This is a genomic window from Paenibacillus sp. Leaf72 (assembly GCF_001422685.1).
Taxonomy (GTDB): domain Bacteria; phylum Bacillota; class Bacilli; order Paenibacillales; family Paenibacillaceae; genus Pristimantibacillus.
Genome location: NZ_LMLV01000001.1, coordinates 692,059 through 749,729 on the forward strand (window position 1 = coordinate 692,059; position 57,671 = coordinate 749,729).

At 50.2% G+C, this 57,671-nt stretch carries 54 protein-coding genes, 1 pseudogene and 1 other annotated feature (2 of these 56 only partly in view); of the genes and pseudogenes, 11 read left to right on the plus strand and 44 right to left on the minus strand.

The window, feature by feature from the left end; all coding sequences use genetic code 11:
• Both addB and ASF12_RS03055 read right to left on the minus strand, forming a co-directional pair.
• Nucleotides 1-964: the beginning of a helicase-exonuclease AddAB subunit AddB gene (addB, locus tag ASF12_RS03050; RefSeq protein ID WP_056029352.1), read on the minus strand. 2,612 nt of this gene lie to the left of the window's left edge; the window shows 964 of its 3,576 coding nt (coding positions 1-964); the start codon lies at nucleotides 962-964; its stop codon lies beyond the left edge, outside the window.
• A 155-nt stretch (nucleotides 965-1,119) separates the two neighbouring features.
• Entirely contained in the window at nucleotides 1,120-2,499 is a 1,380-nt protein-coding gene (locus tag ASF12_RS03055) for a class I SAM-dependent rRNA methyltransferase (protein ID WP_056029355.1), read from the minus strand.
• Nucleotides 2,500-2,613: 114 nt separating this feature from the next.
• Between ASF12_RS03055 and ASF12_RS03060 the strand changes: the two genes are divergently transcribed.
• Nucleotides 2,614-3,588: a Na/Pi cotransporter family protein gene (locus tag ASF12_RS03060; RefSeq protein WP_056029358.1), complete on the plus strand. Its 975-nt coding sequence runs from the start codon at nucleotides 2,614-2,616 to the stop codon at nucleotides 3,586-3,588.
• Nucleotides 3,589-3,611: 23 nt separating this feature from the next.
• Here ASF12_RS03060 and ASF12_RS03065 read toward each other — a convergent pair whose 3' ends face one another.
• The 16 genes from ASF12_RS03065 to gpr all read right to left on the minus strand — a co-directional run bounded on the left by ASF12_RS03065 (nucleotide 3,612) and on the right by gpr (nucleotide 20,876).
• Entirely contained in the window at nucleotides 3,612-4,043 is a 432-nt protein-coding gene (locus ASF12_RS03065) for an NUDIX hydrolase (protein WP_056029360.1), read from the minus strand.
• A gap of 110 nt (nucleotides 4,044-4,153) precedes the next feature.
• Nucleotides 4,154-5,584 (minus strand): tRNA (N(6)-L-threonylcarbamoyladenosine(37)-C(2))-methylthiotransferase MtaB, encoded by a 1,431-nt coding sequence (gene mtaB / locus ASF12_RS03070; protein WP_056029363.1) that lies wholly within the window; start codon nucleotides 5,582-5,584, stop codon nucleotides 4,154-4,156.
• A 4-nt stretch (nucleotides 5,585-5,588) separates the two neighbouring features.
• Complete coding sequence (locus ASF12_RS03075) at nucleotides 5,589-6,368, minus strand: RsmE family RNA methyltransferase (RefSeq protein ID WP_056032745.1); 780 nt, start codon at nucleotides 6,366-6,368, stop codon at nucleotides 5,589-5,591.
• 267 nt (nucleotides 6,369-6,635) lie between these two features.
• Nucleotides 6,636-7,310 carry a site-2 protease family protein gene (locus tag ASF12_RS03080; protein WP_327204892.1) on the minus strand — a complete coding sequence of 225 codons (675 nt, stop codon included), beginning with the start codon at nucleotides 7,308-7,310 and terminating at the stop codon, nucleotides 6,636-6,638.
• Nucleotides 7,307-8,305, minus strand: coding sequence for a 50S ribosomal protein L11 methyltransferase (prmA, locus tag ASF12_RS03085; RefSeq protein WP_056029368.1), 999 nt, complete (start codon nucleotides 8,303-8,305; stop codon nucleotides 7,307-7,309). Before prmA ends, ASF12_RS03080 begins: the two co-directional genes overlap by 4 nt.
• 213 nt (nucleotides 8,306-8,518) lie before the next feature.
• On the minus strand, nucleotides 8,519-8,713 hold the full coding sequence (locus tag ASF12_RS03090) for a hypothetical protein (protein WP_056029371.1): 195 nt from the start codon (nucleotides 8,711-8,713) through the stop codon (nucleotides 8,519-8,521).
• Between the two features lie 133 nt (nucleotides 8,714-8,846).
• Nucleotides 8,847-9,974, minus strand: a complete 1,128-nt coding sequence (gene dnaJ / locus ASF12_RS03095) for a molecular chaperone DnaJ (protein WP_056029374.1) — start codon at nucleotides 9,972-9,974, stop codon at nucleotides 8,847-8,849.
• Between the two features lie 358 nt (nucleotides 9,975-10,332).
• A complete protein-coding gene (gene dnaK / locus ASF12_RS03100) occupies nucleotides 10,333-12,159 on the minus strand; it encodes a molecular chaperone DnaK (RefSeq protein WP_046229932.1) in 1,827 nt (608 codons plus the stop codon).
• A gap of 64 nt (nucleotides 12,160-12,223) precedes the next feature.
• Nucleotides 12,224-12,796, minus strand: coding sequence for a nucleotide exchange factor GrpE (grpE, locus tag ASF12_RS03105; RefSeq protein WP_056029377.1), 573 nt, complete (start codon nucleotides 12,794-12,796; stop codon nucleotides 12,224-12,226).
• A gap of 21 nt (nucleotides 12,797-12,817) precedes the next feature.
• On the minus strand, nucleotides 12,818-13,843 hold the full coding sequence (gene hrcA / locus ASF12_RS03110; protein ID WP_056029380.1) for a heat-inducible transcriptional repressor HrcA: 1,026 nt from the start codon (nucleotides 13,841-13,843) through the stop codon (nucleotides 12,818-12,820).
• 173 nt (nucleotides 13,844-14,016) lie between these two features.
• Nucleotides 14,017-14,496 carry an N-acetyltransferase gene (locus ASF12_RS03115; protein WP_081418578.1) on the minus strand — a complete coding sequence of 160 codons (480 nt, stop codon included), beginning with the start codon at nucleotides 14,494-14,496 and terminating at the stop codon, nucleotides 14,017-14,019.
• Between the two features lie 132 nt (nucleotides 14,497-14,628).
• Nucleotides 14,629-15,798, minus strand: coding sequence for a radical SAM family heme chaperone HemW (gene hemW / locus ASF12_RS03120; protein WP_155972745.1), 1,170 nt, complete (start codon nucleotides 15,796-15,798; stop codon nucleotides 14,629-14,631).
• A gap of 115 nt (nucleotides 15,799-15,913) precedes the next feature.
• A complete protein-coding gene (gene lepA / locus ASF12_RS03125; RefSeq protein ID WP_056029385.1) occupies nucleotides 15,914-17,731 on the minus strand; it encodes a translation elongation factor 4 in 1,818 nt (605 codons plus the stop codon).
• A 104-nt stretch (nucleotides 17,732-17,835) separates the two neighbouring features.
• Nucleotides 17,836-18,291, minus strand: a complete 456-nt coding sequence (locus ASF12_RS03130) for a hypothetical protein (RefSeq protein WP_056029388.1) — start codon at nucleotides 18,289-18,291, stop codon at nucleotides 17,836-17,838.
• Nucleotides 18,292-18,326: 35 nt separating this feature from the next.
• The gene (gene spoIIP / locus ASF12_RS03135; protein WP_056029391.1) at nucleotides 18,327-19,553 is read right to left on the minus strand and encodes a stage II sporulation protein P; all 1,227 of its coding nucleotides are present in this window, start codon (nucleotides 19,551-19,553) and stop codon (nucleotides 18,327-18,329) included.
• A gap of 321 nt (nucleotides 19,554-19,874) precedes the next feature.
• Nucleotides 19,875-20,876, minus strand: coding sequence for a GPR endopeptidase (gene gpr / locus ASF12_RS03140; protein ID WP_235533030.1), 1,002 nt, complete (start codon nucleotides 20,874-20,876; stop codon nucleotides 19,875-19,877).
• A 182-nt stretch (nucleotides 20,877-21,058) separates the two neighbouring features.
• On the opposite strand from gpr, the gene rpsT reads away from it, so the two are divergent.
• On the plus strand, nucleotides 21,059-21,331 hold the full coding sequence (rpsT, locus tag ASF12_RS03145; protein WP_056029395.1) for a 30S ribosomal protein S20: 273 nt from the start codon (nucleotides 21,059-21,061) through the stop codon (nucleotides 21,329-21,331).
• 84 nt (nucleotides 21,332-21,415) lie between these two features.
• On the opposite strand, the gene holA is transcribed toward rpsT, so the two are convergent.
• The 8 genes and pseudogenes from holA to ASF12_RS03180 all read right to left on the minus strand — a co-directional run bounded on the left by holA (nucleotide 21,416) and on the right by ASF12_RS03180 (nucleotide 30,198).
• Complete coding sequence (holA, locus tag ASF12_RS03150; RefSeq protein WP_056029398.1) at nucleotides 21,416-22,453, minus strand: DNA polymerase III subunit delta; 1,038 nt, start codon at nucleotides 22,451-22,453, stop codon at nucleotides 21,416-21,418.
• Between the two features lie 233 nt (nucleotides 22,454-22,686).
• On the minus strand, nucleotides 22,687-23,736 hold the full coding sequence (locus ASF12_RS03155; RefSeq protein WP_056029401.1) for an anti-sigma factor family protein: 1,050 nt from the start codon (nucleotides 23,734-23,736) through the stop codon (nucleotides 22,687-22,689).
• Complete coding sequence (locus ASF12_RS03160) at nucleotides 23,733-24,281, minus strand: RNA polymerase sigma factor (protein ID WP_056029404.1); 549 nt, start codon at nucleotides 24,279-24,281, stop codon at nucleotides 23,733-23,735. The genes ASF12_RS03155 and ASF12_RS03160 overlap by 4 nt, the downstream gene beginning before the upstream one ends.
• Nucleotides 24,282-24,484: 203 nt before the next feature.
• Nucleotides 24,485-24,859 (minus strand): hypothetical protein, encoded by a 375-nt coding sequence (locus ASF12_RS03165; protein WP_056029407.1) that lies wholly within the window; start codon nucleotides 24,857-24,859, stop codon nucleotides 24,485-24,487.
• Between the two features lie 404 nt (nucleotides 24,860-25,263).
• Nucleotides 25,264-25,395 (minus strand): annotated as a pseudogene (locus ASF12_RS36470) (pentapeptide repeat-containing protein); the annotation flags it as partial.
• 545 nt (nucleotides 25,396-25,940) lie between these two features.
• Nucleotides 25,941-28,652, minus strand: a complete 2,712-nt coding sequence (locus tag ASF12_RS03170; protein WP_056029410.1) for a ComEC/Rec2 family competence protein — start codon at nucleotides 28,650-28,652, stop codon at nucleotides 25,941-25,943.
• Nucleotides 28,653-28,769: 117 nt separating this feature from the next.
• Nucleotides 28,770-29,300 carry a deoxycytidylate deaminase gene (locus ASF12_RS03175; protein WP_056029414.1) on the minus strand — a complete coding sequence of 177 codons (531 nt, stop codon included), beginning with the start codon at nucleotides 29,298-29,300 and terminating at the stop codon, nucleotides 28,770-28,772.
• Nucleotides 29,301-29,418: 118 nt separating this feature from the next.
• On the minus strand, nucleotides 29,419-30,198 hold the full coding sequence (locus tag ASF12_RS03180) for a helix-hairpin-helix domain-containing protein (protein WP_056029418.1): 780 nt from the start codon (nucleotides 30,196-30,198) through the stop codon (nucleotides 29,419-29,421).
• A 231-nt stretch (nucleotides 30,199-30,429) separates the two neighbouring features.
• Here ASF12_RS03180 and comER point away from each other — a divergent pair, with 231 nt between their 5' ends.
• A complete protein-coding gene (comER, locus tag ASF12_RS03185; protein ID WP_056029421.1) occupies nucleotides 30,430-31,269 on the plus strand; it encodes a late competence protein ComER in 840 nt (279 codons plus the stop codon).
• A gap of 46 nt (nucleotides 31,270-31,315) precedes the next feature.
• Here the strand turns inward: comER and leuS are convergent, their stop codons facing one another.
• Nucleotides 31,316-33,754 carry a leucine--tRNA ligase gene (gene leuS / locus ASF12_RS03190; RefSeq protein ID WP_056032752.1) on the minus strand — a complete coding sequence of 813 codons (2,439 nt, stop codon included), beginning with the start codon at nucleotides 33,752-33,754 and terminating at the stop codon, nucleotides 31,316-31,318.
• 79 nt (nucleotides 33,755-33,833) lie between these two features.
• Nucleotides 33,834-34,049 (minus strand) — a binding site (T-box leader).
• A gap of 274 nt (nucleotides 34,050-34,323) precedes the next feature.
• Between leuS and ASF12_RS03195 the strand changes: the two genes are divergently transcribed.
• A complete protein-coding gene (locus ASF12_RS03195) occupies nucleotides 34,324-35,319 on the plus strand; it encodes a lipoate--protein ligase (RefSeq protein ID WP_056032755.1) in 996 nt (331 codons plus the stop codon).
• 86 nt (nucleotides 35,320-35,405) lie between these two features.
• On the opposite strand, the gene ASF12_RS03200 is transcribed toward ASF12_RS03195, so the two are convergent.
• From ASF12_RS03200 to ASF12_RS03215, 4 genes are all read right to left on the minus strand, one after another.
• Nucleotides 35,406-35,882: a VanZ family protein gene (locus ASF12_RS03200; RefSeq protein WP_056029424.1), complete on the minus strand. Its 477-nt coding sequence runs from the start codon at nucleotides 35,880-35,882 to the stop codon at nucleotides 35,406-35,408.
• 27 nt (nucleotides 35,883-35,909) lie between these two features.
• Complete coding sequence (locus ASF12_RS33445) at nucleotides 35,910-37,184, minus strand: GNAT family N-acetyltransferase (protein ID WP_056029427.1); 1,275 nt, start codon at nucleotides 37,182-37,184, stop codon at nucleotides 35,910-35,912.
• Between the two features lie 168 nt (nucleotides 37,185-37,352).
• Entirely contained in the window at nucleotides 37,353-37,655 is a 303-nt protein-coding gene (locus ASF12_RS03210; protein WP_056029431.1) for a hypothetical protein, read from the minus strand.
• Nucleotides 37,656-37,667: 12 nt separating this feature from the next.
• Nucleotides 37,668-37,868 carry a YwbE family protein gene (locus tag ASF12_RS03215; RefSeq protein ID WP_056029433.1) on the minus strand — a complete coding sequence of 67 codons (201 nt, stop codon included), beginning with the start codon at nucleotides 37,866-37,868 and terminating at the stop codon, nucleotides 37,668-37,670.
• A 218-nt stretch (nucleotides 37,869-38,086) separates the two neighbouring features.
• On the opposite strand from ASF12_RS03215, the gene ASF12_RS03220 reads away from it, so the two are divergent.
• Nucleotides 38,087-39,829, plus strand: a complete 1,743-nt coding sequence (locus tag ASF12_RS03220; protein ID WP_056029436.1) for a DEAD/DEAH box helicase — start codon at nucleotides 38,087-38,089, stop codon at nucleotides 39,827-39,829.
• A 264-nt stretch (nucleotides 39,830-40,093) separates the two neighbouring features.
• A complete protein-coding gene (locus ASF12_RS33450; protein ID WP_081418580.1) occupies nucleotides 40,094-40,186 on the plus strand; it encodes a sporulation protein YjcZ in 93 nt (30 codons plus the stop codon).
• Between the two features lie 92 nt (nucleotides 40,187-40,278).
• Here the strand turns inward: ASF12_RS33450 and ASF12_RS03225 are convergent, their stop codons facing one another.
• The 4 genes from ASF12_RS03225 to ASF12_RS03240 form a co-directional block, all read right to left on the minus strand.
• Nucleotides 40,279-40,491 (minus strand): hypothetical protein, encoded by a 213-nt coding sequence (locus tag ASF12_RS03225; protein ID WP_056029438.1) that lies wholly within the window; start codon nucleotides 40,489-40,491, stop codon nucleotides 40,279-40,281.
• Between the two features lie 135 nt (nucleotides 40,492-40,626).
• The gene (locus ASF12_RS03230; protein WP_056029441.1) at nucleotides 40,627-41,382 is read right to left on the minus strand and encodes a pseudouridine synthase; all 756 of its coding nucleotides are present in this window, start codon (nucleotides 41,380-41,382) and stop codon (nucleotides 40,627-40,629) included.
• Between the two features lie 86 nt (nucleotides 41,383-41,468).
• Nucleotides 41,469-42,272: a GTP pyrophosphokinase gene (locus ASF12_RS03235; RefSeq protein ID WP_056029444.1), complete on the minus strand. Its 804-nt coding sequence runs from the start codon at nucleotides 42,270-42,272 to the stop codon at nucleotides 41,469-41,471.
• Between the two features lie 18 nt (nucleotides 42,273-42,290).
• A complete protein-coding gene (locus tag ASF12_RS03240; RefSeq protein WP_056029447.1) occupies nucleotides 42,291-43,388 on the minus strand; it encodes a quinone-dependent dihydroorotate dehydrogenase in 1,098 nt (365 codons plus the stop codon).
• A 159-nt stretch (nucleotides 43,389-43,547) separates the two neighbouring features.
• Here ASF12_RS03240 and ASF12_RS35160 point away from each other — a divergent pair, with 159 nt between their 5' ends.
• The gene (locus tag ASF12_RS35160; RefSeq protein WP_172455573.1) at nucleotides 43,548-43,688 is read left to right on the plus strand and encodes a hypothetical protein; all 141 of its coding nucleotides are present in this window, start codon (nucleotides 43,548-43,550) and stop codon (nucleotides 43,686-43,688) included.
• Here the strand turns inward: ASF12_RS35160 and ASF12_RS03245 are convergent, their stop codons facing one another.
• The 3 genes from ASF12_RS03245 to ASF12_RS03260 form a co-directional block, all read right to left on the minus strand.
• On the minus strand, nucleotides 43,689-45,101 hold the full coding sequence (locus tag ASF12_RS03245; RefSeq protein ID WP_081418581.1) for a L,D-transpeptidase family protein: 1,413 nt from the start codon (nucleotides 45,099-45,101) through the stop codon (nucleotides 43,689-43,691).
• A 1,064-nt stretch (nucleotides 45,102-46,165) separates the two neighbouring features.
• Nucleotides 46,166-46,399 (minus strand): ferredoxin, encoded by a 234-nt coding sequence (locus tag ASF12_RS03255; protein WP_046229957.1) that lies wholly within the window; start codon nucleotides 46,397-46,399, stop codon nucleotides 46,166-46,168.
• Between the two features lie 131 nt (nucleotides 46,400-46,530).
• Nucleotides 46,531-47,799, minus strand: a complete 1,269-nt coding sequence (locus ASF12_RS03260) for a DNA polymerase IV (RefSeq protein ID WP_056029456.1) — start codon at nucleotides 47,797-47,799, stop codon at nucleotides 46,531-46,533.
• A 305-nt stretch (nucleotides 47,800-48,104) separates the two neighbouring features.
• On the opposite strand from ASF12_RS03260, the gene cimA reads away from it, so the two are divergent.
• Nucleotides 48,105-49,718: a citramalate synthase gene (gene cimA / locus ASF12_RS03265; RefSeq protein WP_056029459.1), complete on the plus strand. Its 1,614-nt coding sequence runs from the start codon at nucleotides 48,105-48,107 to the stop codon at nucleotides 49,716-49,718.
• 147 nt (nucleotides 49,719-49,865) lie between these two features.
• On the opposite strand, the gene ASF12_RS03270 is transcribed toward cimA, so the two are convergent.
• On the minus strand, nucleotides 49,866-50,777 hold the full coding sequence (locus tag ASF12_RS03270; RefSeq protein WP_056029461.1) for a DMT family transporter: 912 nt from the start codon (nucleotides 50,775-50,777) through the stop codon (nucleotides 49,866-49,868).
• Between the two features lie 24 nt (nucleotides 50,778-50,801).
• Complete coding sequence (locus ASF12_RS03275; RefSeq protein ID WP_056029464.1) at nucleotides 50,802-51,332, minus strand: TlpA family protein disulfide reductase; 531 nt, start codon at nucleotides 51,330-51,332, stop codon at nucleotides 50,802-50,804.
• Between the two features lie 197 nt (nucleotides 51,333-51,529).
• On the opposite strand from ASF12_RS03275, the gene ASF12_RS03280 reads away from it, so the two are divergent.
• Nucleotides 51,530-51,958, plus strand: a complete 429-nt coding sequence (locus ASF12_RS03280) for a Mov34/MPN/PAD-1 family protein (RefSeq protein WP_056029468.1) — start codon at nucleotides 51,530-51,532, stop codon at nucleotides 51,956-51,958.
• On the opposite strand, the gene ASF12_RS03285 is transcribed toward ASF12_RS03280, so the two are convergent.
• Genes ASF12_RS03285 through ASF12_RS03295 form a run of 3 tightly spaced genes read right to left on the minus strand, consistent with a single transcriptional unit; the run spans nucleotide 51,945 to nucleotide 55,169 of the window.
• Complete coding sequence (locus ASF12_RS03285) at nucleotides 51,945-52,679, minus strand: 3'-5' exonuclease (RefSeq protein WP_056029471.1); 735 nt, start codon at nucleotides 52,677-52,679, stop codon at nucleotides 51,945-51,947. The two genes, ASF12_RS03280 and ASF12_RS03285, sit on opposite strands and share 14 nt — an antisense overlap.
• Nucleotides 52,680-52,696: 17 nt before the next feature.
• Nucleotides 52,697-53,764 carry a DUF294 nucleotidyltransferase-like domain-containing protein gene (locus ASF12_RS03290; protein WP_056029474.1) on the minus strand — a complete coding sequence of 356 codons (1,068 nt, stop codon included), beginning with the start codon at nucleotides 53,762-53,764 and terminating at the stop codon, nucleotides 52,697-52,699.
• A 34-nt stretch (nucleotides 53,765-53,798) separates the two neighbouring features.
• Nucleotides 53,799-55,169, minus strand: a complete 1,371-nt coding sequence (locus tag ASF12_RS03295) for an ammonium transporter (protein WP_056029477.1) — start codon at nucleotides 55,167-55,169, stop codon at nucleotides 53,799-53,801.
• Between the two features lie 344 nt (nucleotides 55,170-55,513).
• Here ASF12_RS03295 and ASF12_RS03300 point away from each other — a divergent pair, with 344 nt between their 5' ends.
• Both ASF12_RS03300 and ASF12_RS03305 read left to right on the plus strand, forming a co-directional pair.
• Entirely contained in the window at nucleotides 55,514-55,963 is a 450-nt protein-coding gene (locus ASF12_RS03300) for a MerR family transcriptional regulator (RefSeq protein WP_442952490.1), read from the plus strand.
• Nucleotides 55,964-56,029: 66 nt separating this feature from the next.
• Nucleotides 56,030-56,713 carry a zinc metallopeptidase gene (locus ASF12_RS03305; protein ID WP_056029483.1) on the plus strand — a complete coding sequence of 228 codons (684 nt, stop codon included), beginning with the start codon at nucleotides 56,030-56,032 and terminating at the stop codon, nucleotides 56,711-56,713.
• 155 nt (nucleotides 56,714-56,868) lie between these two features.
• Here the strand turns inward: ASF12_RS03305 and ASF12_RS03310 are convergent, their stop codons facing one another.
• Nucleotides 56,869-57,671, minus strand: the 3' portion of a protein-coding gene (locus ASF12_RS03310) for a LysR family transcriptional regulator (protein ID WP_056029486.1). 106 nt of this gene lie beyond the right edge of the window; only the last 803 of its 909 coding nucleotides appear in the window; its start codon lies beyond the right edge, outside the window; it ends in the stop codon at nucleotides 56,869-56,871.

Consider the following 57,671-nt stretch of genomic DNA (forward strand, 5'->3'; position numbering starts at 1 on the left):
CATCGAGCATTGCCGGATTTGGAAGCGCCATTTGTGCCCGTCCTCCGTAGTGGCGCTCCAAATGAGCCAGCATCGGGCTGCTGCTGAACCTGCCCGGCGCTTCGCAGGCAGCATTGCTTGTACCGCCGAGCACAATCGGCTCCAGCAGCGCAACGCCTAAGCCCTCCGCCAGTTCCCTCAGCTTTACATACGCATCCGCTGTAGGGTAAAACAAATCCAGCTCAACTGGCCGCTCTCCAGCCGCATATGCCCGATTCAGCTTAAGCGTAATCGTCACTTTCTTCGCCATGCTTATAAGCGAGCTAAGCGCGGCATATTCTTTTGGCGTAAAGCCATTAAAGCCGTCAATCCAAATTTCGGTGTCCCGTATCGTTGAAAATTGAGACAGCCCCGCTGACAGATAGACCAAATAATCCTCCGAATCGACATACTGCCCGGCGAGCTCTTCCTCCAGCCTTTCGTATACCAGCTGCAAGTCATGCAGCTTGCGCTTCAGCAGCGCCGAGTCCTGCAAAGCAGAAGCAGCCTCTTCTCTGCGCTCTGCAATCATCGCCGGATTAATGCCATATCGCTTCCATTCCGTCAACAGCTCGCCCAGACGCTCAATGAAACCAGGCTTTCCAGCACCATGCTCGAACAGCTCCAATTGATCGCCCAGACGCTGCACGATTTTGTACAGCAGCATGTTTTTGCCTTCGTCGCCGATTGGAATGAGCGCGGTACCGCCAGTTTCCTGCATAACGCGAAGAGCAAGCCTGCGAAGGCTCAGCACTTGCGCCCGAATCATTCCCTGCAATCCGCTGCCGCGAAGCAACGTGTACTCGGACTGGAAGGTCGCCTGCTCCGGCACGAGCAAAATAAGCGGAGGCCCATCCGGGTCAGCGCTCAGCCTGCCGCGAATCGCATCCAGGCAATATGTCGTTTTTCCCGCTCCCGAGCGGCCCAGCACTAATTGAAGCGGCATCCTGCAGCCCTTCCTTCCGTAACCTGTCTATTATCAACCATACTACCATACCCGCCGCGACTTTTCACGAGTCCTTCAAACATACGTTCTTAAATATTTGGCAAAAAAACCTCTTGAACGAGCAAGAAGCACACTCGCCGTTCAAGAGGTTTCCGTTATTTGCTGCGCACCTCAAAGATGGCAAATTTCAAGTAATGCCCTTCTGTTACGCCAAGCAGCTGCGGATGATCCTTGCCCGCCGCCCGCCATTCCACAAGCCGGAGCAGCTTGCCTGCATCAGCTGCGGCCTCTTGGATCGTCTCCAGAAACAAATCAGGACGCATATGGTATGAGCAGCTCGCCGTCACCAGATAGCCGCCTTCATTTACCAGCTTCATGCCATGCAAATTAATATCTTTATAGCCGCGGACAGCACCTGCTACCGCATTTTTTGTTTTGGCAAACGCCGGAGGGTCCAAAATGACAACGTCCCAGGTTTGGCCGCCGCCGCTGATCGGCTTGGACGTATCCGTGCCTGCACGGCTGCGCTCCAAACGCTCCTCCAGCCCCTTCGTTTGCAGTCTCAAGTAATCAAAAGCATCGGTTACGACGAATTGTACGCGATCGGTAAAGCCGTTACGTTCCACATTGCGGCGCGCCGTATCAATCGCATGCTCGGAAATGTCCAAGCAGGTCACTTTCTTCGCTCCGTATTTGCAGGCATGCAAGGTAAAGCTGCCCGTATGCGCAAAGCATTCCAGCACCGTCGCACCATCCCAGTAGGGGAAGGTCACCTCTTTGCCATTGGCATTGACTGGAACGAGTTCCCCCGCTGTCTCTGCACTCGCGCTGCTGTCCTCGGCAGGCTTCGGCATTAGTTTAATGCCGCTGCGGTGGCCCCAGCCCTTCATCAGCGGAGCGATGGAGGCGCGATTTTCACGCTGATCATAGAAATAGCCGGTCTTCTGACCTTCGACTATATCAACCTCAAGCTTAAGCCCGTTCTCTTCAATCTCCAATATGGCCGGGCATTCCCCGTACAGCACGCCTGTACGCTTCTCTAAGCCCTCCAGCTGTCTGACGCCGACATCACTGCGCTCATAAATGCCGTGCGGCTCAAACACCTCGATAAGCGCTTCAATGATCGCATCGCGGTGAATGTCCATGCCAAGTGTCAGCAATTGGATAACCAGCACATCATTAAAGCGGTCTACAGTCAACCCTGGCAGGAAATCAGCTTCTCCGTATACGAGCCTGCAATCCTGATCCGGCACAAAACGGCTGCGATGCTCCTTCGCCTGCTGGAAGCGCTCTTGGAAAAAAGCAGCATCCATCGCCTCCAGCGGCTTGTACGAAACAATGCGCACCGTAATTTGCGATTTTGGATTCCAATAGCCCGTCGCCAGATAACGTCCTTGGTGGCTGACTACATCAACCAAGCCGCCCGGCTCTGCGGTGCCTTCCATTTTATCAATCTCGCTTGCATATACCCAGGGGTGGCCCTGCTCCAAACGTTTTTTGCGCCCGCGCTGCAGCGCTATCCTTGCTCTCGTCATAATGGCAAAACCAACCTCTCTCATGCTTGTCATGCTTGTCTTGTTTGCTGCATATATGTATGGGTACACCTGTCATACACCTGTCACTCGTTTTTAGAAAAGGAGATTCAGTCCATGCTTCATTCTATTATTTTGCCGATTGCAATCGGCTTTGCCTTGTTCTTAAGCGGCATGAAGCTGATGGAGCTGGCGCTGCATCGCCTTGCAGGAACGCAATTGAATCGTATTTTGCAGCGTTTTACCGCTACGCCCATTCACGGACTGGCGGCTGGCGCCATCTCTACTGCTTTTCTTCAGAGCAGCACAGCCGTAACCGTCATCTCTATAGGTCTCGTCAATGCCGGTCTGCTCACCTTTCCGCGAACGCTCGGCATTATTCTTGGCACCAACATCGGCACCTGCCTGACGACGGAGCTGCTTGGGCTTAGCCTTGAGCGTCTCACAATGCCGCTGCTCATCCTCTCCGTCTCCGCCTGGCTGCTGACTGCACTGCTCGGCGAGCTGCAGCTTATCCCCGCCTTGCGGACTGGCGGCTGGCTAAACACGATTCGTTCCGCTTCTGTTGCCACGCTGGGCTTCGGCATACTGCTCGCCGGCATGGCAATGATGCAAAGCGTTGGCCCAGACATTAAGCAAAGCGCCATGTTTGACTGGTTTATGAGCAAAACGGCGGACAGCCTCTGGTGGGGGCTGGCCGCCGGCGCGGTGCTAACTGCAGCCGTGCATAGCAGCACAGCTGTCATAGCCATTATTATGGGTTTTGCGGCAATCGGAGCGATGCCGCTTGAGGTTGGCATCGCCGTTGTGCTAGGCGCAAACATCGGCACCTGCGTCACTGCGCTGCTCGCCTCTATTGGCGGATCGCGCGCGGGTCAATTCGTTGCGCTCGCCCATATAACGCTGAATGTCGGCGGCGCGCTGCTCTTTATGCCGTTTGTCGGCTTGCTTGCTGGACTATCAGCTTGGCTGACCGCAGCTCCAGCGGCGCAAATTGCCCATGCGCAAACGCTGTTTAATATTTTCAGCTCGCTGCTTGCCCTGCCGCTCTGCTATTTGCCAGCGCTGCGACGAATGTCCCGCCAAGATTAACCTTCCAATGCTGCACCATAAAACTATGTAAATGGTATGCCCAGCAGCTCTAATGCACCGGAGACGATCCGATTATTGTTGTCATAGCCCGATTGCTTCTGACGTCTCCATGCATCAAGCGGCTCGAACCAATCCACTCCGCGAATTTCTTCTACTTGAGCTTGCAAATCGCCGCCGATGGCTTCAACCAGGTAATAGTGAACCTCTTTATCGACCGTACCATAGGTATCATGCTGGTACTGATATTTAATTTGGTCAATAGGTGCTATGATATTGCCCTGAAGCCCCGTTTCCTCAGCAATTTCCCGCAATGCGGTCTGCTCAACGGTTTCGCCTGCCTCCATCTTGCCTTTGGGAAGCGATACTTTGCCATAACGATCCTGAATAAGCTGAATTTGCAGCTTGCCTTCCTCCGTGCGGCGGTAGACGACGCCTCCTGCTGATATTTCCTTCACACCTGTTTCCCCCTTGCCTGATTGACATCATATCGCAATAGCGAAAACTCCAGCCGCTTCCTCCTAGCGAAGCCAGCGGCCGAAATTCAAGCCTAATGTATGGCCTTTTGTTATGCTCTCAGTGCTTCCGCTGTTGTATGAATGGCAGCTTGCTGATCTTGCTCATCATCCAGCTCCAGCACGAAGCTGTGAGTTTCGGAGCCGCGAAGCGCCTGCGCTTCGCCTTCCAGCACTCGCACAAGCTGGCCACGGCATTCATTGACGCCAGCTTCCGTAACCTTAACGCGGCACAGCTTGCCGATTAAGTCCTCGGAGCCGTTGAATACCACTTGAATGTAGTTGTCGGAATAGCCCATAACGAATCCCGTTCCTGGAGCTCCCTTGTAGTCGCGCTCTGGAATAATATCAAGCACAGCGCCTACATACTTCTCTGCATAGGCAAGCTGCATGCGCTCGGACAAGTCGATCAGCTTGTGAACGCGTTCGTTCTTAAGTTCTTCATCCACTTGATCCTCCATGCGCGCTGCCGGTGTACCCGTCCGTTTGGAGTAAGGGAACACGTGCATTTCCGAGAAGCCCAGCTCCTCCATAAAGCGAAAGCCTTCCTCGAACATTTCGTCCGTTTCGCCAGGGAAACCAACGATGACGTCCGTTGTAATAGCTACGCCCGGCATAACCTCGCGAATACGCTTGATTTTTGCCGCGTATTCCTCCGTCGTATATTTGCGGCGCATCCGCTTCAGCACGGAGTTTTCGCCGGCCTGCAGTGGAATATGGAGATGGCGGCACATTTTCGTGGACCGATTCAGCACATCAATCATCGCCTCATCGATCTGGCTTGCTTCGATCGAGCTGATGCGGATCCGCTCGAGCCCTTCAATATGATCCAGATCCCACAGCAGGTCGCTTAGACGATAATTATCCAAATCGTCGCCATATCCGCCTGTGTGAATGCCCGTAAGCACGATTTCCTTATAGCCTGCCGCAACCAGCTGCTTCGCCTGCTCAACAACGCTGTGCGCCTCCCGGCTGCGGGACAGCCCGCGCGACCATGGAATGATGCAGAAGGTGCAGAAGTTGTTGCAGCCCTCCTGAATTTTTAGAAACGCCCGTGTGCGCTCGGCAAAATCCGGCACATCCAGTTCCTCGAATTCGCGCGTCTTCATAATGTTGCGAACAGCGTTGACCGGCTGGCGGTCCGCATGAATTTGATCGACAAATGTCATAATTTTCTCACGGTCCTGCGTACCGATAACGAGATCGACGCCGGGAATCGCCATAATTTCAGCTGGAGACGTCTGCGCGTAGCAGCCGGTTACCGCTATAACGGCATCCGGGTTGCGGCGCACTGCGCGGCGAATAATTTGGCGGCTCTTCTTGTCGCCTGTATTGGTCACCGTACAGGTGTTGATTAAATAAACATCAGCGGTCGCTTCGAAATCGACCTGCTCGTAGCCTTCATTTTTGAACAGCTGCCATATCGCTTCTGTGTCGTAAAAATTCACTTTGCAGCCTAATGTATAAAATGCAACCGATGGCATGTTGTTATACTCCTCCCATTTCTCCGGCTTCATACAGCAAGCATGTCAATCCGACGATACCTGCGGTTTCCGTCCGCAATATCCTTTTGCCGAGGCCGACAATGATGGCTCCTGCTGCTTCTGCCTCATCTGCTTCACGCTCGGTAAAGCCGCCCTCCGGCCCTACCATTAGCAATACGCTCGGAGCTGAAGTATCGCTCCCTCTGTTAGAGCTCCAGCTATTCAGCGCCTGCCTAATACCCACGCCTTCCGCTGCATCGCCTTCGCGTTCATAACAAAACAAAACTAAATCATAGGAAGCAATCGATTTGACCAGCTCGCGCCAGCTCCGCACCGGCTCTACAGCCGGAACGCGGCAGCGATGCGACTGCTCCGCCGCTTCCTTGGCGATTTTGCCCCAACGCTCCAGACGCTTCGCTTCCTTCTTGCCGTCATATTGCACGATCATGCGCTCTGACTGGAACGGGACAAACGAATAAGCGCCAATTTCGGTGCCCTTCTGGATGACCAGCTCCATCTTGTCGCCTTTCGGCAAGGCTTGGGCAATCGTAACCGACCAGCTCGGCTCGCTATTTTGGGGAAGCTCTTCTGCAATAGCCGCTACAACCTCGGTGGACGAAGCTTCCCGCACAGAAGCAAGCACGACCCGCTGCTCGCCGTCGCTTGCAATAAACGTATCGCCAGCCTTCATCCGCATGACGCGAACAGCGTGGAATGCATCCTCGCCAAGCAAGCGGACTTCATTATTTTCAAACTGTTCTTTCGCTATAAAATACCGCTGCATATCGTCTACATAACCATCCTTCATAATAGCATGTTTTCATGTCGAAAATCCATGACCAAACCGCCCCACACTAGGTGGAACGGCTGGCGCCGTTCTTTGGCGGCGCGGCGCGTTTCAATCCGAGAAATATAAGCCTATTTATACGTGTGAAACTTATAAATTCTTATATTTCAAGCGCAAACGGCTGCCCTCCGTCCTCTGGCGGCAAAGCTACCGTTTCGCGTAGAAATATAGAGAAAGGATGGAAAATCATATCCTTTCCTATATTTAAATAAACAGCCCGCCAAGCAGGCCCATAAAATAGGCTGCCAATTCCTGCGAAAAATTCAGAATCGGACTAATGGTCACAGCGCGAAGCGGTGGAATGAACAATAGCAGCAGGAAAATAATAATGCCCCATTGCATGTTCTGCTCCATTTTATAGCCGACTTTTAGCGGTACGAGATTTTGAATGATCCGGTAGCCGTCAAGTGGCGGCAATGGAATCAGATTAAAAATAAACAGCAAAAAGTTAAGTGAAATGAAATACGAGAAAAATACTTGCAAAGCATCCTGTACGCCAATGGAGCCCATATGGTACAGCCCCGTCTTGATGCTGAGATAATAAAGAATAATGCCAAGCAGTCCGAGTACAAAGTTGCTAAGCGGACCTGCCGCCGTCACAATCACGCCCATTAAACGCGGATGCTTAAAACGATTTTGGTTTACCGGTACAGGCTTGGCCCAGCCGAAGCCAGCAAGCAAAATCAAAATCATGCCAAGCACATCCAAATGGACGCGCGGGTTCAGCGTTACCCTGCCCGCATCATAGGCCGTATTGTCACCGAACTTGTACGCCGTGTAAGCATGCGCAAACTCGTGAACGGTGAAAGCAATAATAAGCACAAGCACAGCAAAGGGCAATTCAGCGGTCGGATAAGCAAACCAACCTTCCATACTCATTGTGCTACCTGCGGCTTGCGTGCTACGAATACAACCCAGTCTTCATTGCGGCGTGTTTCTTCCACGATAAAGCCGGCTTTCACAAGCCCCTGCTTCACAAGCTCTTCCTTGTTTTTATAAATACCGGAGGAAATATACAGCCCGCCCGGCTTCAAGGCTTGATACACCTCATCAATAAACAGCAAAATAATTTCTGCTAAAATATTAGCAACGACCAGATCGACTGGCACCGATACCGTCGTAGATTCATTAGAGCCGACAGATCCGCGTGCCCCTTTGCCTCCTAATACGCCAAGCAGATCGCTGAGCTTAACTTCGACTTGCTGCTCCAGCCCATTCAGGCGTACATTTTCCGTCGCGCTCGTTACAGCAATTGGATCGAGATCAAGAGCAAGCACACGGCTGGCCCCCAGCCTGCAAGCTCCAATCGCCAAAATGCCCGAGCCTGTACCAACGTCAATGATTTCCTCGCCGCCTTTAATGACGGATTCCAGCGTCTGCAAGCAGAGGGAAGTTGTCGGATGTGTGCCTGTCCCAAAAGCCATGCCCGGGTCAAGCTCAATAATTTTCTCATTCGGCGCAGCTTCGTACTCTTCCCACGTCGGTTTGATCGTGAGTGTATCCGATACTTTAAGCGGCTTGAAATATTGCTTCCATGCCGTCGCCCAATCCTCTTCGTCTACCATTTGCGAAGTAATTTCATAATCGCCTGGATCAATGCCAAATTCGCGCAGCTGTTCGATCGGTGCTACCAGCTCTGCTTTCAAAGCGGCGATATCTGTTCCTTCCGAAAAATACCCCTTTATAACGGCTTGTCCTTCCGGAATATCATTCAGCGGCGTTTCATACCACTGGCCGAGGGACGTGTCCCGTTGTTTGTTCAGCGTGCCGGATTCTTCAATGGAAACCCCGTCCGCATCCCGTTCATGCAAAAAGTTAGAAATCATCTCAATCGCTTGTTCTGTCGTCGAGATTGTAAGTTCATGCCATTTCATTTGCTTCTACGCCTCCAGTGTGAAAAACTAACATCTATTGTACACCAATCCGCATTGATGCACAAAATATGTATTTGAAAATGTGATAATCCTGCTATTTTACAGCCTTTCCAGCCGTTAAATTTTCTTTTGCGCATAGCAAAAAGAGAAGGCAGGCCCCTTGCTCCTGCCCTCTCCGCTTGCGAACGCCAGTCCCGGCTCTACTTTGCCCGGTTACATCAATTGCTCCATACTTCCGCCCGCATCCTCAATCAGACGCAGTGCCCTGTCTTTGACATGCTCTTCAAGCATCGCGGTAAGTGCCGTACTGTCTGCTTGTCCATCAACCCGAAGCGCCTGCAGCTTGCGCAGCGCTCCCTGTGCCGCCTCAGAATGTTCAAATACAGCGCGTATGTGTTGATCAGCCATAATGCGCCCAGCCTCCTTCTACGTATAGTTAGGCGGTATTCAACCGCCCAGCTTCCTACTTCGATAGAATGGAAAGCCGGTGCCATTATTATTCGTTTTTTCGCAAGCTTTCAGAAAAAAAGACGATCCGCGCTTATTCGCCGCGGAACGCCTTTTTCATCCGTTCAAAAATCGATTCGTGATTTTCTGCTGTTTCTGTCGGAACGGAGCCTGAAACGCCGCCAAACTGGCGAAGCAGCTCTTTCTGTTCATCCGTCAGCTTCTGTGGGGTAACGACTGTCACTTTAACGTGCTGGTCGCCCTGTCCATATCCGCGCAGCTTAGGAACACCTTTGCCTTTCAGGCGGAAGTATGTGCCCGTCTGAGTGCCGGCTGGAATTTTCAGCTTGATTTTCTCCGTCAGCGTCGGGATTTCGATTTCATCACCGAGTGCCGCCTGTACGAAGGACAGAGGAACCTCGCAATAAATATCGTCGTTTTCACGCTCGAAAAACTCATGCGCTCTTACGCGAATAACGATGTACAAATCGCCCGCAGGACCGCCGCGTTGGCCAGCTTCACCTTCGCCAGACAAACGGATTTGCGCGCCTTCATCAACGCCAGCTGGGATTTTCACTGTAATTTTACGCTGTTTTTTCACTTTGCCTGCGCCATGACAAGTTCCGCATTTTTCTTTGATTACGCGGCCCGTTCCGCTACAGTTGGAGCATGCACGGCGGTTGACCATACGGCCGAATGGCGTATTTTGCACAACCTCCTGCTGCCCAGTACCGCTACATACGGAGCAAGTGTCTGGCTTCGTTCCTGGCTTAGCACCAGAACCGCTGCAAGTATCACAGTTTTCGGTGCGAGGAATCGTAATCTCCGTCTCCTTGCCGAATACCGCTTCCTTGAAATCAATCGTCATTGTATATTGCAAATCGCTGCCACGCTGTGGCGCATTCGGATCACGACGGCCACCGCCGCCACCGAAGAACATATCGAAAATATCGCCGAAGCCGCCGCCGTCGAAACCGCCTGCTCCGCCGCCCATGCCTTGATTCGGGTCAACATGCCCATATCGGTCATAGGTAGAGCGCTTGCCATCGTCACTCAGTACGTCGTAAGCTTCCTTGACTTCCTTAAACTGCGTCTCGGCATCCGCTGCCTTGTTGACGTCCGGATGATACTTTCGCGCGAGCTGACGGTACGATTTCTTAATGTCATCCGCTGAAGCGTCCTTGCCTACACCCAGAATTTCATAATAATCTCTTTTTGACAAACGGTATCACCTCCGCCCATAAATGTGTTGGATAAGCTGAGACAAATGACTTTTATGTGCGCCAAGGTCGTAACTGCGAGAAAGGGTGGACTTTCGGCCGCTGTTGTTTTCAGATTTCTTGAATTATTCCTCTTGAGGAAAAATCCGAAAACAAAGGCGGACGCTGCCGCTCCTACAGTTCCACCCTTTCTCTCCGTTACTCCCATGCTACATATTTTTCTTTTGTTCAACTTATCCTTTTATAAAAAGTTATAGCTTCGTCTCAACTATTCGTCGAAGCTTTTTTTATATACTTTAATCATGGAACAAGGTCAAAGACAGGGGAAGCCCTGTCTTTGACCTCATCCGCGCTGCAAGCTTAGTTTTTGTCGTCAACTACTTCGTAGTCAGCGTCAACCACATTGTCTTTGCCTTTTGCTTCCGGCTGTTCGCCTTCTGCGCCTGGCTGCCCAGCCGCTTGCTCATACAGCTTCACGGATAGCTGCTGTACAATTTCAGTCAGCTCATCAGAAGCTGCTTTAATTTCCTCCAGGTTATCAGTTGCAAGCGAAGCTGTTACTTTTTCTTTCGCAGCATTTGCTTTTTCGATTTCTTCTGGAGCTACTTTGTCGCCAAGATCTTTAATCGTTTTGTCTACCGAGTATACGAGTTGGTCAGCGTTGTTTTTCGCTTCTACCAGCTCACGGCGTTTGCGGTCTTCTTCCGCATTCAGCTCGGCATCCTTCATCATTTGTTCAATTTCCGCGTCGCTTAGGCCGCTGGAAGAAGTGATTGTGATTTTTTGGCTTTTGCCTGTGCCTTTATCCAGTGCCGATACGTTAACGATACCGTTCGCATCGATGTCAAAAGTAACTTCGATTTGCGGTACGCCGCGCGGTGCAAGAGGAATATCGCTCAGGGTGAAGCGGCCCAGCGTTTTGTTGCCCGCTGCCATTTCGCGCTCGCCTTGCAAGACGTGAATTTCAACGCCAGGCTGATTGTCAGCATACGTCGAATACACTTGCGATTTGCTTGTTGGAATCGTTGTGTTGCGGTCGATCATCTTCGTGAAGACGCCGCCTGCTGTTTCGATACCAAGAGAAAGCGGAGTAACGTCAAGCAATACAACGTCTTTAACGTCGCCAGTCAGTACGCCTGCTTGAACAGCCGCGCCCAATGCAACAACCTCATCCGGGTTAACGCCTTTGTGCGGATCTTTGCCAATCAGTTTTTTAACCGCTTCTTGAACGGCAGGAATACGTGTCGAACCGCCTACAAGAACGACTTTGTCGATTTGGTTTGCGGACAGGCCGGAGTCGCTCAGCGCTTGACGAGTTGGTTTCAGCGTACGCTCTACGAGGTCAGCTGCCAGCTCTTCAAATTTTGCACGAGTCAGGTTCGTTTCCATATGCTGAGGAACGCCATCTACCATTGTAATAAACGGCAGCGAAATCGTTGTCGACATAACGCCGGACAGTTCTTTTTTCGCTTTTTCAGCAGCATCTTTCAGACGTTGTACTGCCGCTTTATCTTTAGAAAGGTCTGCGCCTTGCTCTTTTTTGAATTCAGCTACGAGGTGATCGATAATGACTTGGTCAAAATCATCGCCGCCCAGCTTGTTATCGCCGCTTGTTGCTTTAACTTCGAAGAAGCCATCGCCAAGCTCAAGAATCGATACGTCAAATGTACCGCCGCCAAGGTCATAAACGAGAATCGTTTGATCTTCTGTTTTCTCAAGGCCGTAAGCAAGAGCTGCTGCTGTCGGCTCGTTGACGATACGAAGAACTTCCAGACCTGCGATTTTACCAGCATCTTTCGTTGCTTGACGCTGGCTGTCATTGAAGTAAGCAGGAACCGTAATAACGGCTTGCGTTACTGTTTGACCTAAGTAAGCTTCTGCATCAGACTTCAGCTTTTGCAAAATGATTGCGGAAATTTCTTGTGGCGAATAATCTTTGCCATCAATGCTTTCCTTATGGTTTGTACCAATATGGCGCTTGATCGAAATAATGGTGCGGTCAGGGTTAGTGATCGCTTGGCGCTTCGCGCTTTCGCCGACGATACGCTCGCCGTCTTTTTTGAAACCAACGACCGAAGGGGTTGTACGGCTGCCTTCCGGGTTAGGGATAACGACAGCTTCGCCGCCCTCCATTACTGCAACGCAAGAGTTTGTTGTACCAAGGTCGATACCGATTACTTTACTCATCGTGAATTTCCTCCTTATAATGGTTCTTCATTCCATACATTCTATTATCAAAGGAAATTATCGGTTAGCCGCTCACTTTAACCATTGCCGGACGGAGAACCTTCTCCTTCAGCATGTAGCCTTTTTGAACTTCCTCCACAATAATTCCTTCTTCATATTCATCGGATTCCACCGTCATAATCGCCTGATGGAAGTCAGGGTTAAAAGCTTCTCCAACGACATTCATCGCTGCGAGACCTTCCTGTTCCAGCGTTTGCATCAATTGGCGGAAAATCATGTCCACGCCTTTCGCAAGCGCCTCTACATCACCATTAACGGAAGCTGCAGCTGTAGCCCGATCGAAGTTATCGACAACCGGCAGCAGCTCAGTAACGAGCTTCATCGACGCATAACGCGCCAGCTCTTCTCTTTCCTTAATGGAACGACGACGGAAATTGTCAAAGTCCGCTTGTGTACGAAGGTAGCGCTGCTGGCTCTCTTCAAGCTGCTTCTCAAGCTCTGCATAACGCGCATCAACTACCTCAGCTTCATTTTGCCCAGCTTCAGCCGTTTCTTGCGATTCAACAGTCTCGTCTGCCACTAGCTCCTCAACCACATCATTTTGTTGCTCTTTACTCACCCTATTCACCTCCTTCAAATGCCGATTGGCATTCCCTTATCATTTATACCAACGGGCCAAAAATGCAGCCATATCTTTAGATATCATATCAACCAGACTCATCACCTTGCCATATTCCATCCGCGTGGGACCCAGAATGCCGATTGTGCCAAGCGGCTGCCCGTCAACCGAATAAGAAGCGGTAATCAAGCTGCAGCTGGCAATCGCCAGATTATCATTTTCCGTCCCAATGCGCACTTGTATGCCTGAAGGCAAGGAGGAAAACATTTTCATCACGGCTGGCGTTTCTTCCAGCAAATCCAAAATCGTTTTTACCTTGTCAACATCTTTGAATTCCGGCTGCGTCAGCATGTTCGTCGTTCCACTTAGAAACAGGCGATGATCATTATCAGGCTGCAGCGCCTGATCCAGCACGCCCAGCACTTCCTCGCAATGATCGACGTAACGTTCCAGCTCCTGGCCGACCTCCAGATAAAGCTTTGATTTCAAGCGGACTAACGGAATGCCGACAAGCTTCGTATTCAAAATATGGACGACCTTCTCCAGTTCCTCCATCTTCACCTCAGACGGCAGCGTAATGGTGCGATTCTCGACGCGCCCCGTATTAGTAACAATGATGGCAACCGCAGAACGTTCATCCAGCGGCACAAGGCTGAAATGCTTCAGCGATGTATTAAACAGCTCCGGGCCCAGCAAAATCGACGTGTAGTTCGTCAGGCTGGACAAAATCGATGCTGCATGCTGAATAACCTGCTCCATCTGGCTCATCTGCTCGGTGAAAAAAGAACGAACCTTCGTCATATCCGCATCGTTCAACTCTTCCATCCTCATCAGATGATCAACGTAATAGCGATAGCCTTTAGTAGAAGGAATCCGGCCTGCCGACGTATGCGGCTGCTCCAGAAATCCAAGCTCCTCCAAATCCGCCATTTCATTACGAATGGTAGCTGGGCTGAAGCCAACATCGCCGCGCTTAGAAATACTGCGTGAACCGACCGGCTCAGCCGAGCGGATATAATCATCTACGATAGCTGTTAAAATCATTCGCTGCCTATCCGTCAACATGCGCATTCCCTCCAAGTCATCGGCTCTGTCATTAGCACTCGTCTTGATTGAGTGCTAATCGTTAATACAAAAATACCAAACCCGCTTGACCATTGTCAAGTGAGTTTGGCATTTTTAGTTAGCCTATTTTTACAATATTCACTATAATGACTTGCAGCGGCTCGGAAAAACCTCTACTCCAGCACTTTCAGCACGGCGATTTCATCGCAAGCGTTCTGCTTCGGACAGTTGACGCAATCGGTCCATACCTTTTCCGGAAAAATTTCTTTATCCACGACCGTAAACCCATTCCGCAGAAAAAAAGCAACCTCGTAAGTCAGCGCCATGACCTTCGTAATGCCCTGTTCCTTCGCCGCAGCAAGCAAGCCGTCAACGAGCTTACTGCCAATGCCGAGACCCTTGTAGCCATCCGACATGCCAAGTGACCGGATCTCTACCAAATTATCGCCTAGCTTCGTCAGCGAGCCACAGCCGACAACCTGGTCGCCTACTTCCGCTACTATAAAGGAATTTATCGAATACTCAAGCATATACCGGGTACGGGGCAGCATGATCCCTTTCTCTGCATAGCCTTGAATTAAATCAAACAATACGTCAACATCATCTTTGGTTGCTTTTCTGCATACTGCCTGCAAGCTGTCCATTAGTTTCATGCTGCTCCCCCCATCCGGTGCTTGTTTCATCACCATATACCTATCATTGAATAAATATACAACATCGCGCATGTTTTCTCAATAGGCAATTTTAAAAAATATTAATATGAATTTTCATAATCGCCTATCTGGCTAAACTTCCAAACCAATAAACGATCCAAATACTTCATTGCCGAGCAATACGCCTTTATCCGTCAGCCGATAACCCGACCCGCGTTCATCCTCCAGACGCTCCATCAACCCGTCATTCAAATGCTTAGCAATAATCGGGCCAAAATAGCTTTCGAGCGTCTTGCCGTCAAATTGGCGGGTAAAATCAGCAATGCGAATGCCATCCAGCAGACGCAGGCCGACCATCATAAAGTCCTCCATCGCCTCAAGCTCGGATATCGTCTCCGTATCAAGGCGCGGCAGGCGGGCAAGCGTAGCGTCAATATAAGGCTGTACCCCCTTGATATTAACATGGCGCTCGCGATTTGCGTACCCATGGGCACCGGCTCCAAGTCCGTAATAAGGCTCGTTGCGCCAGTACGTTGAATTATGCTTGCTCTCAAAGCCCGGACGGGCAAAATTGCTTATTTCATAGTGCTGGTAGCCGCCAGCCTTAAGCTGCTCAATCAGCAGCAAATACATATTCAAATCCTCATCCTCTGTCGGCAAAGGCAGTTCATTGCGCTCATACAGCTTGTGGAATAACGTATTCTCCTCCACTTTAAGGCTGTACAGCGAGTAATGCGGCAGCTCCAGCGCAAGTGCCTTCTGCACACTGTCAGCCAGCAGCTCAACCGTCTGTCCAGGCAGGCCAAACATCAGATCGATCGACAAATTCGTAAAGCCTGCTGCTCTAGCATTGTCCAAGCTGCGATATACGTCCTCGACATTGTGAATACGTCCAATACGCTCCAGCAGCGTGTTATTAAACGATTGCACGCCAAAGCTGATCCGGTTCACCCCACCGGCATACATCGCCGCCAGCTTGTCAGCATCCGTCGTACCTGGATTGGCTTCCATAGAAAACTCGACATCTGGTGAAAGTGGAAAATGCTTGCGGACAGCAGCGAGAAATCGCTCCATCTGCGGCGGTGTAAGCACCGTCGGCGTACCTCCGCCTACGAATACCGTATCGATTTGCTCAGGCGGCAGCACGCTGATTGTCCGCTCCATTTCGCGCTCCAGCGCATCCAAATAATCGTCTACAGGCTGGCCTTTCAGCACATAGGACGTAAAATCGCAGTAATGGCACTTATTCGTACAAAAAGGGATATGAATATACAGCGCTCGCGGCGCGTGATGAATCGTCATGCTGTACACCTGCTTTCCTGTGGCAAGCTCTCTTCAAGTGCCAGTCCGTCAAAGTGCGGACGACTTCTTGCCTCTCTCATGATAAAAAGGAGAGCCCCCGGCTCTCCTTCTCCCTCTAGCTTTCGTCGATCTTGAGCACAGCCATGAACGCTTCCTGCGGCACCTCAACGCTGCCGACCTGCTTCATGCGCTTCTTGCCCTCTTTTTGCTTCTCAAGCAGCTTGCGCTTCCGGCTAATGTCGCCTCCGTAACATTTGGCAAGTACGTTTTTACGCATCGCCTTAACGGTTTCACGGGCAATAACCTTGGTACCCAGCGAGGCCTGAATTGGAACCTCAAACATTTGACGAGGGATAAGCTCCTTCATCTTCTGGCAAATAATCCGGCCGCGGAAAAACGCTCTATCGCGGTGAACGATGACGGACAAGGCATCGACCTGCTCGCCATTCAGCATAATATCCATCTTCACAAGGTTGGACTTGCGGTAGCCTGACACTTCATAGTCGAACGAAGCATATCCTTTCGTGCTTGATTTCAACTGGTCGAAGAAATCATATACTATTTCCGAAAGCGGGATTTCATACGTAATGGTGACGCGGTTCGTATCCAAATATTCCATGTTAACGAACTCGCCGCGCTTGTTCTGGCATAGCTCCATAATCGCGCCAACATAATCATTCGGTACGATAATGCCAGCTTTGACATAAGGCTCCTCGATAAAATCAAGCTTGCCCTGCTCTGGCAGGTTGGACGGATTGTCGATGCTCATGACCGTTCCATCCGTCAGCGTTACTTGGTAAATAACGCTTGGCGCCGTCGTAATAAGCGGAATATTGAACTCGCGCTCAATACGCTCCTGAATAATCTCCATGTGCAGGAGGCCCAAGAAGCCGCAGCGGAAGCCAAAGCCTAGCGCTGTCGACGTTTCCGGCTCGTAGCGCAGCGAAGCATCATTCAGCTCCAGCTTCTCTAGCGCTTCGCGCAAATCGTTGTAATCCTGTGTTTCAATCGGATATAATCCGCAGAATACCATTGGATTAATTCGGCGGTAGCCCGGAAGTGCTTCCGGTGCCGGACGCTTCGCTTCGGTTACGGTATCGCCGACACGCGTGTCTTTTACATTTTTGATACCAGCAACGACGAAGCCTACATCACCGACTGCCAACTCGTCCACGATGCCCATACGCGGCATGAACGCGCCAACCTCAATAACCTCAAACTCAGCACCAGTCGCCATAAAGCGGATTTTCTTGCCCGCCTTGATGCTGCCGTCAATAACCCGGACGTAAACGATAACGCCTTTGTACGCATCATAGTGAGAGTCGAAAATCAGCGCCTTAAGAGGCTGATCAGGATCACCTGTAGGAGCTGGAACCTTGGCAACGACCTGCTCCAAAATCTCCTTAATGCCAATGCCTGCCTTCGCCGATGCATGAACCGCCTCGCTCGCATCCAGCCCAATAACATCTTCAATCTCCTGCTTGACGCGATCTGGCTCTGCGCTTGGCAAGTCGATTTTATTGATGACTGGAAGAATTTCGAGGTTGTTATCGAGTGCCAAATAAACATTGGCAAGCGTCTGTGCCTCAATCCCTTGCGCAGCGTCTACAACGAGCAGCGCGCCTTCGCAAGCAGCAAGGCTGCGGGAAACTTCATATGTAAAATCGACGTGTCCAGGCGTATCAATCAAATTGAGCAAATATTCCACACCGTCATCCGCCTTATAGGTCAGACGAACAGCCTGCAGCTTAATTGTAATGCCGCGCTCCCGCTCCAAATCCATTTGGTCCAGCACCTGAGCTTGCATTTCTCGCGAAGTGAGCGCTCCAGTGTATTCCAAAATGCGATCCGCAAGCGTAGACTTCCCGTGGTCAATATGCGCGATAATCGAGAAGTTTCTAATTTTCTTTTGTCGGTCACGTACGTCAGCCATGCCTAACCCCCACACCATCCATTATTGCTAATCATTCTTTCCATTATATCAGCAATGGAGTGCGCCAGCAATGCGGTTGCCGAAATTCCGAAAGAGCGCCTTCGTTAATTCGTCACCTTTTCAAACAAATCCACAATAAACTCCATGCTTCCGGTCGAAAAAGATTGCAGCAAGCCTGCTGTGCCATCAGCCAGCTTATTGACCGAAGGCTCTTGATTTTCATAAGGCATGCCCGGCAGCCTATCACCATACAGCGCGTTTTGCTCAGCAAGCTTCCGCACCTCGGCCAGCTCCTTCTCAAGCTCGGATATTTTGCGCGAAGCGACATCCGACATGCCGGCGATCGACTGCGATTCTTGTCCAATGCTTCCGCTGCCGCCTTCTTCTGCGCCTTGCCTAATGATCGCATCTACCGGAATGACAGAGGAAGCCCCCGTCTCCTCAATCGGCCCATAAATCCGTTCAATGCCCGAGGAGGACATTTCAATGCCATACAATATAACAAAAACAAGCACCCCGCCAATGATCGCCCATTTAAACGCATCACGCCGCTTTCTCATCCTGCACCCCGTCCTTTCCGCTCTCGATTCGCTATTCAGCTTTGTGGAGCTGTAACCTTCTCATCCTGCCAGTAAATATCGGCAATCACTTTAGCCAGCACATCCGCGGTGCGATACGACTCTACCAGCGTATTGTCTACACCGCCAACCTCGATCAGTACGCTGCCTGCGGCGAGCGATTGATTGTATTCCCCGTTGCCTGTGGCGGCTGTTTTGCCCCATATCCCTCTTGAAATGCCGGGATACTGCTTCTCCAGCGCTTCATGAATTTTAGTTGCAAACGCTTCGTTTTCCTTCCAGTTCGGATTTTTATGGCCGATGATAAAATAAACCTGCGCGTAGCTTTTGCCCTTAATCTCGGTCGTCGTATATTTGCGCTTCTGCGAATCGCGATGCAGATCGAATAAAAACTTCAAATCTTTGCTGCTCGCCAGCGCCTCTTTAACCGTCTTCATGGAATATTTATAGGACAGCTCCCATTTGTAATTTTTCATGGCGGTCGGATAATCGGTTTCTGAATGCATGGCGCCAACCCCGCGCTGCTCCAGCTGCTCCGCAAGCCGCTTGCCGACCAGCGTAATATTCGTTGTGCTGGAATTCGGGTCCTTGGCGCCATCCTTCAGTTCTGGATACCACGATTCCCGATTATGTGAATGATAGATAAATGCGATCTTAGCTTCCCCTGTCGAAGGCTTCGTATTGCCGCTGCCGCTTTGTCCAGGCTTGTCCCCCGGCTCCACAGTGCTTGGCGGAAGCGATGGCTGCGGCTCCACATTCGGCTGTTCACCAGTCGCCCCTTCTTCGGCATGCGAAGGAATCGGCTCATTATCCTCAGGCCCAACGGCGGTATCTGTTCCACTGCCTTTGCGAATGAGAAAGGAATCTCCGGCACTCATGCCGGGAATGCCCGCTGCCAGCAGGCTTTTGGGCTGTGTAGGATTAATGTCCGTCATCAGTCTGACTAGAAAAGCGCTCACCTGCGGCACAGACAGCTCGTCCGCCTGATTGCTGCCCTCAAAGGCGGGCAACTCCATTTCCAGCATGTCCCCGAACAAACCGCTCGATACAGCCGCTGCAAAACCTTTCATCGAAGACACCGGCGCAGCCGACGCTTGACGATGGGCAACTGCCGCAATGCCTATAATGACGAAAAAAATCATCGAACATAAAGAAAGAACAGCGAATGTTCTTCCTGTGACCAGCAATTGCCGAATTTTCCGGCTTCCATACGCCAAATCAAGCAGCATGATTTTACGTCTCATCGTTTCGCTTACCTCCCGGTTCTATGCTAGAGCTGTCCTGCTGCTATTAATCTATGAACGAGTTGGCGTTAGTAGAACCGACCGCACCCTCATTTTTAATATAATGGGCTGCTAGATTTAGAGTGAGAGGGGCATGCTTTATAGAAGTCTATGAAGAAGCTGCACAAACGTAAACGGCTGTCGCAGTCCTCTGGCAGCAAAGCTACCGTTTCGAGGGTAAAGATAAGCCGATTAGAAGGGGGGAAACTTATTATTGTTTATATTTTAAAAAACCGCCATACAATGCCCGTGTGTTGAAAGGCATCGTATGGCGGCTTGCTGTTAATGGGTATAGGCAGCTACATTATCGGTATCAACCGCATCATGCAGCGAAGCATTGAGCCCGCTAGCAATAATATTGGCGATGTCCTCGATGAATTGGTCAATCTCCTTTGGCGTAACGAGCAAATCATGGCCGAGCGGGTGAAGCACCTCTTTGACGAGCTGCAGCCGCTCCTGCTCCTCCAACTGGTTCATAATGCCAAATACCTGATTGCTGTCGCCCTTATTGGTTTCAATGTGCTGGCGCATCAGCTCCAGCGTATTATTTACAATTGTGGATGCGTACACGACGGTCGGGACTCCAATGGCAATTACTGGGATTCCTAAAATTTCCTTTGTCAGACCTTTGCGCTTATTGCCGATGCCAGAGCCGGGATGAATGCCGGTATCGGCAATTTGAATCGTCGTATTCACCCGTTCTACCGCCTTGGAAGCAAGAGCATCGATGGCGATAATGACATCGGGCTTCGTCCGCTCGGCAATGCCTTGAATAATGTCGCTGGACTCAATACCAGTAATGCCTAGCACGCCAGGGGCAATAGCGCTGACCGCGCGATAGCCAGGGGCAACCTGATCCGGCATCAGCTCAAAAAAATGACGGGTCACCATTACGTTCTCTACAACTATCGGCCCCAGCGCATCCGGCGTCACATTCCAGTTGCCAAGCCCGACTATGAGTACACGTGCCGTCTTGCCAACACCGATGCGTTCAAGAAAGGTCTCAAAATGCTTGGCGAACATCGTCGCCACCCGATTCTGAAGCTCCGTATCTTGCGTACGCAGTCCCGGAACCTCCAGCGTGACGTAATGGCCCTGCATTTTGCCAATCGCCGCAGCTCCTTGCTCATTTTGGACATGAAGGCTTGTAATGACGATGCCATCCTCGTCTTGACGCTCGGAGTGGATGCCTGGAATGACGCCGCCCGACTGCTCGGCCATTTCTTTTGCTTCCAGCGCCAAATCTGTTCGAACGTTGTAAGCTTGCAAATCAAGTTGTCCCACCGCATACCCTTCTTCCTTGAAAAAATAAATGCTTTCTGCCATTAGTGTTCGCAAGCATTTGGTTTTCATGCGTGCTATTGCTTTTTGGGTATACGCGTGATAATATATTTTAAGTTGTGTTATCCAGAATTATAGCGTATGCTAAAGATTGCCTGTGCATATTTCGTAGGAGGTGAAACTCGATGCCAAACATTAAATCCGCAATTAAACGCGTCAAAACGAGCGAAAAACGCCGCGCTTTGAACGCTTCCCAAAAATCCGCGCTTCGTACGGCTGTTAAATCTGCTGACCAAGCTATCGCCGGCACTGATGTAGCTGTTGCTAAAACAGCTCTAATCGCTGCGACGAAAAAATTGGACAAGGCGGTTACTAAAGGCCTGATTCATAAAAATGCGGCTGCCCGCAAAAAATCTCGTCTTGCTAAAAAGCTTAACGCTCTTTCGGCGCAAGCTTAAACCGTCCTTGAACATACAAAAAAGCTGTCTTCCGGTTATCCGGCCGACAGCTTTTTTGTATGTATATGATGTGGCGGATGGCCTTTACGCCATCCGCTTCGGGGCGCCAAGCGATAATAAATAAAGCTCAAGGCCAAAGTTTTTATCCATTTGCCCTGTCTTCATCTTGTAATCCAGATCAGCAATAGAGGACAGCAGCGCCCCCAGCCGCGACGTTGAAAACTTCCGGCACTTCTCGGCAGCCAGCTTAACCGCATAGGGATGGAGCCCGAGCTGCCCAGCCATTTGCTGCGGCGAATAACGATGCTGCTCCAGCTCTTTAATTTGCAGCATAATACGCAGCTGTCGTGCAATCAATGCCGCGATTTTTATCGGCTCCTCGCGTCTGATCAGCAATTGTCGATACAATCGAAGCGACCTGTCCACCTGCAATTCCGCAATCGCATCAACCAATGCGAATACATCCTCTTCCACAGTCGACACCGTAAGCAGCTCCACTTCCTTGCGTCCAATCTGACCGCCAACACCAGCGTGCAGACAGAGCTTGTCCACTTCCAGTGCCAGCTGCTGCATATGAGCTCCAACCCGTGACAGAAGCAGCTCAGCCGCCTCCGTATCCAGTGTGCGTTTCTGCTCCGCAGCCCGGCGGATCGCCCAGCCCTTCAATTCGGATGCATCCAGCTCTTGAAAAGCTATGAGCGCATTGCGATCCTTCAGCTGCTTGACGAGCTTGCGCCGTTCATCCAGCTTCTCCGCATTTATCAGAAACAAAATGACCGTTGTTTCAGAAGGATTCTCTATATATTGCTGCAAGCGGTCAGTGCGATGGTCCAGCTTGCCTCCTTCTTTTCCGCCAGCTGCAAAGACGACGGCGTCTCTGACGATGACTAGCTTGCGCTCAACGAAGAAGGGCAGCGTCTCCGCTTCAAGCACAGCCTCATCAAGCACACTTTCCGCTGTATCGAATTTGACGATGCCCAGTTCCCGCTCGTCAGCAGTAAACATCGCGTCCGCAAGCGTATCGGCAAACTGCTGAATCCGGTAACGGTCCTTGCCAAATACGACGTACACAGGGCGAAATCGCTTGCCCTTGATTTCCTTCAAAGCTTCTTTCCCATCCAAAGGCTATTCCTCCCTACCTTCTCCTGTGAACGGCAACAAAGGGATGAGCCCGTTTCGGCTTCATCCCTCTGTCCCTGAACATCTATATAAACATCAGCAGAAAGATCCATGGCTTCTCCTTCTGCTGATGGTCATACGACGATCAAGGCTAACACGTCGCATCTTCTCTCCACTCTTTACCATACGCAGTTAGAGCGGAAAGTGTGCATACACCTGTAGTCATTCAACTAAAATTAATGCGCTGCTTTGTTATCTTTGAGCGTATTCAGGTCAACCGCATATTTTTCAATGCCGCCCGACTCCAGATGAATTTCATAATTTAAAATTTTATTATCCTCCGACCAGCTCAAATTAGCGATTTGGCCGTTTTTGCGCGCCGTTTCCAACAGCAGCTTATGGTCGCTTGCCTCATAAATCTTAATGGCATACCCAACGACCTCTGCTGAATAAACGCCGTCAGCAGAAACCAATGGAACGGTTGCAAGAGGAGCTTTCTCTGATTCGCCTGAAAGGCTTTCCAATGGTTTGCCATCCTCCTCTGCAGGAGCTTGAGAAATGTTAGTGTCTGTACCCGCGTCAGACTTTGCATCTTTGGAATCCGGAGCAGTAAGGCCCGAAGCCGAACCAAAATCAGAAGTTCCAGATTCGCTGTTGTTATTCCCGGTAGCGCTTCCGCCATCTTGATTTGATCCATCGCCACTTCGATCAGTTACATTCGTCTTAAGACTCATGCCCGTATCAAGCGATTCTGATTTCACTTCACCCGAAGTTTGTGGATCAGTAGCCACAAATTGCCTGAGCTCCGACGTGTCGTAATTGGCGATCGGGCTGTCAGCAGCAGTAGCGCTTGCTTCCGTCCGGCTCATGTCATTGTTTGATTGCGACCCATTAAACCAGCCTGCGTTATAGGAAATGATAAATGTGCCAGCTACGAGGCACGCCGCAACGACGCCTGTAAGCTGCCGAAGCTTTGATGAAGCGGCGCGATCCGGCGTTTTCCTTCGCTTAGGCATTGCAGGCTCTTGCTCTTGCTGCGCCACAACTGAGCCAGCCGCTTCGAATGAAAGCTGCTCCAATTGAGGCATAATAGCATCCACAAGGCTGTAGCTTGGCTTTACATGAGGCAGATTTTCCAATTCCGCAGACAAATTTTTCAGCCGCTCAAACATTGCTGCGCAGTCCGGACATTGCTTGAAATGTTTTGTCATGGTTGCTTTCTCGTATTCATCAAGGTCGCCGTCAAGCTCCCTTTGCATATATTCCATCACCTCTTGACAGTTCATCCCCGGACACCACCTTTCTGATAATCATGTAGTAACGTTTGAAGCTGCTGTCTGGCTCTGAATAAATAGGATTTAACTGTGTTTAGGGGCAAATCCAGAGACTCAGCTATTTCATTGTAGGAAAAATCCTGCAAGTATCGAAGCACGACAACAGCACGGTGATGATCGGGTAGCTTATCAATAGCGTTACGGATGTCTTGAGCTGCGTAAGCGGACAAAACCTCATCCTCTACATTTTGCTTCTCGTGAAACACCATATCATGCTCATCAATGGATACTGTTGGTTTGTTTCTTCTAAACTTGTCAATGCAGATATTCGTTACAATGCGTTGAATCCATGTTTTAAATTGGGCTTTTTCTTCGTAAGAGCCGATTTTGGTATAAATGCGAATGAGTGCCTCCTGTGCCGCATCCATTGCATCCTGCTCGTTGTTGACTATATAGTAGGCTGTCCGATAAACATGTGTTTCAATCTCTCGCAATAGAGTAATCAATGCATCGCGATCTCCCGACTGAGCGGCTCTAATAAGGCCAGGCTCCACCACGAAGGATCCCCCTCTCTTGCAACCTCTCTGACGAGCAGGTTACGTAAAATGTTGCAAACCTTCGTACAAATTCATTTTTTATTTTAGCCACACGGCCCATATTCCGATTGAAAGAAGCGTACTCCACACTCAAGAATATCAAAAAAAGCAAGCAGCGTATATAGCAACTTCATGACTGCATGGAACTAGACAGCCTTGCTCTTTTAATCAACTGCCCTCTCCAGAAACGCATAAAAGTTAATATTCATTTTGCCAAAGCGCACTTCGCAGCATTCAGCCGGGAAAAAATCCTCTCCGCCCACGCATGCCTTGAGCTTGTCCAAAATGTTTTCGATGCTGTCACTATCGAGCTTCAGCATTAAAGCCGATTGGGCGTAATGGAGACTTTCTTCGTCGTCAACCTGTGCAAGACCAAGCTCCTTCACTTTTTTACTGTTAATTTGCGCGGCTTCACTTAAAGCAATCACCGCTTCCTCCCCTGCAAGCGTTAGGAGGAAAGCTTCGTAAAGCTCACTTGCACCATCTATATCAAATCGGATATCAATGGCATATTTACCGGCTCTGTTTATTTTTATCATCAGCTTCACACTTCCTTGCCATTAATCTCCTGCCGCTACTTATGCTCATTTTACAGGATCATTTCAAAGAAGCCTACATCGCGATCCAATCTACTTTGCTTTTCTTTAACTAAATATATATATGAAGGAAATGTATAGTATAGCTTGATTCATGCGCTAAAGATACGCAGAAAGCTGCAAAGACATGCTGCTATTTTTGGTTGTGCATGTAGGAGCAGGCTCGCTGCTCCTTGGTTAGCGTTTTTCAAGTCAAATCTCGCCTGTCGATTCAAGGCTGGGGAACCTCTTGCTGCGATTGTTGCTGAGATCATGGTGGTTGAGAACACTGTAGCTTAGATTACTATAGCTTAGATCACTGTGCTCAGATCACTGCGGCTTAGATCACTGCGCTTAGATCACTGCGCTTAGATCACTGCGCTTAGATCACTGTAGCTTAGTTCACTGTAGCTTAGTTCACTGTAGCTTAGTTCACTGTAGCTTAGTTCACTGTAGCTTAGATCACTATAGCTTAGATCACTGTAGCTGAGATCACTATAGCTTAGATCACTGCGCTTAGATCACTGTGCTTAGATCACTGCGCTTAGATCACTGTAGCTTAGATCATTGTGGCTGAAAACACAGCTTTTGAGAATCCGCGGTTCGGGGCGCACGCTCCTTTTTGGCGGACTGAGGTTCCGCTATTTTGGGTTTTGAACCGATTTCTGACCTTAAGCGGACAGGAAATCCGTTATTGCCCACTTTATCGCAGCAAAATGGCCATTTACAGCACATTAGCGGCTTTTGAGTCCGCCACTTGTGCCATACCCTTGATTTTGTTGAAATAGCTGCTTCTGTGTCCGCCTAGTCTTGCTTTGTACAGGGAATAAGCCACTGGAACGCTGACCACCCAGCTGCCTTTCGGTACGTAGGTCCACATTCATAAGCGGTGACATTTCCAGTAATAATGGGAATACTTGTGACATTATATTTGATCTGGATCTGGATTCGAATGCAGCTCAAATACGGTTGCATACCCGCCTATACTACATGCACTTTTATTCAAAATTCTCCTTTTTGTGATTGCGTTTATTATGATTGAAAATCAATTTCCCTTGTTCATCGTTCTGGCCTGAAGCCTTCCCGATGCCGCCCGATATTCAATTTCACCATCCTGATCTGTTCGGCGCACTTCGGTTCCGGCTGCCTTCAAGCGTCCCAGCACATCGCCATGAGGATGGCCGTAGCTGTTTGTCGCACCTGCGGAAATCGCCGCACTCAGCGGCTGCCAGCGCTCCAGCCAATTGGCAGCAGTCGAATAACGGCTTCCATGATGCGCTACTTTAAGCACATCAACATTGGCGCAGCAAGCTGCATAAAAAGCTGGATTTTCATCCATAAGGGCCAGCAAACGCTCCTCCGTATCAAATCCGATGTCTCCTGTCAGCAGAAAAGTATAATTCTTCATCGTCAAATAAAGGACAACACTCGCTTCATTCTGCTCCTCGAGCTCCTTGATTTCCATGTTGGAAACGCTGCTTCCTTCCGTTTGGTTAACAGCAGGGGGCCATAAAACGTTCAGACTTGTGTTCTTGCCCATTTCCCTCTCCTGCCCCGCCTCAGCCCGGTACATCGGAATCTCATGCTGCACCGCATAGGCCAGCAATTCCTCCGCATCTGGTGAATGCTTCACACTGCCGTTCCATAACAGCCCTTTGACTGGGATCGAATCCATAACCGCTTTAAGCCCCCTAATATGATCGCTGTCCAAATGGCTGACGACGAGCAAATCAAGCTGATGCACTCCGCGCTTCATTAGCAGCGGGGCGATAACCTTTTTGCCTACCTCAAAAGGGTCCTTGCGCGCTCTCCACTCCTCGCCGGCCTTGCGGAAAGAAACCGTTCCCCCTCCGTCGATCAACAGATGCTTACCTTCCGGCGTTCTGACATAAATAGCGTCCCCTTGTCCGATATCAAGCACATGAACGCGGCCGTCATGATCAAATAAATCCGGATGATAGGCGAAAAATAACAGTGCTAGCACGATAAGCACGGCGGAAAAAAAGCTTCCATGGAAAAGAAGCGCCTTTGCAGCTGATGCATACGAAAAATCGGCAAAGCCACCAGAAAACTTGCTGGGAGCAGTAATGCTGCCCTTTCGATGTATAGCTGAAAGCTCGTAGAGCGGCTGCGTCTCGAGCTCGCCGTTTTCGTGGCCAGCTGCAAGGTTGCTATGCTCTGATTCTGGCCCCTGCCCACGGGCGTCTGATAACTCGCGCACTGGAAGAGAGCGAAATAGCAGCGCTAGAGCGCCATACCAAGCCGCGATCCACCATAGCGGTGGAGTCGCCCAAATCGTGCGAAATAAATCTGCTGTTGCGAGCCAGTCCACGAGCCAAAATGTCCAGTCATTGGCGTAGACGCTCACCCATGCGAGCAGTTTGCCGCCTGTTGGCCAAGCCATGTGAATAAAAAGCGCGGCTCCGCCTAGCGGCATAATTATAAAGCTGATAAATGGCACGAGCAGCAAATTCGCCGGGAGCGACAGCAAATGGAATTGGTTGAAATAATAAATGGAAACCGGAAACGAGACGGCCTGTGCCACGACGCTGACGGCGATCAAATCGAGCAGCGCTTTGCCCCGTTTCCAGTGAGGCATGGCGCGCCTTACTGGAGGGACGCCAAGAATAAGACCTAGCGTTACGATAAACGAAAGCTGGAAGCTGACATTTTCCAGATAAAAAGGATTTAACGCCAGCATAATGACAGCTGCGGCCGCCAATATATGCAGGCCATCCTTTAGCTTGTGCATGCGCGCTGCCAGCAGGCCAAGCATGCTCATCACTCCGGCCCGTACAACCGAAGGCGAAGCGCCGCTGAGCAGCACATAGAAGGGCACGGCAAAAACGAGCGTCAGCAGCAGGCGCTCTCGCGTCATGCGGCAAAGCCGTAAAATCAGGCCAAGCCCGTAGAGGAATACCGCGACGTGCAGGCCCGATATGGCGAGTATATGCGTTAAGCCAAGACGAGCGAATTGCTGCATGAGGGAGGGATCAAGGTCATCCGTGATCCCGAGGACAAGACCTTGCATGTAGCCGGCCTGCATGCCCGGGTACATGCTCGAAAGCCGTGCGGCGAGCCAGGCGCGCACGGTGTCGACGCGGCCGAGCAGCGCGGCCGCGGTCCATGGCGGGCCAGGCGCGATGTCGATCGCGCCCGTGCCCGTAGCTTGAAGCAGCCAGTGGATTTTCTGGCTGCTCAAGTAGCGGCGGTAGTCGAAGCCGCCGCGATTAGCCGGACCAGCGGGCTGCGCCAGCTGGCCCTTAACGTCAACGACGTCGCCGCGCCGCCAGGCAGCGGCGACCTCCTGCTGCGGTTGCTCCTCGAGCCGCAGCTGCACAAGCATCCGCTCGCCGCCGAGCTGGCGCGGCGAGCCAAAGCCCGCTACGCTGGCGGCTTCGACCGCCAGCTCAAAGCTTGCCCGGTCGCCGTCGATCTCGACGACCGACGCAATCGTCCCGGACGCTTCAACCGCTATCGCAGCGTCCGACCCATGCGCCTCTGCGGCGCGCAGCACGTCCAGCAGTCCCGTCACATTGCGGGCATCCGCCCACATTCGTTCCCCAGCTGCAAGGACGAAGCCGACTACACATACGGCAGCCAGCTTTCGCGTCAGCCGCCCCGACAAAACCAGCGCCAGGGCGGCTACCGCCACACCGCCCGACGCCAGCGCAGCTCCTGCGCCGCTCAACTTCGCGCCGCTTGCGCAGCCTGCCACAAAACATACCGCAAACCATAGCAGCGGTCTTCTATCCATTTACAATCACCTCTTCCATGAAATTCACAAAAAAAAGCACCTCTTATCACATGCAGATCCGCATGCAATAAGAGGTGCTCCCTCACTAAATATATGAATTGCTATTAACGTGCAAAATCAAGAAATTACAGACATTCCCGCCTGCGGCGGCGGCTCATAGCCTTCCAGACAACGAAAAGCAATGCCTTTGTGCCCCATCAGCGTCACAACCTTCTCGCTGTCTTTCGGGTAACCGCGGTGATAGACAACCTCTTTTATCCCGCTGTTCGCAAGCATATTCGCGCAAGTCCAGCAGGGCTGGTCTGTCACATATACCGTTGAGCCTTCACGGTCGGCTCGATCGGTAAACAGCAGCAAATTTTGCTCCGCATGGATCGTGCGAATGCAGCGCTGTTTTTTAACCATTTGCTCCTCGCCATTCTCCTGCTTAATTTCCCACTCTTCCGCAATCATGCAGCCCGCTTCCGAGCAATCCTGAACGCCCATTGGCGCTCCATTATATGCGGTGCCAAGCAGCTTCTTACCCTGCACCAAAACAGCTCCCACATGCCGCCTTGGGCAGCGTGAGCGCGTCGATACCATATAAGCGATGTCCATAAAATACGTATCCCAGTCTTTACGTTCGGCGTCTTGCCCTACTATTGCCATTGTTTCAGCTTCCTCCTTGATGCTCGTTCAAAATAATCGTCAGCCACAACTGCGTCAAAAATGCGCGATATATTCGTTTTTTCTTAAAATCCGGCTGCTGCCTGTTATTTTCTCACACTTAAGGATTGGCGACAATGCTGTCTTTCATGCCTTCCAGCAGCTTAGGACCAATTCCTTTCACTCGCTGCAAGTCATCGACCGATGTAAAACGCCCATTTTTCTCCCGATTTTCTACGATCGCTTTAGCTTTCGCCGGTCCGATTCCCTTCAGCCCATCGAGCTCCTGAACAGTTGCCCGGTTAATATCCAGCTTGCCCGAATCCGTCGACGACGCTGCACCATCACCTGTCTCATTCTGTGCCGCTTCAGCTGCACCGCTCCCTTTAATCGCACTAGATTCCGGCAAGTGGAGCCCCGAATTCCCAGCAGCATCAGCTTCCCCTAATTCACCAGCATCAGCGTTTGCCCCGCCTTGCACCGTCTTCCCAGCACCATCCAACCGAGATGAGACAGCCCCTTCTACTGCTCCACCAGCAGTAGCTGGCATCTTCCTGATCCCGTTTTGCCCATCTCCACCGCTGTTCAAGGACGGTTTTCCACTACTGCCATTTGCCGCTGTATTCCCCTGCTGTCCTTCTCCATCCGCCTGCTTCCCTAAGCCGCTAGCCTTTCCAGCCTCGCTCTTCACCCCAGCAGAAACAGGTTCATTGCCTTGCTCTGGATCCAATGCTGCCTCTACCGCCGCATTTAGCGTCATCCAGCCGCTCGGAGCCTGCTCCTTCGGCATAAGCATAGCAGCTCCAAGCAGCCCGCAGGCGAGCAGTAAACAACCCGCCATAATCGTCCGCTTCGCATTTCGACTTTTCCCATATTGCTTCTCCTTCGCTCGTTGCCCCATCCTTAATCCACACCTTTCGCTATGAATGACCGCTCCAAAAAAGATGAAAATCGTTGACATAACTGCCAAGTTGTCAGGAATACGGTAGAAGAACAGGTAAACTGCGAATAGGCTTACTTCGCCTTAAAGCCTGTTCACTTCGGAAAATCAATTCAGATCAGAAAATGATTCAAATCTGGCCCCCACAAGGCCGCTTCCATTTCACAACCTCACAACGAAGGAGGTCATCGCATGAAAGTTGGATTTATTGGAACGGGAACGATGGGCAGTCTGCTCATTGAAGCATTAATCGCTTCGGGAGCGCTGGAATCCGATCAAATTTCCGTCAGCAATCGCACTTTCTCCAAAGCACAGGCGCTCGCTGACCGCTATGCCGGACTTCAAGCAGAAGCGAGCAATGCTCGCGCCGCATTTGGCAAGGATATTGTTTTTCTCTGCATTAAGCCGCATGAATTTAAGAAGGTCATCGACGACATAGCCTCTATCATAAGGCCTGAGCAACTGCTAGTTTCCATTACAAGCCCGGTGCTGCTCTCACATCTTGAGGAAGTTGTGCCATGCAAAGTAGCGAAAGTCATTCCCAGCATTACGAATCATGTATGGAGCGGCGCTTCCTTATGTATTTATGGCTCCCGCATCCAGAGCGAGGACAAGGAACGGCTCGAAGCGCTGCTCGCCTTTATTAGCGAGCCGCTGCAAATTGATGAATCCTATACGCGTGTCGTCTCCGACCTCTCCAGCTGCGGACCGGCGTTTATTTCTTGTCTGCTGGAGCAGTTCGTCGACGCAGCAGTTGAAGAGACGGGCATTGACCGCGAGGAAGCGCTCAAGGTGGCAAGTGCCATGCTGCTCGGGACAGGGCTGCTCTTGACCGAAGGGGGCCTTACCCCAGCTGATGTGCAGGCCCGGGTAGCCGTTCCCGGAGGCATTACAGCACAGGCGCTCAAATTGCTTCGCAATGAGACCGATGATGTTTTCAACCGGCTTATTCGCACAACTCATGCCAAATTCCATGACGATGTCGCCAAAGTTTCCGTCTCTTTCTACGGCGAAGAGGTGAACGGTCAATAGCTGTTCTTCAGCTAACTGACCGTTCACCTCTTCATGTGGCTAACGTTTAATTGGCAACGATGTTGACGATTTTACCTTTTACAGCTACAACCTTGCGGATGGTTTTGCCTGCGATAAGCTCCTGCACCTTAGCCAGTTCCTTTGCAAGACGTTCCATTTCCGCTTCATTCGTGTCTGCCGCTATTGACAGGCGCTCAATGATTTTGCCATTAACTTGAACGACGATTTCAACCTCTTGGTCAACCGTCCAAGCCTCTTCCCATGTCGGCCAGGACTCGTAAGTAATCGTCCCTGTTCCGCCCAGCTTCTCCCACAGCTCTTCCGCAATATGCGGCGCAAGCGGGGACAGCATTTTCACAAAGTCAGCCATCGCTTCACGCGGCAGCACTTCGGTTTTGTAAGCTTCATTGACAAAAATCATCAATTGGCTGATCGCTGTGTTAAAACGCAGATGCTCAAAGTCATCGGTTACTTTTTTAATGGTGCGATGCCATGTACGCTTGAACGCTTCGGTCGTTTCACCTTCCGAAATTTTCGCACTCAAGCTGCCATCGTCACCGATGAACAAGCGCCATACACGGCTAAGGAAACGGAAGGCTCCTTCTACGCCGTTCGTGTTCCAAGGCTTCGTCGCTTCCAGCGGGCCCATGAACATTTCATACAAACGCAGCGTATCTCCGCCAAATTCCGATACAATTTCATCCGGGTTAATGACGTTGCCGCGGGATTTGGACATTTTCTCATTGTTCGTGCCCAAAATCATCCCTTGGTTCACGAGCTTATGGAAAGGCTCCTTCGTCTCAACTACGCCCAGATCATACAATACTTTATGCCAGAAGCGCGCATACAGCAAGTGAAGCACAGCATGCTCCGCTCCGCCAATATACAGGTCAACCGGCAGCCATTCGCGCTGTTTTTCCGGCGAACAAATTTCCTTGTCGTTTTTCGGATCGATAAAGCGCAGGTAGTACCAGCAGCTGCCCGCCCATTGCGGCATCGTATTCGTCTCGCGACGCGCCTTCATACCCGTTTCTGGATCAATCGTGTTGACCCATTCCGTAACATTCGCAAGCGGTGATTCCCCTGTACCCGAAGGCTTAATCGCATCAACATCCGGCAGCAGCAGCGGAAGCTGGTCCTCTGGTACTGGCTTCATTGTGCCATCCTCCAGATGAAGAATCGGAATCGGCTCGCCCCAATAACGCTGGCGGCTGAACAGCCAATCGCGCAGACGGTACGTCACTTTGCCATGGCCGCTGCCTTTTTCTTCAAGGAAGCTGATCATTTTCGCAATCGCTTCTTCATTATTAAGCCCGTTCAGCAAATCGGAATTTACGTGGGCACCGTCGCCAGTATAGGCTTCTTTGGAAATATCTCCGCCTTGCACGACCTCCACAATCGGCAATTCGAACTGTGTGGCAAATTCCCAGTCGCGCGTATCATGGCCTGGAACCGCCATAATCGCACCTGTACCGTAGCCTGCCAGTACATAATCGGCAATCCAGATTGGCGTTTTCTCGCCATTGACCGGGTTAATCGCATACGCACCCGTGAATACGCCGGATTTTTCCTTCGCCAGATCAGTACGCTCCAAATCGCTCTTGCGGGAAGCTGTCAGCTGGTAAGCCTCAATAGCCGCCTTTTGTTCCGCTGTCGTAATTTGGGCAACCAGCTCATGCTCAGGCGCAAGCACGCAATAAGTGGCGCCGAACAAAGTATCCGGACGCGTCGTAAACACGACAAGGTTCGCGTCATGGCCCTCAATAGCAAACGTCACTTCGGCGCCTGTAGACTTGCCGATCCAGTTGCGCTGCATATCCTTGATGCTTTCCGTCCAATCAAGCTCCTCCAGATCCTCCAGCAGGCGCTCCGCATATTCGGTAATTTTCAGTACCCATTGGCGCATTGGCTTGCGTACAACCGGATGATTTCCGCGTTCGCTTAGTCCGTCAATGACTTCTTCGTTGGCAAGCACAGTTCCCAGCGCTTCGCACCAGTTAACTGGAACTTCAGCAACATATGCAAGGCCTTTGTTGTACAGCTGGATGAAAATCCACTGCGTCCATTTATAATAATCCGGGTCAGTCGTACTAAACTCGCGATCCCAATCGTAGGAAAAGCCGAGCGATTTGATTTGACGGCGGAAGTTGTCGATATTTTTAAATGTAATTTCACGCGGATGCTGCCCTGTATCCAGTGCATGCTGCTCTGCAGGAAGGCCAAATGCATCCCAACCCATCGGGTGCAGGACGTTAAAGCCGCGCAGACGCTTGTAACGCGACACGATATCCGTTGCCGTATAACCTTCCGGATGACCGACGTGCAGGCCTGAACCGGATGGATAAGGGAACATATCGAGTGCATAAAATTTCGGTTTGCCCGCTTCTTCCTTCGTAGCGAACGTCTTGTTCTCATCCCAATATTTTTGCCATTTCGGCTCTACTATCAGCGGATTATAGCCTTGCGGTTGCTGATCTTGACTCATGAATGTTTCCTCCTTAAGCTTGGTAAAGCAAAATTTCAGCGGCTCCATGCAAAAAAGCTCCCGCCCCTAGCGTATGATCGCTAGGGACGAGAGCTGTCTCCCGTGGTACCACCCTAGTTAGCCCCCGGACATGCTTTGCCGAGTGCTCACTTGTTGCCTTTAACGCAGGCCTTACGGTACGCTTGCGCGCACAGCTCCAAGGTGAGATTCATATCGCTGCAGGTCCGGCTTGCACCATCCGCCGGCTCTCTAAGCCATGCCCCGCGATACTACTGTTCCTTATCAACGCCATATGTGACATTTTAAGAATTAGTTCCGATTATAATGAAGCTTTGACGCGATGTCAAGGGACAAGCCTCTAAGTTGCTCCCTTTTTATCCCAATACACTCACTTCTTGCATGCTTAGATGAACGATGCTTGAACGTCAGTCATTTTTTGCGAGGAACCGCCTTTCTCCTTGCGGGTGAAAAAGCCGCTCTCATTTATCCATGGCATTTGCCCCAAGGAGGGGTATAATAGGAGCAGCAAGCTTTTGCAACCCATTACTATTTTCGGAGGAATCGTTATGATGCGTTTTGTAAGCAACAACCATATAACAGACCCTGCGCTTAATTTGGCGCTGGAAGAATATATTTTACGGTCGCTGCCGCCGGAGGACGATTATTTACTGTTTTATATTAATGAGCCTTCCATTATTATTGGCAAAAACCAAAATACGCTGGAAGAAATCAACCCGCGCTACGTAGAGGAAAACAACATCCATGTCGTGCGCCGGCTGTCCGGCGGCGGAGCCGTATATCATGACGAAGGGAATTTGAATTTCAGCTTCATCATGAGCGACGACGGCCAATCCTTCCATAACTTCAAGAAATTTACCGAGCCGGTCGTGAAAGCACTAGCCGCGCTTGGCGTTCAGGCTGAGCTTACGGGCCGCAACGATATTCAAGTAGGCGAACGTAAAATTTCCGGCAACGCACAATTTTCAGGACGCGGCAGAATGTTCAGTCATGGCACCTTGCTGTTTGATTCCGAAATTGAAAATGTCGTATCGGCTTTGAAAGCGAATCCTGAAAAATACGTGTCGAAAGCGACAAAATCGATTCGCAGCCGCGTAGCCAACATTTCCGAGTTTCTGGCAGAGCCGATTACAATTGATGAATTCCGCCAAAGCGTGCTTGCTTCCATTTTTGAAGGCAGTGAGGAAATCCCTTACTACGAGCTGTCCGAGGCGCAATGGGCGGATGTCCGCGAGCTGGCACAAACGCGCTATCGCAGCTGGGATTGGAATTATGGCCGATCTCCAGCATTCAATATGCGCCAGACGAAGCGGATCGAAGGAGCTGGAACGTTCGATGTACGCCTGCAAGTTGAGGAAGGTCTAATTGCAGATGCCGCCGTATATGGCGATTTCTTCGGTCGTGGCGAGAGCAGCGAATTTGCCAAGCAGCTCATCGGTCAGCGTTATGAAGCTGCTGCACTCGGCAAGCTGCTCGGCGAGATCGATTTAAGCTATTATTTCGGCAAAGTAACGAAGGAAGACTTAATGGGCTTGATTTTCGAATAAAAATAAACAGCGCCCCGGCCTTCTCTTATTAAGAGAGTCCGGGGCGCTGTTTATGTCCCCTGATGTCCCCCGATAGAATGGAATCATCAATAGGTTCTTTGAATGCCTCTTTTGCCAACTGCCAGCTTCCGAAACCAGAAAACAATGCCATAGCCAAGAACAACAGCTGCGCTGTTCATGAGAATATCATCAATGTCGAAGCTGCCGCGCCTCGTAAGCATTTGCAGCACTTCCAGCAGCGTAATAAACAGCACAAACGACAGCAGCACCTTGCCCAGCCGCCAGCGAAAAACAATCGGAAGCGCCAAGCCAAAGGGTACAAATACGACAATATTACCGCCCATATTAATGATCCAATCGATAAAGGGCATATGATGAAAGTTCGTTACATAAAGCTTGATGGTTGAAAAAGGAATGACATTATATCGCAGCACAGTACCGCTTCTCGCCTGCCGGCCAAAGCCAAAAAACATTGCATAAATGAGCCATATCGTATAAACGAAAATAAGAACGGCTGTCACTTTTTGAGTAAAGGAATCGAATTTTCCGCCTGCCTGCTTCAACGTAATCGCCCCTCCACTTCGCCCGGGTTAATGGGACGCCGGTAATTTTTTCACCCGATACCAGTAGTTATATTGCAGCGTAAAGCCTAGCTTGTCATACAAGCGGTTAGCCGCATCATTGGCATGCGTAACGAGCAAATAGCTGTGCTCCGCCCCATTCTCCTTGCCCCACTGCAAAATATGCAGCAGAAGCTGCTCGCCAAATCCACGCCTGCGAAAAACTGGTGAGGTCACGACGGCATACAGACCGATATATCCTCGCTCCATCACGCCAATACCGCAAGCCGCGGGCACTCCCTCTACATAAAGCACAGCAAAGCCCGTCTGAAACGGCGGTGATGCGAACATTTTTTTAAGCGTCTGCCGCTCATCATCGGTATGCTTCGCCATCGACATATAGGCTTCCAGCCAAGCTTCACTTAAAAAAGTGCCTATGCGAACGTCCAGCCCGCCAGCCGGTTCTCGCATTTGAGCAAGGGGCGCCGTCTTGACATAGACAGGATCTATTTTGTCGTAGCCTCGCAGCGCGAGCGTCTCATCCAGCTCCGGCGGCTGGGAGAATGGCGTGATTTTATAGGCCGTATCCATTCCACGCGCCGTATAAAAAGCTTCTCCATAGGTGATTTTGTGCGAAAGCACTTCCCCGCTGCAGGCTGCTGGCACGATGGAGTTTGACCGTTTTGTATAGCCATTCGCCAGACGCAGCTGCCACCCCTCATACATCAGCACCTGAAGCGCAGGCCAAGCATTCATCGACAGCTCCTCCAGCTTGAGATGCAGCTGCTCCTCAGATGACGACTTTAATGCGGCGCTGTCCAAAAGCTGCTTTATCTGGCCCATATGATGCCGATCATGAGCGATAAAATCTGTCAAGTATCCCTGCAGCCGGAATGGATGCCCATCGCTGTCTATGTATTCAGCCGCATAATGCTGCTCCGGCAAAGCTTGGATGATCCCAACAATCGCTTCACGGTCTTGAATCGTCTGCCTGATCAGCTTCGCAATCGAAGTATAACGACCATACAGGCGGGCATTTTCATTAAATGCATCATAATCCAAATGCTTGAGCGTCAGCTCCTGCTGCCGGCTTAATCTCTCAATTGCCGTCGTAAGAAAATAACGATCCCAAAGCGCAATATGAGCGACGGCTTCGCGAACGGACCATTTTCCCGGAGCCAAGCTTAGCTCCCACACCGCTTCCTCTCGCTGCTCCAGCCCTTCCACAAACGTAATCCATTCTTGAAAATACTTGAGCAACTGCTGTTTTCCCTGCTCCTGCTCCTGCTCCTGCTCCTGCTCCATGAACCGTTCTCCCTCGCTTTGCTATCCAATATTTGAACTTTTTTCTACGATTCGTTTCATTAAAGCTTGTAAAATAAAATCTCGCAATTTGCATGCCCTGCAATCATTCCGCCCTCTTGTCGAAGCAAAACAGCCGCCCTGACGGCGGCAATGCCATTCCAATTACCATTAAAGCAATCTAAAGCGGGTTATTTGGTCGAACTGCTGCTCCGCCATTAAGATTGGACGCTGCTTAGGCCCAAACAGATCAAAATGCGGATAGTTGTCGCGGTAGTGAATATACCGGGGATCGAGCCCATAGGACGTGCACCATTCCGCCAGCTTGTCTATATTGGAGCAGCCTACCTTCGTTACCGTCTTCATGCCCGGAAAGCGCGGGTCCAGCCAATAATGCGTCAAAAAAGCGATTTCGCCGCTTTGCACCCGTTCCTTCCAAGCATTCATTTCGGTTCTGGATATGCCAAATGCCACCCGTCCATCTCCTTATTCCATTGGTAAAATATGCTTAACGCGGCCTACTTGCCCGTCCGTCAGCCGAACTTTAATGCCATGCGGATGCGTGCCGGAGTTCGTCAGCAAATCCTTGACGATGCCTCTCGTCAGCTTACCTGTACGCTGATCCTGCTTAAGCACAATGTCGACCTGCTGGCCCGGCTTGATTGCCGCGCGATTCGTTCCGTTCATACGTTAACCTTCCTTTTCAAAAAAGCGTAGTGACCAAAGTATGCACTTGATTAAGACAGCGCTGCGCCGCCAGAGGATGGCTACAGCCGTTTCACCTTGAAATATTTTATACTTTTCTTCAAAATAGCATAGCATATGTGCAGGAAAGATGCACATGATGGGTACAACCTGTTATACTTAACACCAAACGATGTTTTATGAAATGAGGAAATTGTCTAATGTCAACTGATTTTACTGCAATGGGCGTCATGCCGGAGCTGGCCTCGCGTCTCCATGAGAACGGAATTACCGAGCCAACCCCGGTTCAAAAGAAATCGATTCCCGTACTGCTTGCGGGACAAGACGTCATTGCCCAAGCTCAAACCGGAACAGGCAAAACGCTTGCCTTTGCCTTGCCTATATTGCAGCGCATTCAAGTGCACAAGGAACAGGTGCAGGCGCTTATATTGACTCCAACCCGTGAGCTCGCTATTCAAATTACGAGCGAGCTGACGAAGCTTGCTCCGACCGTTGGCGCTACGGTGCTAGCTGCTTACGGCGGGCAGGATGTTGTCGCACAAATTCGCAAGCTGAACAATGCTCCCCATATCGTTGTAGCAACACCTGGACGATTGCTTGACCATATTCGCCGGGAGACGATCAACCTGGGCAAGCTGAAAATGCTCGTGCTTGATGAGGCTGACCAAATGCTGCATATGGGCTTCCTGCCAGAGGTCGAGAACATTATCGCGCATATGCCTAGAGCTCGCCAGACGATGCTGTTTTCGGCTACGATGCCAGAAGCGATTAAACGCCTTGCTGCCAACTATATGAATACGCCGGTCGATATTCGTATTCAAAGCACGCATGTAACGCTGGACAACATTAAGCAATTCGTCATTGAAACGACAGATCGCGGACGTGAACGTGCCGTTATGCAGCTGATTGAGCAGCATAACCCTTATTTGGCCGTTATTTTCTGCCGGACGAAGGTGCGGGCCAAAAAACTGAATGCTGCCCTGCAGGATAAGGGCATTCCTTCGGACGAGCTGCACGGCGATTTGACGCAAGCGAAGCGCGAGCAAGTTATGAAGCGTTTCCGCGATGCCAAGCTGCAAATTCTCGTCGCAACGGATGTCGCTGCACGCGGGCTTGATGTAGAAGGCGTCACCCATGTATACAACTATGATGTGCCGCAGGATTCGGAAATTTATATTCACCGTATCGGCCGTACAGGTCGTGCAGGACAGCGCGGTACAGCGGTAACTCTCTCTTCGCCGCATGATCGCGGCGCTGTTGCTCATATTGAGCGCAGCATTGATGCTTCGCTGCAGCGCTTTACGATTGATGAAGAAGGCCAATTAACAGCTGACAGCACGAAACGCTCAGCAGCTCCAGCCAAAGCATATGGCCGCGGAGATTCGTCCTCGTCAGAGCGCGGCGGCAGAGCACGTGGCGGACGCGATTCGGGACGATCCGGCCAGCAAGCTCGCCGAGGCGGCGAATCCTCCGGTGGACGCGGACGCCAGCAAGCTGGCGGCAGAGGCCGTGGGCAGCAGGCTGAACGGTCAACAGCTCCAAGCAAGTCCGGCGGCGGCAGCCCATGGGAAGCAGCAAGCGGCGGCGATACTGGAAGCAAGCGTGGCGGCAATGGAGGGCGTAGCTTCGGTGGCGGTGAGCGCAGTGAACGTCCTGCCGGTCCTCGCAGCTTCGGCGGCGGTGAGCGCAGTGAACGTCCTGCCGGTCCTCGCAGCTTCGGCGGCGGTGAGCGCAGCGAACGTCCTGCCGGTCCTCGCAGCTTTGGCGGCGGTGAGCGCAGCGAACGTTCCTCCTCAGGTGCACCACGCAGCTCTGGCGGACGCAGTTCTGGTGGACGCAGCTCTGGTTCTGGCAGCGGCGGTCGCAACTCAGGCGGTTCCAGCCGTGGATCCAGCCCTTCCCGTGGCGGCGGAGCTGGAAACAGTCGCGGTCGCAAAAGATAAATTTACCTTTCAAGCAGCTTTCCGTCGATTCCTATCGGCGAAGGCTGCTTTTTTCATCCTTCCCAGGCATTCGCCTCAGTAACATCCATCATAAACCGCCGGAGTTAGCGGCCTTACTAGCGCCCAATTATAAATGACCCATGACAGGAGTCCATTCCAAACAGGGCGAAAAACATACAATACTGTATACCGAGCGGCAGGGAAAAGACCATTTAAATGAAGCAGCACCCTAAGCCGGAAATTAACTGTACAGGAGGAATTAGCATGTCTGGTGTACATGGAGGCTTCACATCGACGGGTGCCATCCTGGTCCTGTTTATTCTTCTGGTCATCATAACTAAAGGATTTTTGTACTAATCCTAACCCAACACCGTAAAAAAACCGCCAGGATTCGTGCTCCCGGCGGTTTTTTCTGCGATTTACTGCTCCTGCTATGCAAGGAGCAAAGCTCACTTTTTATTTTCACCCTTACGCCTGATCAGCCGCAAGCTCCGCTTAATACTCTCGGTTCCTGCAAAGCTCAACGTTCCTGCCAAAATAGCGTTATGAAGCAGCTTAAGCCCCACATTGTATGTCAGCATGCCGATTACGATTTCAATTAGGATGAAACGCCTAATATCTGCTGAAGTAATGACGTATACTTTAAAGGTTTGGACGCGCAAGCAGCAATCACCTCAGGAATGGTATTTATTAACCTACCCTATGATGCCGACAGATTGTCTCATTCATCATGCTTGGAAAGCTGCCACTGTTATGCTTATGTTGAACCTTTACATGCTATTTTGTATGGCACGTCATTATTGCAAATCTGTCCGTCGATAAGTGCGAAGCAGCTCCAGCTCGCCTTCTGTCAGCTCGCGGTAGCTTCCCTCTTCCAGCTCAGTGTCAAGCGCCAGAGGGCCCATGGCCACTCGTTTTAAATGAACAACCTGTTTGCCTACTGCCTCAAACATCCGCTTCACCTGATGGAATTTCCCTTCCATAATCGTTAGCGTAATCATCGACATAACGCCAGCATCCGTCTGTTCCTGACTCCGTACATTCAAACGGGCAGGCATCGTCACATACCCATCATCCAGCTCAACGCCCGCAGCGAACTGATCCTGATCGGCACGGCCTACATTGCCTCGCACGACCGCCTCATACGTTTTGGGCACATGCTTGCGCGGCGACAGCAGCTCGTGGGCTAGCTGTCCGTCATTGGTCAACAGCAGCAGGCCAACTGTATCCTTGTCCAGACGTCCGACCGGAAAAGGCTGGATCGCTTGATCTTCATTTTCGAGCAAATCGATGACCGTCTCGTCTTTGCGATCCTCCGTGGCCGATACGACTCCTGCTGGCTTGTTCATCATAAAATAAGCAAATTCCCGGTAATTGACCTGCCGTCCTTCAAACCTGACCTCATGCATTTCGGGATTAATGATCATGCCGCTATCCTTGACTACAGCTCCGTCAACAGTAATGAGCCCCTGCTTCACGAATTTTTTAATTTCACTTCTCGTGCCGTTGCCCGTATGGGCCAACAGCTTGTCCAGCCTTATTTTTGCTGCCAAAACGATCTCTCCTTCAAATATCTGCTTCCCTCTTTATGCAACAAACCCCCAAAGGCGCTCGCTTGTGCGCCACTGGAGGTTTGTTATTAGCTTTGCGTACCTTTCTTCGCCCGCAAAACCGCCGCTTCAACGTCTAGAGCAAGCTGCTGGAGCCCAAACAAATCCTCCTGCTCCCACATTTCATTAAATTTCATCTGAAATTGGGCTGCCTCCCGGACACGGTGGTAAAAATAAAGATCCTGTATCGTGCTGAGCACTTTGCTGACAACATTCGAGCTTTCCTCGAAGCCGCGCTGCGCATCCAAAATTTCATGGCGAATGCTCGACATCTCCTCATCTAGGGATGAGGCTGCCTCCGCCGCCTTTTTGAGACGCAGACGCACGTCCTCAGGCAGGCTTTCCTTATATTTATAGTTCAGCGAGTGCTCGATCGTCGCCCAGAAATTCATCGCCAGTGTGCGAATCTGAATTTCTGCCAATACTTTTTTCTGACCGAGCGCCGTTTGGACAGGATATTCCACGATCATATGATAGCTGCGATAACCGCTATCCTTGTAATTCGTAATATAATCCTTCTCATTCACAAGCCTTAAATCTTTGCGCGAACGAATTAATCCGGCAACCCGGTGAATATCATCGACGAACTGGCACATAATGCGAATGCCCGCAATATCCTCAATCCCTTGCTCCAGCTGGTCCGCTGGCACATGCAGCCGCCTTGCCTTCTCCAAAACGCTCGAAACCTTCTTCACTCGGCCTGTGACAAATTCAATTGGCGAATAGGATTCCCGCCTTTTCAGCTCTACGCGCAGCGTTTTAAATTTAACTTTGAGTTCTTCAACTGTTTGCTCGTATGGCTGTAAAAATAGATTCCAGTCTCGTCCATCCATCAGGGCCGCCTCCTCATCTTATCTATGGTCTGCGCCGATAGCCTCCGTTATGCTGCGGTAGCCATCTTTGCGCAAGCGCTCTTTCAAGCCGCTGGTCAGTTCACGCAGCAAGCCTGGGCCCTTATAGATTAAGGCCGTATATACTTCAACCAACGAGGCCCCAGCGCGGATTTTATCGTATGCATCAGCGGCAGTGAAAATGCCTCCCGAGCCAATGATCGGCAGCTTGCCCTCCGTCTGACGGTAAACTGCACGAATAACCTCCGTCGATCGCTCGCGCACTGGCACGCCACTGAGGCCGCCCATTTCCCCAGCGTTCGAATGAGTAAGTCCAGTGCGTGACACGGTCGTATTCGTCGCAATAATGCCGGAAACGCCGCTGTCCTTAATGGTTGCTACCGTCAGCTTAAGCTGCTCATCCGTCATATCCGGAGCTATTTTGACTAGCACTGGCTTCGCGCTTTTACCTGATTTCGACGCCTGCTGCCTGATTTCCTCCAAAACGGTATCAAGGAGCAGTCTCAGCTCATCCCCATGCTGCAGCGCACGCAAGTCCGGCGTATTAGGCGAGCTAATGTTGACGACAAAAAAATCTCCCTGCCCATACAGCGCCTGAATGCATAAGCGATAATCCTCATGCGCAAGCTCATTGGGCGTTACTTTGTTTTTTCCAATATTGACAGCGAGCGGGATGCGGTGTATTTTGCGCTTATTCAGCCGCTCTGCCATCGCATCAACGCCATCATTATTGAAGCCCATCCGGTTAATCAGCGCTTCATCTGGCGGAAGACGGAATAGTCTCGGCTGCTCATTGCCTGGCTGGCTTTTCGGCGTTACCGTTCCTACTTCCATAAAGCCAAAGCCTATGCTGGAAAATCCGTCTGCCGCCTTCGCGTTCTTATCCAGCCCTGCCGCAAGCCCGATCGGATGCGGAAAATGAATGCCGAATAAATCCACGGCAAGCTCCGGCGTCTCATTTACCCCGTACATCGCATGCATGATGCTCGTCATGCCAGGTACGCGCCCAGCAGCATGCAAACCATCGATAACCAAATGGTGGGCTTTCTCTGGATCCATTCGAAAAAATATCGGCTTACCCAATGAAGAATAAAGCAATTACACTCACTCCGATCTACAATAAATGTCCTACCCAATAGTGTAGCGTTTTTGCCCAGAAAAGAAAAGGGCAATACTGCTCCTTTGTTATTGCGGCTCTTTCCGAAAACGATTACAATATGACTATATTCCTTACTTATTAGAAAGAGGTTGATTGCCATGAGTTCACCCAAACGCAAACCACCCACAGTGAAAGCAAAAGCGCCAGAGGAAGTTAATAAGAAAGCACTCGTCTGGATAGGTGCTGCTGTTGGAGTTGTCATTGTCGCCGTCACCGTCTTGTTGTTGGTTAGCGGTTAATCAGCCCAGCCAGTGATACACTTTACCGGGATTCGTCTCGTCCTGACTCGGATTCAGCTTGAAGCGCTCCTTGGATTCCGAAATTTCGGACGGCAGAGTCCCGTTTTTAATTTTTACGACCGTCCCCATCGGTACCAGATCAAACAGCTCCTCTACATCCTGCTTCCCCATCCGAATGCATCCAAGCGATTCGTCCTGACCGAGGCTATCCGGCTCATCCGTGCCATGGATGGCATAAAGCGTACTGGAAAGCGTCATCCCCCGGCTGCCGAACTGGCCATTATCGCGCCCATTTGGATTTTTCACTTTCTCGCTAATATAAAAGCTGCCTTCTGGCGTTTTATCCCCGCCAAGCCCCACCTTAAAGCTGCGGACGATAATGTCGCCACTTACAACCGCAAGCCTGTGCGTTGACTTATCAACGACGATTTCGAGCGGCTTGCGCCAGGTTTCATCCACTCCGCCGGCTAGTTGATCCGAATTGCTTTGCAAAAACTTCGATTGACGTTGACTTGAATCAGTCTGCGGCTTTTCACCCTCATCTTTTTGCTGCTGCGCAGGCGGTTTCGTCCCTGACTGATCCGTTTTCATTGCAGCAACTAGCGGCTTAAACATCTCCTTCATGCCAGATGCGTCACCAGCCAAAACATTGTTGGGATAGGGCTTAATGAGATCATCAAGCTTTTCCGGCCACTTCTCGTTCATCCGCTTGTACTGATAGATGGCGCTGGCAAGCGTCCAACGAACCTCCTGTTGCTCGCTCCAAGCCATGAACTTCGTTTTCACCGTAGAAGCATCAGTCGGCTTGCAGCTGCATACTCCGCCATCAAGCATCTTAACTTCCATCGGTACATAATCGGACTGCTGCTCCACCGACATCAGCAGCTTGCGATTGCCTGTCCATTTACGCCAGCCTTCCTGCTCTTCCAGCTTGACTACAGCCGCTTCAGACGGCCGCTTGGACCAGGACAGCAGCTCTTCCCAAGCGCTTCCAATTGGATTGCGCTCACCCTTGTCCGTCAACACAACGCCGAAGGTTGGATCAATGGGTGCATCGATAATAGCATTCGCTTCTGCCGCAGCGAGATCAGCCAGCTGGCTTGCGTTTGAAGGCATAACCATTAGCAGCAGCACAAGCGAAATCGCTCCCATAATCGCGCGGCGAATCGTCCGTTTTTTACGCTGCTGGCGATTCCATTCCTCCAGCATTTCCTGCGGGCTTTCGGCCAGCGGATGCGGCTTGCGCTCAAACGCCTCGTAAATTTCTCCTGCTTGAATGAAGCAATAATTCGCTTTCGCCGTTTTATCCAGCTGTAAATATTGCTTGCCCAGCAAATACCACGCCATTTTATTGTCAGGATGATTTCTAACATATTGCTTTAGATAGAGGTTATCCTCTAATTGCTCCATCATTAACCCCCCTCAAAGTCCAATAACACTATATCGGCAACATTTACCTTTTTTTTGACTCAAGCGTAAACGGCTTTGCCATCCTTCGGTGGCAAAAGCTCGTTTCGCGTAGAAATAGAAGCATAATGATAAGCGGCAGCCTTATCCTTCCTTCTATTTCAAGCGTAAACGGCTTTGCCATCCTTCGGTGGCAAAAGCTCGTTTCGCGTAGAAATAGAAGCATAATGATAAGCGGCAGCCTTATCCTTNTCTTCTATTTCAAGCGTAAACGGCTTTGCCATCCTTCGGTGGCAAAAGCTCGTTTCGCGTAGAAATAGAAGCATAATGATAAGCGGCAGCCTTATCCTTCCTTCTATTTCAAGCGTAAACGGCTTTGCCATCCTTCGGTGGCAAAAGCTCGTTTCGCGTAGAAATAGAAGCATAATGATAAGCGGCAGCTTTATCCTTTCTTCTATTTCAAGCGTAAACGGCTTTGCCATCCTTCGGTGGCAAAAGCTCGTTTCGCGTAGAAATAGAAGCATAATGATAAGCGGCAGCCTTATCCTTCCTTCTATTTCAAGCGTAAACGGCTTTGCCATCCTTCGGTGGCAAAAGCTCGTTTCGCGTAGAAATAGAAGTCTTAGGATACGCGGCAGCTTTATCCTTTCTTCTATTTCAAGCGTAAACGGCTTTGCCATCCTTCGGTGGCAAAAGCTCGTTTCGCGTAGAAATAGAAGCATAATGATAAGCGGCAGCCTTATCCTTTCTTCTATTTCAAGCGTAAACGGCTTTGCCATCCTTCGGTGGCAAAAGCTCGTTTCGCGTAGAAATAGAAGCATAATGATAAGCGGCAGCCTTATCCTTTCTTCTATTTCAAGTGCAAACGGCTTTGCCATCCTTCGGTGGCAAAAGCTCGTTTCGCGTAGAAATAGAAGTATTAGGATACGCGGCAGCCTTATCCTTCCTTCTATTTCAAGTGCAAACGGCTTTGCCGACCTTCTATTTAAAGCCCTCTTCGCACACAAAAAAACTCCCGAACTACGCAGTGCAACTTCTGCATAGTTGGGGAGTTTAAGTTTAAGCTGGGTTTAGTTGAAAGGCGCGTCCGCGATTTTAATCGAATCCGTCGGGCAGCCGTCTACTGCATCTTGCATATCGTCATAAAGATCTTCCGAGATTGCAACACAGCCTTTATTGCCGTCGTTGCCGAAAATCACCTCTGCCAGACCTTCATCATCGTAATCATAAATGTCAGGAGCCGTTGCGCCGCATGCGCCGCATGCAATACAAGTATCCTTTTCTACCCAAGTGTACTTAGCCATTCAAAATACCTCCCATAAAGTGACGGAATAATGCCGCTATATAGCTTGTCTTCCGTTAATGACATCATAATAATAAAGCTTCATTCATCAATATATACCATCATTCAGCCTTTGGCAACCTGACACTGCGATTAAAAATCTTCCTTTTGCAGCGAAGTGCCCCGCAACCGCTTATTGCGAATAAGTGCGGAAGGATCATCGCTGAGCATCCCCGCCGTTAGCACCGCATCCTCGCCAAACTTGTCCCGCAGCAAGTCCATCGCCTTTGTCAGCGCTTCCTTACGCGGCTGCTCCTCATAATTGAACAAATCCAGCTGGACCGCTGTATCCACCTCAGGCGACAAATTTTGCAGCGTAACTCCCAGCAGCCTCACCGGCTCTCCCTCCGGCCAATGCTTGTCGAACAAGCGGCACGCTTCCTGAAAAATATCTTCCATCGCATGCGTTGGCGAGCGAAACGTATTCGAACGGGTGATGGTCGTCATATCCGGCCTGCGAACCGTAATTTGCACCGTAAGCGCCATCAGTTTTTGCCGTCTGAGCCGCCGTGCTGTCTGATCCGATAAATTAAGCAGAACACGGTGAATATCTTCCCTTGCGATAAAATCCTTCGGCAGCGTCGTCGTATGGCCGATCGACTTGTTCACTTCCCGCTCTCCATTCACAGGAGAGTGGTCAATGCCATTCGCTGCCCCTTTCATCCACGCTCCAACGACGCCAAACTGCTTAATGAGCAGCCGTTCATCCGTCTGGGCAAGCTGTCCAATTGTGCGAATATTGAGCCGAGCCAGCTTGTCTGCCGTCTTTTTCCCAATGCCGAATAGATCGCCGCACGGCTTGTCCCATAGCAGCTCGGGCACATCCCGCAGCCGCAGCACCGTCATCCCATTTGGTTTTTTCATATCCGAGGCCATCTTCGCCAGCAGCTTATTCGGGGCTATGCCAATGGAGCTGGGCAGCTGCCATTCCGTACGGATACGCTCCTGCAAAACGCTGGCAATTTCCAGCGGCGTTCCGAATATTTTTGATCCGGTTATGTCCATATAACATTCATCTATAGAAACAGCTTCCACCAAATCTGTATAGCTTCTGGCAAGCGTCATGAAACCTCGTGAATATTTGCGGTATAAATGGAAGTCCGGCTGAATAAGGATGAGTTCAGGACAACGTCTAAGCCCCTCCCGCACCGTCATGCCCGTCTTGACCCCAAGCTTTCTGGCAGTGTATGAGCAGGTGACGATAATGCCCTTGCGCAGCTCCACGCTGCCAGCAACGGCTGTTGGTTTATTTTTATATTTATCCGGCTCCTCCGCCTCATGGACAGAGCAGTAGAAGGCATTCATATCCAGATGCAAAATGACGCGGCCCTTCGCCGGATAATGCTCATTCGTATTCGTCATTGTAAGGTTCCACCACCTGCGAGGAGATCCGCCTGAACGCAATGTCTCCACCGTTGTTTATTTGTACTTATCAGCATACCGCTGCCGCTGTAGCAAGTCAATTGAACAGCTGAGAACCGCAAAAGTCACAAGCGTAAACGGCTTTTCGCCGTCCTCTGGCGGCAAGGCTACCGTTTCGAGAGTGAAACTTATACATTCTTATATTTAAAAAAAGTAAGGGCTGCTCTCTACATTCCAGTCAACTAGTGTTATAATAATTCATTATAATTGTAAAGGCTATCAGTGAAGAAGGAGGCCTTCTGGCCATGACAATGAATTTAACTATTTTTGACACGACGCTGCGTGATGGTACGCAAGGAGAAGGCATAAGCCTATCAGCGGAGGACAAGCTGAAGATCGCTTTGAAGCTTGATGCACTAGGTGTTCATTATATTGAGGGCGGCAACCCGGGAAGCAATAGCAAAGATATTGAGTTTTTTGAGCGCATTAAAGCCTATAATTTGCAAGCGAAGATTACGGCATTCGGCAGCACTAGACGCAAGTTCAGTCTGGCTCACCAAGATGCTAATTTGCTCAGAATTAAAGAATCCGGCGTTCCTGCAGCAACGCTTGTCGGAAAGTCATGGGATTTTCACGTACACACCGCTCTGCAAACGACACTTGAAGAAAACATAGCTATGGTCTACGACTCGCTTGCTTTCCTGAAGCATAACGGGATTGAAGCGATGTTTGATGCGGAGCATTTCTTCGACGGCTACAAGCATAACCCGGAATACGCACTGGCGGTGCTGCGCAAGGCACAGGAAGCGGGAACGGATTGGCTCGTGCTTTGCGATACGAACGGCGGCACGCTGCCGGGCGAAATTCATGAAATCGTATCGCGCGTTCGCGCCGAGCTGAATGCTCCTATCGGCATTCATACGCACAACGACTGTGAGCTGGCGGTTGCCAACTCGCTTGCTGCCGTTCAAGCCGGAGCCCGTCAAATACAAGGCACGATCAATGGATATGGTGAACGCTGCGGCAATGCCAATCTTTGTTCGATTATTCCAAATTTGCAGCTTAAAATGGGATATAACTGTTTGCCGGATGACAAGCTGAGCTTGCTAACAGGAACTGCACGATTTGTCAGTGAGATTGCCAACGTTCATATGCCTGTCGGCCAGCCTTATGTCGGCAATGCAGCTTTCGCCCATAAAGGCGGCATCCACGTCTCAGCGATCATGAAGGATTCCAAAACCTATGAGCATATCGCGCCTGAACTCGTTGGCAACAAACAGCGCATTCTCGTCTCCGAGCTGGCGGGCCAAAGCAACATCATCTCCAAGGCCCAGGAGCTTGGCCTCGATGTGAACGCCAACAACGACAAAACGAAGCAAATTATGGAGCGGATTAAAGACTTGGAGCATCAAGGCTATCAATTTGAAGGTGCCGATGCATCGCTTGAGCTGCTGCTTAGAGAAGCTTTTGGCGAGGTCGAAGAAATTTTTACGGTCGAATCCTTTAAAATGCTGGTGGAAAGCTCTCAAGGTGCGCTCCATACTGAGGCGATCGTCAAGCTGAACGTTGGCGGCGAACAGGTTTATACCGCTGCTGAGGGCAACGGCCCTGTCAACGCGCTCGATAACGCCCTAAGAAAGGCACTTGTGCAGTTTTATCCAAAAATCAAGCAGATTCATTTGTCCGACTACAAAGTTCGCGTAATCGACGAGAAAGACGCAACGGCCGCTAAAGTGCGCGTGCTTGTAGAGTCTACCAGCATCGACAACACATGGAGCACCGTAGGTGTTTCCAACAATGTAATCGAAGCAAGCTGGGAAGCGTTGGTTGACGGCATTCGCTACGCCCTGCTCAACATGGGCAAACCCGATGCTATTGATGCCCCAGTAACCGAGCAGCATGGACTAGTAAACCATTAAGTCAGCGCATAATAAGCAACTGTAACGATAATAAAGGGCATTCCTCAAGCCATAAGTAACAAATGGCTGGCAGGAATGCCCTTTTTTTGTGCTGTGATAAAATGGTCGAACGCTATTTTTGGCAAACAGCTCCGATTATGCCGCTTCTTAAGCGCCTATCTCGACGCGAACTGCGGTTTGCCGAGCTTTCAGCCGGAAAAACACGCCCATACTGGCAATCGTCAAAAAGCTGCCAATCAACTGCGCGGTGCCTAAATATTCATTAAGCAGAAAATAAGCTAATATCATTGCTAACACCGGCTCGCCGATAATCGCCATTGAAACGTTCGTAGCCCCAATATGCTTCAACAGCATATTAAACACCAAATGTCCGAATATAGTCGGAATAATCGCCAGCAAGACGAAATACATCCATTCCTGCGCAGCATACCCCGTCAAAGCAATTTGATTGACGAGATTGTAAATGAACATGACTATTCCTGCAATCAAAAATACGATCAAGCTATACAGATTTGAAGGCAGCCTGCCGCTGATCTTTTGCCCAGCTATCATATACACAGCAACCGCCATCGTTCCAAGCAAGGACAATAAATCGCCGAATAATGCCTCACGCGACACCCCGATATCGCCCCATGCGATAATGATGGAACCTAGTACCGCTACAGCCATACAAAGGCTGCCCGCTATCGCCTGACGCTCTTTAAATAGAAGAAACGAGCCTAGCATCACAAAGATGGGCTGCAGCGTAATAAATACCATGGAGCTTGCAACAGACGTAAATTTCAGCGATTCCATCCAAAGCAAAAAATGCAGGCCGAGAAAAAAGCCGGCACAACTTAAAATCATCCACTCCTTGCGGGTTAAACGAATCGTCCGAAACGCCTTCCACGGTATAAGCGGCAGCATAATAACGACGGTAATGAACAGCCGGTACATACCTGCCACCGAGGAAGGAGCACTCGAAAACTTAATAATAATCGACGATATCGCTACAGCCAAAACAGCAATAAGCAGCCATACATAAGGGTGGAGCCATAATTTCTTCTGTTCAGTATTCACGATCTTGCAGGCTCCCTTAATTGCTTATGAATATTTTTCAATGAGACGATCCCACTCCGATAGCGGAATGACGCCATTGATTCTTTCCCGAATTACACCTTTGGAATCAATTAGAAATGTCGTTGGAAAAGTATTCACTTTATACTCCTTCGTGACATCTCCCTCGCGATCCATTAGGATGGTAAATGTGAATTCATGATCCAGGGCGAATTGCCTTGCTGCGCGCTCTTTATCAAACTTGGTAGAATTCACGCCATACATTGCGATTTTATCCCCATACTTCTCATGAAGCTCCTGCAAATCCGGCGCCTCCAGCTCACAGGGACCACACCATGACGCCCAAAAATTCACAAAGCTAAGCTTGCCCTGCTCTCCCCCGACTTTGTACATCTGCTCATCCAGCGCCTGAAGCTCGAATTGCTGAGCAGCATATCCCGCTTTCGGCTTAAAATCCCCGGAAGCAGAAATAATTGCGCTGTCTTTCTCCATATATTGCGAAATAGCCAAGCCAGCCAGCACAAAAGCGACTATAAACCATGCGGACGCCTTCTTCATTTTCCAAAATCCTCCTGCCAATTTCATGCTTTTACCTGCTTCCATCGTAACACGGCCGACAAGATAAGCTCAACAAAAACGCCTCTTCCTTCATTAAACCGTCAAATCTGCCGTGTTTTCCCCTTTTATTTTGGGTTAAAATAAATCAAATCATACCTATACGATATACGATATAGGATTGACGGGAGGGCATTTGCGTGAAGTCGCAACTACTACATATAACAACTCAGGCTTATGATCGGCTCATTGCCTCATGCCTTGAAGCACTTCCTAGGGAAGCCTGCGGCATTTTGACAGGTGAACAAGACATCGGCAAAATAATCGACGTGGCTGCTATTTCCAACGTCCATCCGTCCCCTTCGGCCGCCTTTGCTTTCGCTCCAGACGATTGGGTAAAGGCTTATTACCGCATGCAAAAAAGCCGGCAATCGCTGCTCGGCTTCTTCCACTCTCATCCAACTTCACCCCCTCATCCTTCAACTGCGGATGAGCTGGGCATCCATACGGATGATTTATTGTTGTCTTATTGGATTATTTCTTTGCAGCAGCCTTTGCAGCCTGAAATACAGGCTTATTGCTACATGAACGGATGCTTCCAGCCAGCGCAATGGGCTATCGCTGACTGAGATAAGCATACAGGTCGCCGAGCGTATTTATATTCCGCTCAAAAATACGCAGCAAATACGACTGCCACAATTCTGCCGTCATTAAAGAATCCTCCAGCGCGTGATGCCGCTGTGTAATCGTAATGCCGCTGTCTTCCAGCAAATCATCCAGCGCATAGCTATCACGCTTCGGCTCCAGCCACTTGGCAACCATCATCGTATCCAATACGCGATGGTTTAAGTTCACTTTCGACGTTCGCCATAACGCAGCGTTGAGAAATTGCTTATCATGCCCGGAAGCATGGGCAACGAGCGGCCGCTTGCCGACAAACTCCATGAAATCATGCAGCACCTGCATCAAATCGGGGGCATCCTCTACCATTTCATTCGTAATGCCTGTCAGCTCCACAATAGCCCGGGGAATACGGCGCTTCGGATTAACGAGGCTGTAGAACGTCTCCGACGAATAAATTTCGCTCCCACGCATTAATACGGCGCCAAAGGAAATAATTTCATCGCCATTTGACGGGTAAAATCCCGTTGTCTCCAAGTCAAACACAATAAATTCCATTTCCCTAAGCAGCATGTCAAGCGGGGATTGCTTGCGCTGCTCTTTGTTGACAGAGCGAATAAAAGCCATTTGCTGGGCATTTTGCGATCCCAGCATAGAGGCTATGGCCGGCGTAAAGCCGCCCATTTTATATAAGCTCCACATCCGTCCCACGCCTTTAGGTTCCTTCATAGTCTCCATCCACCGCCTTACACAAGCCTTCCCATTGTGGTTTTATACACTTTGCGCTGCAGCTTCTTTCCGAACCGCAAGCTTTTCTTTAATTCATCTTTCATCTCTTTAGTAAGCTTGCGAGAAGCCACTTTGCCATTGTTGCCATACCAGCCATTTTCCGAGCTTTCAATCGATAACAGCCGGAGCCTGAGAAATAAGAGAAAAGCCTGCTCACATTGCTTGGCTTCCTGCTCCGAGAGCTCCTTTTCTTCCAATAGCCTCCGCATGCGATCCATCGTAGAAGACTCGCGAATGCCTCGCTGGATCGACAACAGCCGAATGGCATTCACCATCGGAATGTAGGCGCCATATTTAATATCCAGACTGCCTGCATCCTCTCCATACTGCTCCTTCAGCAAATGGCCGAATACGCCGAGCAGCATTTTGTGGCGCATCGTATTTTCAAGCATGCGTCTAATAATAATCGGCGTGGCCAGCATGTCGGTGAAAAAAATATCCTTGAATCGCCGCATAAGCAGCTGACTTCCAAAAATGCCGCGTCCATCCGCTATGATTAGCAAATAACGGACCGCCTCCCAGCTTGGCTCCTTAAACCACGAGTTAATTTGCTCCTCCCATGCTGACAGCGATTTGCACCACTGGGGATTACTGCTAAGCACTTCTCCCTCGCATGGAGGATATCCCGCCGTTTGAAGATAACTGACAATGAGTGCGGACAATTCATAAAAATAGCGCTGCACATCCGACTCATCATCAGCCGCATACTCATAAACAATGCCGCTGTCCTGATCGCTGGACAAGGTTTGCTCTTCCCTGCCTCCGCTGCCGAATAATAAATAGGCGTAAGGCACGGGAGGAGAACCCTTCCCCATCCGTGCCATTTCCGCTTCTGCGAGTGCAATTGCCCGGCTGATCACCGTATCATGCATCTCATTCAATTGTTCATTAAACTGTTCGACAGGGCTTGCAAGGAGAGCTTCCTTCATCCGATCATGTACCTGATCCCGCAAGCTGCGCAGCGTGCCGGCCTCTTCGGCCAAGCTTATCTGCTCCAGCAGCTTTACATGCACAGGGTCCGTCATCCGAGTCTCTCCCCTTTGAATCGCCCTTATATTATTAACCTTGCAGGTTTTGACCTGCTTTTTTCATTTGCTCAGGATAACCATAAGCGCCATGCTCACTGAGGTCAAGACCTACAATTTCTTGCTCTTCTGTTACACGGAAGCCCATTACCAGCTTCATAATGCCAAGTACCAGGAACGATGCTGCCAGAACAAATGCGCCACATACAACAACACTCTCGAATTGAACCCATAATTGTTTCCAGCTGCCTGTATCAAGCAAGCCGCCTTGGCCTACGCCCACTTTGTCAGCCAATGCTTGTGTTGCAAAAATACCGTTAGCCAGCGTACCCCAAATACCAGCTGCACCGTGAACCGACATTGCATAAATCGGATCGTCGATTTTCATTTTTTCGAAAAACTTCGCGCTGTAGAATACAAGCACACCTGCTACTAGACCAATTACGACAGCTGCCCATGGATCAACGAATGCACAGGAAGCTGTGATTGCAACCAGACCCGCAAGAGTACCGTTAAGGGTAGTTGTAATATCTGCTTTGCCTGTTACAGCCCACGAAATCAGCAGCGAGGAAACAGCACCTGCACCTGCTCCAAGCATCGTTGTAAAAGCAACATAACCGAAGAAGCCGTCACCAATGCTCACCGTGCTGCCTGCGTTAAAGCCGAACCAGCCGACCCACAGAAGCAAAACCGATAGTGCTGTATACACTTGGTTATGTCCCGCAATTTCATTTGCAGAGCCATCTTTGTTGAACTTTCCAATACGAGGTTTAAGTAGAATGGTTGCTGCCAAAGCTGCCAATGCGCCGGATAAATGCACGACCGTCGAACCGGCAAAGTCTTGTGCACCATCTGCTGCAAGCCAGCCGCCGCCCCAGATCCAGTGAGCAACTACCGGATAGATCGCAGCAATGTAGATAACGGTGAAAATAAGGTATGAGGACAATTTAGCACGTTCCGCAAAGCCGCCCCATGCGATGGAAAGCGATACTGCTGCGAAAGCTAGTTGGAACAGGAAGAAAATAGTTGTTGGAAGCTCATCATTTACACTTGAAATAGCTGGATTAAAGAAGAAATCGCCCCAGCCGATAAAGCTGCTTGATCCGCCATCGGCATTAGCCGTTCCGAACGCAATACCATAACCGATCGCCCAATAAACCAAACCTGCTAGACCAGCTGTGAAAATCGTTTTGCCTGCAACATGGCCGGCATTTTTCATTCTGGTCGAACCTGTTTCCAAAAGAATAAATCCGCCTTGCATGAGCAAAACTAACACGAATGCTACCATGACCCATAAGGAGTCGATACCCATATTCAATGTTGCATTGGATGGGTCATTCGCAAAAGCCATTGCCGGGAATACTAAGCACATTGCCCCTAGTGTGAATAACATCTTTCTAATCATTACGACCACTCCCCATACGTTATGTTTCCTAACATTTCAGGAAAGACTTAATGTCATTATAGTCAGTAGAGTCGCATTTGACAATACGTTTTATTCTATTTTCGAAAAAAATCTAACATTCGACCTTAAGAAAGCGGTTAATGTTAAGTTTTTTCACAGTACTTGCCTGGTCATGGCAGCTTTTAGCGTGATGGGGTTTAATCTTTGTACTTTTCATCTTCTATATAGGAAGCAGCTTCCTAGGCATAATTGCCCTTAGCTTACCTATCTATGTAACACGTTTGACTGTATGGTTACTTTACGATTATCATTAAACATAGACATATATAGATAGAGGAAAGAAGGTGAACGGATTGGAATCTGCTGAACGTTATAAAATTGGAGAACTCGCCAAACTGGCCAACATCAGTCCGCGAACAATTGACTATTATACTTCAATGGGACTTATTGAACCGGCGGAACGCTCTTCGACGAACTACCGTTTGTATAATTCTGAAACATTGATCCGCTTGAAACGTATTGAACAAATGAAGCAAAGCAAGCACACGCTTGAAGAAATTAAACAATCGCTAGCAGCATGGGACAGCGTAACTGCTGAAGAGCAGGTATCGCGCAAGCTGACCGATCTACAGCTTCGTCTAAGCGAGCTGGAACGAGAGGTTAAAGACTTGGAGCCAGTGATCAAGCAAATGAAGCCTCGCCAAGCCAACAGGCTCTACACTCGTATCATGCCGCAAACGGCAGCTTGTATAGAAGCGCTTATGTTGCTGCTAAACAAGGGGAATTTTATGTAGAGATATACAATAAAAGCTTCGCCCCTTGATCGGAAAGTCAAATTTATCATTTGGAGGAATGACGTTATGTTTTTTCACAAAATGGACATCCTCATCCTGATCGCTTTCGCTTTATCGATTTGGGCGCAGTTTCGGGTTAAAGGAACGTTCAAAACTTGGTCTACCGTTCGCTCCATGAGCGGACTAACCGGCTATCAGGCCGCACGCAAAATGCTGGATGCCCATGGGCTGCAGCATGTACAAATTGAACCCGTACGGGGCACGCTAAGCGATCATTATGATCCTATATCACGCAAAGTACGACTTTCAGAGCATGTTTATTATGAAAACTCCATATCCGCTTTGTCCGTTGCCTGCCATGAAGTTGGCCATGCGATTCAGCATCAGGCGAAATATCCAATGCTGGTGCTGCGCCATCGCATTTTTCCGGTCGTTAACATTGCATCGGGCATCGCCCCATTCATGCTGATCGCCGGATTTTTATTTCAACAGGCTAATCTGATTGGTCTTGGCATCATCTTCTTCTCCGTAGCAGTAGCCTTTCAGGTCATTACACTGCCCGTTGAATTTAATGCAAGCAATCGAGCGCGCCACATTATGATTGCCGAAGGCTTTATTACGAACGAGGAAGAACGCGGAGTTGCCAAAGTTCTGAACGCGGCCGCCCTAACTTACGTAGCAGCCGCGCTTATCTCCCTGCTGGAGCTCTTAAAATATATTATGATCTTCACATCATCGAACCGGGAATAACTTGCTTTCAGAGCAATACACGATCAACACAGATGAGTGGGCCAGCTAAAGCATTAGGCTGGCCCACTTTCCTTTTACACAAAAAGAACCGCTGCAACGACCAGAATAAAACTGGTACTTGCAGCGGTTCTTTTTCATCCTGCATATAGCGGTTCTTACTTTAATTCCTCTTGCTTCATCTCATTGAAGTAATGCAGCAGAAAGCCATGGAACACCTTCGCAACGAGCGACAGCTTCTCATTAGAACGATGAATGATGCCGATATTGCGAGTCACATGCGGCTGCTCCACCCGCACTTTAGCTGGCTGTAAAATGCCTGTATGATGAAGCGCCATTGCGGGCAGCAGACTGACACCCATACCAGCGGCGACAAGCCCGCGGATCGTCTCCGTCTCCTCGCCCTCGAAGCCGATTTTCGGTGTAAATCCGGCCTCCTGGCACGCTTCCCATACGATGGGCCTCAATGAATAACCCTCGCTGAACAATACAAACGTCTCATCCTTGAGTTGGCTCAATCGAATCGAGCTCTCCCCAGCGAGAGCATGTGCTGGCGGCAATATCGCATAAAGCTCCTCTGTCAGCAGCACCTGCCCGCATACATGCTCATGCTCATCCGGAAAAGGAGAAATGAAAGCAAGATCAATCTCACCCTTTACCATATCTCGTATAAGCGACGGATACATCCCCTGCCGAAAGCGAAACTTCACATTCGGATGATGCTTGCGAAAAGCAGCTACAACCTGCGGAATTAAGGATACACCGAGGCTATGCGGAAAGCCAAGCCGAATTTCCCCTTTTTCCGGGTCAAGAAATTCATGTATTTCAACCACAGCCCGGTCCAAATCAGCCAATATGACCTCAGCCCGCTTCAAAAACAAATGACCTACAGGCGTCAATTGCAAATTTCTGCCCTTTTGTAAAAAAAGCTTTACGCCAAGCTCTTCCTCCAATTGATGAA

Excerpts from the sequence above, each read along its gene's own strand:
- ASF12_RS35160 (WP_172455573.1), top strand. The coding sequence starts at position 43,548 with ATGAGTTCACCCAAACGCAAACCACCCACAGTGAAAGCAAAAGCGCCA.
- ASF12_RS03080 (WP_327204892.1), bottom strand. The coding sequence starts at position 7,310 with ATGAGTATGGAAGGTTGGTTTGCTTATCCGACCGCTGAATTGCCCTTT.
- ASF12_RS03245 (WP_081418581.1), bottom strand. The coding sequence starts at position 45,101 with ATGATGGAGCAATTAGAGGATAACCTCTATCTAAAGCAATATGTTAGA.
- lepA (WP_056029385.1), bottom strand. The coding sequence starts at position 17,731 with ATGGCTGACGTACGTGACCGACAAAAGAAAATTAGAAACTTCTCGATT.
- ASF12_RS33450 (WP_081418580.1), top strand. The coding sequence starts at position 40,094 with ATGTCTGGTGTACATGGAGGCTTCACATCGACGGGTGCCATCCTGGTC.
- ASF12_RS03275 (WP_056029464.1), bottom strand. The coding sequence starts at position 51,332 with ATGAAGAAGGCGTCCGCATGGTTTATAGTCGCTTTTGTGCTGGCTGGC.
- ASF12_RS03260 (WP_056029456.1), bottom strand. The coding sequence starts at position 47,799 with ATGACGAATACGAATGAGCATTATCCGGCGAAGGGCCGCGTCATTTTG.
- ASF12_RS03305 (WP_056029483.1), top strand. The coding sequence starts at position 56,030 with ATGTTTTTTCACAAAATGGACATCCTCATCCTGATCGCTTTCGCTTTA.
- ASF12_RS03060 (WP_056029358.1), top strand. The coding sequence starts at position 2,614 with ATGCTTCATTCTATTATTTTGCCGATTGCAATCGGCTTTGCCTTGTTC.
- ASF12_RS03295 (WP_056029477.1), bottom strand. The coding sequence starts at position 55,169 with ATGATTAGAAAGATGTTATTCACACTAGGGGCAATGTGCTTAGTATTC.
- ASF12_RS03215 (WP_056029433.1), bottom strand. The coding sequence starts at position 37,868 with ATGAACGGAACGAATCGCGCGGCAATCAAGCCGGGCCAGCAGGTCGAC.
- ASF12_RS03290 (WP_056029474.1), bottom strand. The coding sequence starts at position 53,764 with ATGACGGACCCTGTGCATGTAAAGCTGCTGGAGCAGATAAGCTTGGCC.
- ASF12_RS03195 (WP_056032755.1), top strand. The coding sequence starts at position 34,324 with ATGCGTTTTGTAAGCAACAACCATATAACAGACCCTGCGCTTAATTTG.
- cimA (WP_056029459.1), top strand. The coding sequence starts at position 48,105 with ATGACAATGAATTTAACTATTTTTGACACGACGCTGCGTGATGGTACG.
- ASF12_RS03175 (WP_056029414.1), bottom strand. The coding sequence starts at position 29,300 with ATGGCAATAGTAGGGCAAGACGCCGAACGTAAAGACTGGGATACGTAT.
- ASF12_RS03285 (WP_056029471.1), bottom strand. The coding sequence starts at position 52,679 with ATGAAGGAACCTAAAGGCGTGGGACGGATGTGGAGCTTATATAAAATG.
- comER (WP_056029421.1), top strand. The coding sequence starts at position 30,430 with ATGAAAGTTGGATTTATTGGAACGGGAACGATGGGCAGTCTGCTCATT.
- ASF12_RS03055 (WP_056029355.1), bottom strand. The coding sequence starts at position 2,499 with ATGACGAGAGCAAGGATAGCGCTGCAGCGCGGGCGCAAAAAACGTTTG.
- ASF12_RS03255 (WP_046229957.1), bottom strand. The coding sequence starts at position 46,399 with ATGGCTAAGTACACTTGGGTAGAAAAGGATACTTGTATTGCATGCGGC.
- ASF12_RS03115 (WP_081418578.1), bottom strand. The coding sequence starts at position 14,496 with ATGAAACTAATGGACAGCTTGCAGGCAGTATGCAGAAAAGCAACCAAA.
- dnaK (WP_046229932.1), bottom strand. The coding sequence starts at position 12,159 with ATGAGTAAAGTAATCGGTATCGACCTTGGTACAACAAACTCTTGCGTT.
- spoIIP (WP_056029391.1), bottom strand. The coding sequence starts at position 19,553 with ATGAGACGTAAAATCATGCTGCTTGATTTGGCGTATGGAAGCCGGAAA.
- mtaB (WP_056029363.1), bottom strand. The coding sequence starts at position 5,584 with ATGCCATCGGTTGCATTTTATACATTAGGCTGCAAAGTGAATTTTTAC.
- hemW (WP_155972745.1), bottom strand. The coding sequence starts at position 15,798 with ATGACGATTCATCACGCGCCGCGAGCGCTGTATATTCATATCCCTTTT.
- ASF12_RS03165 (WP_056029407.1), bottom strand. The coding sequence starts at position 24,859 with ATGATAAAAATAAACAGAGCCGGTAAATATGCCATTGATATCCGATTT.
- ASF12_RS03220 (WP_056029436.1), top strand. The coding sequence starts at position 38,087 with ATGTCAACTGATTTTACTGCAATGGGCGTCATGCCGGAGCTGGCCTCG.
- leuS (WP_056032752.1), bottom strand. The coding sequence starts at position 33,754 with ATGAGTCAAGATCAGCAACCGCAAGGCTATAATCCGCTGATAGTAGAG.
- ASF12_RS03090 (WP_056029371.1), bottom strand. The coding sequence starts at position 8,713 with ATGGCTGATCAACACATACGCGCTGTATTTGAACATTCTGAGGCGGCA.
- ASF12_RS03130 (WP_056029388.1), bottom strand. The coding sequence starts at position 18,291 with ATGAGAAAGCGGCGTGATGCGTTTAAATGGGCGATCATTGGCGGGGTG.
- ASF12_RS03075 (WP_056032745.1), bottom strand. The coding sequence starts at position 6,368 with ATGCAGCGGTATTTTATAGCGAAAGAACAGTTTGAAAATAATGAAGTC.
- prmA (WP_056029368.1), bottom strand. The coding sequence starts at position 8,305 with ATGAAATGGCATGAACTTACAATCTCGACGACAGAACAAGCGATTGAG.
- ASF12_RS33445 (WP_056029427.1), bottom strand. The coding sequence starts at position 37,184 with ATGGAGCAGGAGCAGGAGCAGGAGCAGGAGCAGGGAAAACAGCAGTTG.
- ASF12_RS03170 (WP_056029410.1), bottom strand. The coding sequence starts at position 28,652 with ATGGATAGAAGACCGCTGCTATGGTTTGCGGTATGTTTTGTGGCAGGC.
- ASF12_RS03155 (WP_056029401.1), bottom strand. The coding sequence starts at position 23,736 with ATGAACTGTCAAGAGGTGATGGAATATATGCAAAGGGAGCTTGACGGC.
- ASF12_RS03180 (WP_056029418.1), bottom strand. The coding sequence starts at position 30,198 with ATGGGGCAACGAGCGAAGGAGAAGCAATATGGGAAAAGTCGAAATGCG.
- rpsT (WP_056029395.1), top strand. The coding sequence starts at position 21,059 with ATGCCAAACATTAAATCCGCAATTAAACGCGTCAAAACGAGCGAAAAA.
- hrcA (WP_056029380.1), bottom strand. The coding sequence starts at position 13,843 with ATGTTGACGGATAGGCAGCGAATGATTTTAACAGCTATCGTAGATGAT.
- ASF12_RS03235 (WP_056029444.1), bottom strand. The coding sequence starts at position 42,272 with ATGGATGGACGAGACTGGAATCTATTTTTACAGCCATACGAGCAAACA.